At 59.0% G+C, this 56,999-nt stretch carries 51 protein-coding genes and 1 riboswitch (2 of these 52 cut by a window edge); of the genes, 29 read left to right on the top strand and 22 right to left on the bottom strand.

Annotated elements, in window-relative coordinates:
- Positions 1-349: the end of a putative RNA methyltransferase gene (locus DXC18_RS05055; RefSeq protein ID WP_117716529.1), read on the top strand. Its footprint begins 464 nt before the window's first position; 349 of the gene's 813 nt are visible here — the last part of the coding sequence; its start codon lies beyond the left edge, outside the window; its stop codon occupies positions 347-349.
- A 125-nt stretch (positions 350-474) separates the two neighbouring features.
- On the opposite strand, the gene DXC18_RS05050 is transcribed toward DXC18_RS05055, so the two are convergent.
- The gene (locus DXC18_RS05050) at positions 475-876 is read right to left on the bottom strand and encodes a hypothetical protein (RefSeq protein ID WP_117716528.1); all 402 of its coding nucleotides are present in this window, start codon (positions 874-876) and stop codon (positions 475-477) included.
- 440 nt (positions 877-1,316) lie between these two features.
- On the opposite strand from DXC18_RS05050, the gene DXC18_RS05045 reads away from it, so the two are divergent.
- Entirely contained in the window at positions 1,317-2,021 is a 705-nt protein-coding gene (locus tag DXC18_RS05045) for a class I SAM-dependent methyltransferase (RefSeq protein ID WP_117716527.1), read from the top strand.
- Between the two features lie 48 nt (positions 2,022-2,069).
- On the opposite strand, the gene DXC18_RS05040 is transcribed toward DXC18_RS05045, so the two are convergent.
- Entirely contained in the window at positions 2,070-2,366 is a 297-nt protein-coding gene (locus DXC18_RS05040; protein ID WP_117716526.1) for a hypothetical protein, read from the bottom strand.
- Positions 2,367-2,443: 77 nt separating this feature from the next.
- Here DXC18_RS05040 and DXC18_RS05035 point away from each other — a divergent pair, with 77 nt between their 5' ends.
- From DXC18_RS05035 to DXC18_RS05020, 4 genes are all read left to right on the top strand, one after another.
- Positions 2,444-2,932, top strand: coding sequence for an N-acetyltransferase (locus tag DXC18_RS05035; protein ID WP_117716525.1), 489 nt, complete (start codon positions 2,444-2,446; stop codon positions 2,930-2,932).
- Between the two features lie 254 nt (positions 2,933-3,186).
- Entirely contained in the window at positions 3,187-5,190 is a 2,004-nt protein-coding gene (locus tag DXC18_RS05030) for a translation factor GTPase family protein (protein WP_117716524.1), read from the top strand.
- Between the two features lie 93 nt (positions 5,191-5,283).
- The gene (locus tag DXC18_RS05025) at positions 5,284-6,402 is read left to right on the top strand and encodes an AAA family ATPase (RefSeq protein WP_117716523.1); all 1,119 of its coding nucleotides are present in this window, start codon (positions 5,284-5,286) and stop codon (positions 6,400-6,402) included.
- Positions 6,403-6,454: 52 nt separating this feature from the next.
- Positions 6,455-8,947 (top strand): excinuclease ABC subunit UvrA, encoded by a 2,493-nt coding sequence (locus DXC18_RS05020; protein ID WP_117716522.1) that lies wholly within the window; start codon positions 6,455-6,457, stop codon positions 8,945-8,947.
- 40 nt (positions 8,948-8,987) lie between these two features.
- On the opposite strand, the gene DXC18_RS05015 is transcribed toward DXC18_RS05020, so the two are convergent.
- Positions 8,988-10,088 (bottom strand): ATP-binding protein, encoded by a 1,101-nt coding sequence (locus DXC18_RS05015; RefSeq protein ID WP_117716521.1) that lies wholly within the window; start codon positions 10,086-10,088, stop codon positions 8,988-8,990.
- Between the two features lie 237 nt (positions 10,089-10,325).
- On the opposite strand from DXC18_RS05015, the gene DXC18_RS05010 reads away from it, so the two are divergent.
- The 4 genes from DXC18_RS05010 (at position 10,326) to DXC18_RS04995 (ending at position 14,125) form a co-directional block, all read left to right on the top strand.
- Positions 10,326-10,928 carry a recombinase family protein gene (locus DXC18_RS05010; RefSeq protein WP_117716520.1) on the top strand — a complete coding sequence of 201 codons (603 nt, stop codon included), beginning with the start codon at positions 10,326-10,328 and terminating at the stop codon, positions 10,926-10,928.
- 195 nt (positions 10,929-11,123) lie between these two features.
- On the top strand, positions 11,124-11,936 hold the full coding sequence (locus tag DXC18_RS05005; RefSeq protein WP_117716519.1) for an FxLYD domain-containing protein: 813 nt from the start codon (positions 11,124-11,126) through the stop codon (positions 11,934-11,936).
- A 72-nt stretch (positions 11,937-12,008) separates the two neighbouring features.
- Positions 12,009-12,725: a DUF4230 domain-containing protein gene (locus DXC18_RS05000; RefSeq protein ID WP_117716518.1), complete on the top strand. Its 717-nt coding sequence runs from the start codon at positions 12,009-12,011 to the stop codon at positions 12,723-12,725.
- Positions 12,726-12,736: 11 nt separating this feature from the next.
- The gene (locus DXC18_RS04995; RefSeq protein ID WP_117716517.1) at positions 12,737-14,125 is read left to right on the top strand and encodes an EcsC family protein; all 1,389 of its coding nucleotides are present in this window, start codon (positions 12,737-12,739) and stop codon (positions 14,123-14,125) included.
- Between the two features lie 103 nt (positions 14,126-14,228).
- Here the strand turns inward: DXC18_RS04995 and DXC18_RS04990 are convergent, their stop codons facing one another.
- The 4 genes from DXC18_RS04990 to DXC18_RS04975 form a co-directional block, all read right to left on the bottom strand.
- Positions 14,229-14,828: a tRNA (cytidine(34)-2'-O)-methyltransferase gene (locus DXC18_RS04990; protein WP_117716516.1), complete on the bottom strand. Its 600-nt coding sequence runs from the start codon at positions 14,826-14,828 to the stop codon at positions 14,229-14,231.
- Between the two features lie 95 nt (positions 14,829-14,923).
- Positions 14,924-16,054: a GTP-binding protein gene (locus tag DXC18_RS04985; RefSeq protein WP_117635529.1), complete on the bottom strand. Its 1,131-nt coding sequence runs from the start codon at positions 16,052-16,054 to the stop codon at positions 14,924-14,926.
- A gap of 86 nt (positions 16,055-16,140) precedes the next feature.
- On the bottom strand, positions 16,141-16,482 hold the full coding sequence (locus DXC18_RS04980) for an arsenate reductase family protein (protein ID WP_117716515.1): 342 nt from the start codon (positions 16,480-16,482) through the stop codon (positions 16,141-16,143).
- A gap of 184 nt (positions 16,483-16,666) precedes the next feature.
- Positions 16,667-17,290: a flavodoxin family protein gene (locus DXC18_RS04975; RefSeq protein WP_117716514.1), complete on the bottom strand. Its 624-nt coding sequence runs from the start codon at positions 17,288-17,290 to the stop codon at positions 16,667-16,669.
- A 334-nt stretch (positions 17,291-17,624) separates the two neighbouring features.
- Here DXC18_RS04975 and DXC18_RS04970 point away from each other — a divergent pair, with 334 nt between their 5' ends.
- Complete coding sequence (locus DXC18_RS04970) at positions 17,625-17,945, top strand: DUF3784 domain-containing protein (protein ID WP_117635527.1); 321 nt, start codon at positions 17,625-17,627, stop codon at positions 17,943-17,945.
- Between the two features lie 284 nt (positions 17,946-18,229).
- On the opposite strand, the gene DXC18_RS04965 is transcribed toward DXC18_RS04970, so the two are convergent.
- Together DXC18_RS04965 and DXC18_RS04960 are read right to left on the bottom strand one after the other, a co-directional pair.
- Positions 18,230-19,762: a diguanylate cyclase domain-containing protein gene (locus DXC18_RS04965; RefSeq protein WP_117716513.1), complete on the bottom strand. Its 1,533-nt coding sequence runs from the start codon at positions 19,760-19,762 to the stop codon at positions 18,230-18,232.
- Positions 19,763-19,888: 126 nt separating this feature from the next.
- Positions 19,889-22,606: an EAL domain-containing protein gene (locus DXC18_RS04960; RefSeq protein ID WP_117716512.1), complete on the bottom strand. Its 2,718-nt coding sequence runs from the start codon at positions 22,604-22,606 to the stop codon at positions 19,889-19,891.
- 319 nt (positions 22,607-22,925) lie between these two features.
- Here DXC18_RS04960 and DXC18_RS04955 point away from each other — a divergent pair, with 319 nt between their 5' ends.
- Entirely contained in the window at positions 22,926-23,795 is an 870-nt protein-coding gene (locus tag DXC18_RS04955) for a patatin family protein (protein WP_199412207.1), read from the top strand.
- A 236-nt stretch (positions 23,796-24,031) separates the two neighbouring features.
- Here the strand turns inward: DXC18_RS04955 and DXC18_RS04950 are convergent, their stop codons facing one another.
- The 3 genes from DXC18_RS04950 to thiM are packed head-to-tail and all read right to left on the bottom strand — an operon-like array spanning position 24,032 to position 25,908.
- Positions 24,032-24,727: a thiamine phosphate synthase gene (locus tag DXC18_RS04950; protein WP_006234517.1), complete on the bottom strand. Its 696-nt coding sequence runs from the start codon at positions 24,725-24,727 to the stop codon at positions 24,032-24,034.
- On the bottom strand, positions 24,724-25,065 hold the full coding sequence (locus tag DXC18_RS04945; RefSeq protein WP_233509011.1) for a thiamine-binding protein: 342 nt from the start codon (positions 25,063-25,065) through the stop codon (positions 24,724-24,726). The genes DXC18_RS04950 and DXC18_RS04945 overlap by 4 nt, the downstream gene beginning before the upstream one ends.
- A 3-nt stretch (positions 25,066-25,068) precedes the next feature.
- A complete protein-coding gene (gene thiM, locus DXC18_RS04940; protein ID WP_117716511.1) occupies positions 25,069-25,908 on the bottom strand; it encodes a hydroxyethylthiazole kinase in 840 nt (279 codons plus the stop codon).
- 51 nt (positions 25,909-25,959) lie between these two features.
- Positions 25,960-26,070, bottom strand: a riboswitch (TPP riboswitch).
- 163 nt (positions 26,071-26,233) lie between these two features.
- Here thiM and DXC18_RS04935 point away from each other — a divergent pair.
- From DXC18_RS04935 to DXC18_RS04920, 4 genes are all read left to right on the top strand, one after another.
- A complete protein-coding gene (locus DXC18_RS04935) occupies positions 26,234-27,142 on the top strand; it encodes an HAD-IIB family hydrolase (RefSeq protein WP_117716510.1) in 909 nt (302 codons plus the stop codon).
- 10 nt (positions 27,143-27,152) lie between these two features.
- The gene (locus tag DXC18_RS04930) at positions 27,153-28,049 is read left to right on the top strand and encodes a LysR family transcriptional regulator (protein WP_117716509.1); all 897 of its coding nucleotides are present in this window, start codon (positions 27,153-27,155) and stop codon (positions 28,047-28,049) included.
- Positions 28,050-28,204: 155 nt separating this feature from the next.
- Positions 28,205-29,338 (top strand): 5-methyltetrahydropteroyltriglutamate--homocysteine S-methyltransferase, encoded by a 1,134-nt coding sequence (locus DXC18_RS04925; RefSeq protein WP_233509010.1) that lies wholly within the window; start codon positions 28,205-28,207, stop codon positions 29,336-29,338.
- 122 nt (positions 29,339-29,460) lie between these two features.
- Positions 29,461-30,795, top strand: a complete 1,335-nt coding sequence (locus DXC18_RS04920) for a uracil-xanthine permease family protein (RefSeq protein ID WP_117716507.1) — start codon at positions 29,461-29,463, stop codon at positions 30,793-30,795.
- 61 nt (positions 30,796-30,856) lie between these two features.
- Here the strand turns inward: DXC18_RS04920 and DXC18_RS04915 are convergent, their stop codons facing one another.
- From DXC18_RS04915 to DXC18_RS04900, 4 genes are all read right to left on the bottom strand, one after another.
- Positions 30,857-31,522, bottom strand: coding sequence for an alpha/beta hydrolase (locus DXC18_RS04915; protein WP_117716506.1), 666 nt, complete (start codon positions 31,520-31,522; stop codon positions 30,857-30,859).
- Between the two features lie 207 nt (positions 31,523-31,729).
- A complete protein-coding gene (locus tag DXC18_RS04910) occupies positions 31,730-33,514 on the bottom strand; it encodes a carbohydrate-binding domain-containing protein (protein ID WP_158551974.1) in 1,785 nt (594 codons plus the stop codon).
- Positions 33,515-33,785: 271 nt separating this feature from the next.
- On the bottom strand, positions 33,786-35,573 hold the full coding sequence (locus DXC18_RS04905) for a hypothetical protein (protein ID WP_158551971.1): 1,788 nt from the start codon (positions 35,571-35,573) through the stop codon (positions 33,786-33,788).
- A gap of 209 nt (positions 35,574-35,782) precedes the next feature.
- Positions 35,783-37,093 carry an NCS2 family permease gene (locus tag DXC18_RS04900; protein WP_117716503.1) on the bottom strand — a complete coding sequence of 437 codons (1,311 nt, stop codon included), beginning with the start codon at positions 37,091-37,093 and terminating at the stop codon, positions 35,783-35,785.
- Between the two features lie 193 nt (positions 37,094-37,286).
- Between DXC18_RS04900 and DXC18_RS04895 the strand changes: the two genes are divergently transcribed.
- Both DXC18_RS04895 and bsh read left to right on the top strand, forming a co-directional pair.
- Positions 37,287-37,706 carry a peptide deformylase gene (locus tag DXC18_RS04895; RefSeq protein WP_022094377.1) on the top strand — a complete coding sequence of 140 codons (420 nt, stop codon included), beginning with the start codon at positions 37,287-37,289 and terminating at the stop codon, positions 37,704-37,706.
- Positions 37,707-37,837: 131 nt separating this feature from the next.
- Entirely contained in the window at positions 37,838-38,803 is a 966-nt protein-coding gene (gene bsh, locus DXC18_RS04890; RefSeq protein ID WP_117716502.1) for a choloylglycine hydrolase, read from the top strand.
- 79 nt (positions 38,804-38,882) lie between these two features.
- Here bsh and DXC18_RS04885 read toward each other — a convergent pair whose 3' ends face one another.
- Positions 38,883-41,132, bottom strand: coding sequence for a KUP/HAK/KT family potassium transporter (locus tag DXC18_RS04885; RefSeq protein WP_117716501.1), 2,250 nt, complete (start codon positions 41,130-41,132; stop codon positions 38,883-38,885).
- Positions 41,133-41,272: 140 nt separating this feature from the next.
- On the bottom strand, positions 41,273-42,184 hold the full coding sequence (locus tag DXC18_RS04880; RefSeq protein WP_117716500.1) for a DMT family transporter: 912 nt from the start codon (positions 42,182-42,184) through the stop codon (positions 41,273-41,275).
- A gap of 118 nt (positions 42,185-42,302) precedes the next feature.
- Here DXC18_RS04880 and DXC18_RS04875 point away from each other — a divergent pair, with 118 nt between their 5' ends.
- Entirely contained in the window at positions 42,303-43,160 is an 858-nt protein-coding gene (locus tag DXC18_RS04875) for a LysR family transcriptional regulator (protein ID WP_233509009.1), read from the top strand.
- A 201-nt stretch (positions 43,161-43,361) separates the two neighbouring features.
- Positions 43,362-44,843 carry an aminotransferase class I/II-fold pyridoxal phosphate-dependent enzyme gene (locus tag DXC18_RS04870; RefSeq protein WP_117716532.1) on the top strand — a complete coding sequence of 494 codons (1,482 nt, stop codon included), beginning with the start codon at positions 43,362-43,364 and terminating at the stop codon, positions 44,841-44,843.
- A gap of 75 nt (positions 44,844-44,918) precedes the next feature.
- Here the strand turns inward: DXC18_RS04870 and DXC18_RS04865 are convergent, their stop codons facing one another.
- The gene (locus tag DXC18_RS04865) at positions 44,919-45,329 is read right to left on the bottom strand and encodes a peptide deformylase (protein ID WP_117716498.1); all 411 of its coding nucleotides are present in this window, start codon (positions 45,327-45,329) and stop codon (positions 44,919-44,921) included.
- Between the two features lie 267 nt (positions 45,330-45,596).
- Between DXC18_RS04865 and DXC18_RS04860 the strand changes: the two genes are divergently transcribed.
- Positions 45,597-46,946 carry an MFS transporter gene (locus DXC18_RS04860; RefSeq protein WP_233509008.1) on the top strand — a complete coding sequence of 450 codons (1,350 nt, stop codon included), beginning with the start codon at positions 45,597-45,599 and terminating at the stop codon, positions 46,944-46,946.
- 152 nt (positions 46,947-47,098) lie between these two features.
- Entirely contained in the window at positions 47,099-48,010 is a 912-nt protein-coding gene (locus DXC18_RS04855; RefSeq protein WP_117716496.1) for a hypothetical protein, read from the top strand.
- A gap of 349 nt (positions 48,011-48,359) precedes the next feature.
- On the opposite strand, the gene pdxT is transcribed toward DXC18_RS04855, so the two are convergent.
- Both pdxT and pdxS read right to left on the bottom strand, forming a co-directional pair.
- The gene (gene pdxT, locus DXC18_RS04850) at positions 48,360-48,947 is read right to left on the bottom strand and encodes a pyridoxal 5'-phosphate synthase glutaminase subunit PdxT (protein ID WP_117716495.1); all 588 of its coding nucleotides are present in this window, start codon (positions 48,945-48,947) and stop codon (positions 48,360-48,362) included.
- A 20-nt stretch (positions 48,948-48,967) separates the two neighbouring features.
- Positions 48,968-49,858 (bottom strand): pyridoxal 5'-phosphate synthase lyase subunit PdxS, encoded by an 891-nt coding sequence (gene pdxS, locus DXC18_RS04845; RefSeq protein ID WP_035137036.1) that lies wholly within the window; start codon positions 49,856-49,858, stop codon positions 48,968-48,970.
- A 145-nt stretch (positions 49,859-50,003) separates the two neighbouring features.
- Between pdxS and DXC18_RS04840 the strand changes: the two genes are divergently transcribed.
- Entirely contained in the window at positions 50,004-51,419 is a 1,416-nt protein-coding gene (locus tag DXC18_RS04840; protein ID WP_117716494.1) for a PLP-dependent aminotransferase family protein, read from the top strand.
- A 72-nt stretch (positions 51,420-51,491) separates the two neighbouring features.
- Here the strand turns inward: DXC18_RS04840 and DXC18_RS04835 are convergent, their stop codons facing one another.
- Positions 51,492-52,055 carry a ferritin family protein gene (locus DXC18_RS04835; RefSeq protein WP_070097113.1) on the bottom strand — a complete coding sequence of 188 codons (564 nt, stop codon included), beginning with the start codon at positions 52,053-52,055 and terminating at the stop codon, positions 51,492-51,494.
- Between the two features lie 253 nt (positions 52,056-52,308).
- On the opposite strand from DXC18_RS04835, the gene DXC18_RS04830 reads away from it, so the two are divergent.
- The 6 genes from DXC18_RS04830 to DXC18_RS04805 all read left to right on the top strand — a co-directional run.
- Positions 52,309-53,529 carry an iron-containing alcohol dehydrogenase gene (locus DXC18_RS04830; RefSeq protein ID WP_117716493.1) on the top strand — a complete coding sequence of 407 codons (1,221 nt, stop codon included), beginning with the start codon at positions 52,309-52,311 and terminating at the stop codon, positions 53,527-53,529.
- Between the two features lie 8 nt (positions 53,530-53,537).
- Positions 53,538-54,917 carry an aldehyde dehydrogenase gene (locus DXC18_RS04825; protein ID WP_117716492.1) on the top strand — a complete coding sequence of 460 codons (1,380 nt, stop codon included), beginning with the start codon at positions 53,538-53,540 and terminating at the stop codon, positions 54,915-54,917.
- 124 nt (positions 54,918-55,041) lie between these two features.
- The gene (locus tag DXC18_RS04820; RefSeq protein ID WP_117716491.1) at positions 55,042-55,368 is read left to right on the top strand and encodes an HIRAN domain-containing protein; all 327 of its coding nucleotides are present in this window, start codon (positions 55,042-55,044) and stop codon (positions 55,366-55,368) included.
- An 18-nt stretch (positions 55,369-55,386) separates the two neighbouring features.
- Positions 55,387-55,566, top strand: coding sequence for a hypothetical protein (locus DXC18_RS04815; RefSeq protein WP_117716490.1), 180 nt, complete (start codon positions 55,387-55,389; stop codon positions 55,564-55,566).
- 51 nt (positions 55,567-55,617) lie between these two features.
- Positions 55,618-56,178 carry a metallophosphoesterase gene (locus DXC18_RS04810; RefSeq protein ID WP_117716489.1) on the top strand — a complete coding sequence of 187 codons (561 nt, stop codon included), beginning with the start codon at positions 55,618-55,620 and terminating at the stop codon, positions 56,176-56,178.
- Positions 56,179-56,328: 150 nt separating this feature from the next.
- Positions 56,329-56,999, top strand: the start of a protein-coding gene (locus tag DXC18_RS04805; protein ID WP_117716488.1) for a DUF2130 domain-containing protein. The gene runs 1,087 nt beyond the window's last position; 671 of the gene's 1,758 nt are visible here — the first part of the coding sequence; the start codon lies at positions 56,329-56,331; its stop codon lies beyond the right edge, outside the window.

Below are 56,999 nucleotides of genomic sequence, written 5' to 3'. Positions count from 1 at the left end.
CGAGCTCTTCGCTCCCTTTAACGAGCGCGAGTTTGCCCGCGTACTGGCGCCGGAGGGCTCGCTCTACACCGTGGTGCCGGGTGCCCGTCATCTGTTTGGGCTTAAGGAAGTGCTCTACGATACGCCGTACCTTAACGACGAGAAGCTGCCGAAGACTACCGAGCTCGAGTTGGTCGGAACGCAGCGGGTATCTGCGAATATTACGCTCCAGACCCAGGCCGACATCGAGGCGGTGTTCCAGATGACGCCGTACTACTACCGCACGCGCCCTGCCGACAAAGAGCGCCTGGCAAACTTGGACACGCTCCAGACCGATATCGACTTTATCATCGCCGAGTACCGCCACTAACCTACCAAAAAGGGACAGGTTTATTTTGGTAGGTTTTATCTGGGCAAACGTAAAGGGCCGACCGCGTTGCTGCGCGATCGGCCCTTTTTAGTTGCTTGGCTTCAGAGGTTATGAGAAACGAGCGCTTACAGGCGGTCCTTGTTCTCGGCCTTAACGGCGTGTGCCTGCTGAACAAAGAACAGGTCGTACACCACGATGACAAAGGAGACGATATTGACGGAGCTGCCGCCGAGCGCGGGAAGCGTGAGCACGGCCTGCGCAATCGTGGCGATTGCGGCAACGATGCCGAGCTTAAACGCGCCATCCACCTGCGAAGGCTTGTTGGCACCCTTGATGCCTGCAACACCTGCGGCAAGATCGACAACGCCCTTGGCGACCAGCACGACCGCGGCGAGCATGGCGTTTGACCCGTACGTGGAATCGAGGTTGCCACTGGCGATACCGACGCCGGCGATGACGAGGCTGGCGATGCCCAAAACAAAGTAGACGAGGGCAAGGATTTTGAGAGTCTTGCGAGCGGAGCTCATGGCTGGTCCTTTCGATACGAGTACGCCAACCTGGCGCACCTCATGTGCTGCACATATGGTGAAGCACATTGTAGTTCAACGCGGCGATGCATGCGCCTGAAAGCGCCTTGAGCCCGCGCAGCCCAACCCAACCTTTCAAAAAGGAAAGCTGGACGTAAGCCAAATCGATGGCAGCTCATGTGCGGCACTGAGATGATGAGGCCGTAACAAGGAGCTGGTCTCAAGGAGGAGCCATGATGTACGGAGCAGGGCAAGTGCGTGAGCCGCGGTCGTTGGGAAGGCGCATGGGTGATTCTGTGATCGCTGCCGTGTGCACGGGATTGATGGCGGTGCTTTGCATTGGGATGCTGTGGGCCATGTCGCATGTGGGACAATAGCGGACGGTTGGGTGCCGATATAAACGGCGCTCACGTATTCGTTTTGCTTGCTAAGGAGTGTCCATGGGTGTCGCCGATCCCTTTTCTGTTGCTCGGGCGGCAGGGCTCGAGCTCGTGCGGACGTCCGAGGGCCTTACGCTCACCGACGGCACGATGGAGTTGCGTGCCGATTTTGGCCGCATGCTTCCACGGCTTAAACAGGGCCGTCTGCAACAAGAGTTGCTGGTAAAGGCTGCGCGCACAAAAGGCATCGAGCAACCATGGGCGATAGATGCCACGGCAGGCTTTGGCGAGGACTCGCTGTTGTTGGCGGCCGCGGGCTTTACCGTCGATCTGTATGAACAGGATTGCGTGATCGCGGCGCTTCTCAAGGATGCCCTGGATCGCGCGGCAGATGATCCGGCGCTTGCGACTGCCGCGGCGCACATGCGCTTACATGCGGGCGAGGATAGCATTGCCGGCCTTCGCCATGCAGCTGAGCTGATCGGGCGGGGCGAGCTTACCGCTCCCGACGTGGTATATCTGGACCCCATGTTTCCCGAGCGCAACAAGAGCGCGGCGGTTAAAAAGAAGTTCCAGCTCTTGCATCATTTGGAGCAGCCGTGCGCCGATGAGGAGGCGCTGGTCGAGGCTGCGCTTGCACCGCACCCGCGCAAGGTCGTTATCAAGCGGCCGGTGAAGGGCCCATTGCTTGCCGGCGTTAAGCCGAGCTATCAGCTTGCGGGCAAAGCCGTTCGCTACGATGTTTTGGTGCCGCCGCGCCCGTAGTTTGCGTGCGATTGCCGGTGCTTTGCCAGCGCCGTGCCGACGCGGAGCCTATTTCCAAGGGTGTGACGTCAGGTGCCAGCCACCGCAGTATTCGCATTTGTAGCAGGCCAAACCACGCCGCCCGCGGTTTTCGCAGTCGGCCATAACTGCCTCGGCCTCGGCGCGTGTGTCGTAACGGTTTTTGCGCTCGCACGATTTGTAGCGCCAGACTTCATCGCGCTCGGCGTCCAGGGCGTCGCGGCGCTCGTCCTCGCGCGCAAACAGGTCGCTCATATCGCCGCCGGTAGCAGCGCCCAAAAACTCGCTTTTGGCCTTTGACCAGGCGGCTCGCTTTTTGCTTCCCATCTGCTTCGCGCCCTTCTCAAAACGTTGGTATCATTGCCCAATCAATGTGATACCAATAAACGTGAGGTTGCCGCGTGATGATCAGAAAAACCCTCGATACCGACATTCCCGCCGTCATGGCTATCTATGACGCCGCCCGCGCGTTTATGCGCGCGCATGGTAACGCCACGCAGTGGCCCGAGGGCACGCCTTCGGCCGAGCAGCTGGCTGCCGATATTGCCGCTGGTGGCAGTTACGTGTGCGAAGTCGACGGCCGTGTGGTGGCGACGTTTGCCTTTTTACCGGGTCCGGACGAGTGCTATGACGTAATTGAGGACGGTCAATGGCGCAGCGACACTCCATATGCCGTGCTGCATCGCGTGGCATCCGACGGCACCGTGCACGGTATCGCGGCCGCGATGTTTGCCTTTGCCAAGGCGCGCGCCGACCACCTGCGTATCGACACGCACGCGGACAACCTGCCTATGCAGGGCGCGAGCATGAAAGCGGGGTTCGAGCGCGCCGGCGTCGTGTATGTTTCGGACGGCACGCCGCGTGTTGCGTTCGACTGGCTGCGCGAGGCGTAAGAGCAGGGGCGCGTGTCAACAATTCGCGCGAACGAAAATGGTCCCACCCGGGGCCATTTTCGTTCGCTGCGCTGATTTGCAAGCCGGCTTTCGCAAGGCGCGAACCTACGAAAATCGCCGCGCGGCAACGCAGGGCGATGAGCTCGGTCGGGGGATAGGGCTCGCTTCGCCCGCCGGCCCGTAAATTGTATCATCCAGTGTGGAACGAGGATGCCCGTTGCCGCGTGCGATGGGCTTGCAATAAGAGGAGAGCCATGACGAAGCAAGCTGTCGTTGGAATCTTGGCGCATGTCGATGCCGGCAAGACCACGCTGGCCGAGTCCATGCTGTTCAATGCGGGCCGCATTCGCAAGCGCGGCCGCGTGGATGACGGCGACTCGCACCTGGATACCAACGCGATTGAGCGCGAGCGCGGTATCACGATCTTCTCGTCGCAGGCCGTGCTCGACCATGGCGATACCCACGTCATGCTCGTGGATGCTCCCGGCCATGTCGATTTTTCTGCCGAGGCGGAGCGCACGCTGCGTGCCCTGGACTACGCGATTCTGGTGGTAGGCGCCAACGATGGCGTGCAGGGGCATACCGAGACCCTGTGGCGCCTGCTCGCGCGCTATGACATCCCGACGTTCATCTATATCAACAAAATCGATTTGGAGAATCCCGGCCGCGATGTTTTGCTGACACAGCTTGGGCAGCGTCTTTCCGAAGGCTGCCTGGATGCCAGCGAACTGCTGGCGGGCGGCGTCGTTCAGGAGGACGCTGCCGCGTTAGACGAAGAAGCGCTCGAGGAGTTTCTTGAGGCGGGTGAGCTTTCCGTCGCGACGCTGTCACGCATGGTCGCCGAGCGCAAGCTTTTTCCCTGCTTTGCCGGCTCGGCGCTCAAGGACCAAGGCGTGGACGAGCTGCTGGATGGCATATGTGCGCTGATGCGCGAACAGGCATGGCGCCCGGAGTTTGCCGCGCGCGTCTACCGCGTGAGCCGCGGAGATCGCGGCGAGCGCTTGGCATGGGTTAAAGTGACCGGCGGCACGCTGCATGCCAAGCAGATGATTGACGGACGTTCCGGTGCCGAGGCGTGGGAACAGAAGGCCGATCAGGTGCGCATCTATAACGGCGAAAAGTATGAGCTTGCCCAAGAAGTTGCTGCTGGCGGTATTTGTGCCGTGACGGGTCTTGCACACGTTCGCCCGGGGGATGCCCTGGGCGCGGAGCCCGCGGGCGATGCACCCGTCATTGCGCCGGTTCTCACCTATACCGTGCTACCGGGCGAACACGACGTCCATGTGGTATTCAAAGCGTTGACTGAGCTGGCAGACGAAGACCCCATGCTCGGCGTAAGCTGGAACACGTATCTTGAACAGATACATCTGCAGCTCATGGGAGCGGTGCAGCTCGAGGTCGTGCAGCGGGTGTTGGCAGATCGTTTTGGCCTTTCGATTGAGTTTGAGCCTGGCGGCATTCTCTATAAGGAGACTATTTCGAAGCCAGTCGAGGGCGTGGGCCACTTTGAGCCGCTGCGCCACTATGCCGAGGTGCATTTGCGCCTGGATCCGTTGCCAGCGGGTTCGGGCGTGCAGTTTGGCACCGTGACCTCGACCGACGAGCTCGATCTGAACTGGCAGCGTCTGACGCTCACCAACGCCATGGAGCGCGATCACCTGGGCGTGTTGACCGGCTCGCCCATTACCGATGTGCGCATTACGCTCACGGGCGGCCGTGCGCATGCCAAACACACCGAGGGTGGTGACTTTCGGCAGGCAACGTACCGCGCGATTCGCCAGGGCTTGATGCTTGCGCGCGAGGCCGGCGCGGCGGTGCTGCTGGAGCCGTGGTACCACTTTGAGCTCGAGGTGCCGGGGGAGTGCATGGGCAGGGCGCTTTCGGATGTCACGCGCATGGGCGCCGAGTACGAGCCGCCGGCGATGGCGGGCGACCGGGCGAAGCTTGTGGGTCGCGTGCCGGCATCCGAGGTACAGGATTATGCGCTGGAGGTGGCTGCCTACACGAGCGGCCACGGGCATCTGTACCTGGAGTTCGCCGGTTATGCGGCCTGCCATGATGCCGAGCGCGTCATCGAGGCGGCCGCCTATGAGCCCGAGACCGATTTGCCCAACACGCCCGACTCGGTCTTTTGCGCCCACGGCGCCGGCTACACGGTCAAATGGTACGACGTACCCGCCGCGGCGCACGTAAAGATCGATCCCGCCACCTTCCGCCCCTATCGCCCCGCCGACGCCGAGTTTTTCGGCCACATGTGACAAATGGACAGTCCCTTTGTCACATTCAGTTGGTGTAACTCGGTATAAGTTGGTATAACTATTATCAGCGTTTGCCAATCCGAGGAGGCCGACATGAATCCAAATCCCTTTAAGCCAACGGCTGGTAAGCGACCTCCGGTACTCATCGGTCGCGAGTCGGTCATCGAAGATTTCGAGGAAGGGCTCGATAACGGCGCCGGGGCGCCGGGCATGCTCATGCTTATTACGGGAAACCGCGGCTGTGGCAAGACGGTTCTCCTACGGGAGCTGCAACGTCTGGCCAGCGAGCGCGGATGGGCGGTTGTCTCCGATTCCGCTTCGCTTGGTTTATGCGACCGCTTGGCCGACGCGCTCCGCTCGAATAAACCCGTTGTGACGTCAATGGAGTTTGGGCCGTCATTTGGCCGAATGTCGGTCGAGGCAGCGCGGGCAAAAGGCGAGACGTTGCGGGGGCTGGTCAACGAGAGGCTCAAGAAGCTCGGTCCAAGCAAGGGCATCCTGTTTGCGATTGACGAGGCTCAATCTGCGTCTATCGAGGAGCTGGCGGCTCTTGCCGTTCTCTATCAGCAGGTGCTCGGAGACCAGGATGCCACGGGCTTGTCCGATAGCGACCAGCGTGGTCTTGCGCTGGTGTTCGCCGGCTTACCCAGTATGGTTGACGATCTGCTCGAAGAGCCGAGCGTGACGTTTTTGCGGCGTGCCCAGCAGCGTACGCTGGGGGCGATATCTTTGCCCAAGGTGCGCGATTCGTATATCCAGACGGTCAAAGACGCTGGTCTTTACGCTGACGCGGAGACGGCGGACCTTGCGGCGCGCAAAAGCATGGGACATCCCTATATGGTTCAGCTGGTGGGCTATTACATGTGGCGGTCTGCTGTCCGGCGTGGCTCGCAGGTCATCGAAAGGCGCGATGTCGAGGATGGCCATGCGGATGCCGTCTCCGAGTTCTACGAAGCGGTTGACGCGCCCCTGTATTACGGGCTGCGCAGTCCACAGCGCCTTTTTATCGAGGCCATGGCGGTTGACGAGGGTAAACCGACTCGCATGGCGGATATCATTGAGCGCTGCGATCGCACTCAGAGCTGGGCGAGTAAATATCGCGCAAGCTTGATTCGCGAGCGCGTCATCGAGGCTGCCGGATACGGCCTCGTCCGGTTTACCGTGCCCATGCTGGGCGAGTACATTCGAGATTGTGTTTTATGGCACGAGTAATGTGACAAAGGGACTGTCCCTTTGTCACATTCGATCAACAGGAAGGGGAGCGATGACGGTGTCGCAACAACCAGGCGCTATCGAGGTGCGCGGTGCACGTGTCCATAACCTCAAGGACATCGACATCGACATTCCGTTGGGAAGGCTCGTGGGCATTGCCGGTGTGTCGGGTTCGGGCAAGAGTTCGCTGGCACTGGGAGTTCTTTATGCCGAGGGCTCGCGCCGTTACCTGGAGGCGCTCAGCACCTATACCCGCCGTCGTCTGACGCAGGCCGAACATGCCCAGGTGGATGAGGTCTTGCACGTGCCGGCGGCGCTCGCGCTACACCAGCGTCCGAGCGTGCCGGGCGTGCGCTCGACCTTTGGCACCATGACCGAGCTCAACAACAGCCTGCGCCTGCTCTTTAGCCGCTGCGCCCATCACGTGTGCCCGCACTGCGGGGCGCGCGTGGAGCCGAGCCTTAACGTGGCTGCGGGTCTGTCGCTCACGTGTCCGACATGTGGCCGCGAGTTCTACGCTCCGGGTGCCGAGGACCTTGCCTTTAACAGTGGCGGCGCGTGCCCTACCTGCGGCGGTACCGGCGTTATGCGCGAAGTGGACGAGGCGAGCCTGGTGCCCGACGAGTCAAAGACCATCGACGAGGGCGCGGTGCTTCCCTGGGGCACACTCATGTGGGATCTGATGAAGCAGGTGGCCGGCGAGATGGGTGTGCGCACCGACGTGCCGTTTAACCAGCTCACGCCCCAAGAGCGCGATATCGTGTTCTATGGCCCGGCGGTCAAGAAGCACATTCTCTACGTTCCTAAAAACGGCGAGGGTGCCACGCCGCTCGACTTTACCTATTACAACGCCGTCTATACTGTCGAGAATGCGCTCGCCAAGGTCAAGGACGATAAGGGGCTTAAGCGCGTGGCTCGCTTTTTGCGCGAGGGCCCATGCCGCGATTGCGGCGGCACGCGTCTCTGCGAGGCTGCGCGCCAGCCCCAGGTGCGCGGTATCAATCTGGCGCAGGCCGCGGCCATGACGCTGGGTGAGGCGATTGAGTGGGTGCGCGGGGTGCCCGCATCCTTGCCGGCCGAGATGCAGCCCATGGCGACGGATATCTGCGATTCATTTTTGGGCGCGGCCCGTCGCCTGGTCGATTTGGGTCTCGATTATCTTTCGCTCGACCGCGCCGGTGCCACGCTCTCCACGGGTGAGCGCCAGCGCGTACAGCTCGCACGCGTGGTGCGCAACCGATCGACGGGCGTGCTTTATGTGCTGGACGAGCCCTCAATTGGCCTGCATCCTGCCAATGTCGACGGCCTGGTGGGTGTGATGCGCGACCTAGTGGGCGACGGCAACACCGTGGTTGTTGTCGACCACGATACGCGCGTGTTGGCGGAGGCTGATTATCTGGTTGAGATGGGCCCCGTTGCCGGAGCAGGCGGCGGCAATGTGATCGCCGCTGGTACGGTGGACGAGGTCGAACAATCGCAGGGCAGCCGCATCGCACCGTTTTTGCGCGCAGACCCCAAGCGTTTGCGCCCGCGGGTGGCTGACGACGAAATGTTCGATCAAGGCCATATCCGCATGGCGACCGATGCCATCCATACCGTCAAACCGCTCGAAGTCGATATACCACGCGGTCGCCTTGTCACGGTGACGGGCGTTTCGGGTTCGGGCAAGACGACGTTGGTACTCGAGACGCTCATCCCGGCGCTCAAGGCGCAAGCGGCTGGCGAGCGCCTGCCGAGGCACGTGCGTTGGGTCGATGCCGAGGGCATCGCGCGCGCCAACCTGATTGACGCCACGCCCATTGGCGCCAACGTGCGCTCGACGGTGGCGACCTATGCCGACATCCATGACGAGCTGCGTCGCGCCTTCGCCCGCACGCCCGAGGCCAAGGCAGCCGGCTACAAGGCAGGCGCGTTTAGCTACAACACTGGCGCCTTGCGCTGCCCTACGTGCGATGGCACAGGATCGATATCACTCGACGTGCAGTTTTTGCCCGACGTCGAGATCGTCTGCCCGGCATGTCGCGGCTCACGTTATGCAGACGCGGCCTCGCATATCCATCGCGAGGGCAAGGACGGGAGCCTACTTACATTGCCGCAACTTATGGATATGAGTGTGGACGAGGCCATTGACGCCACGTTGGGACTCAAGAAAGTCCAGGCGCGCTTGCAGACCTTGCGCGACCTGGGCCTGGGCTACCTGACGCTTGGCGAGCCCACGCCGGCGCTTTCGGGCGGCGAGGCACAGCGGCTTAAGCTTGCGAGCGAGATGGGCCGCGTGCAGGACGATGCCGTATTCGTGTTCGACGAGCCCACGATCGGCCTACATCCGCTCGATGTTCAGGTGCTGCTGAGTGTGTTTGATGGCCTCGTTGCCAAGGGCGCCACGGTTATCGTGATCGAACACGACCTCGACCTTATCCGTAATGCCGATTACGTGATCGACATGGGCCCGGGCGGCGGCGATGCGGGCGGGCGAATCGTCTACGCCGGTACGCCGGGCGACATCGCAGCTTGCTCCAAGAGCATTACCGGCCGCTATCTATAGGCGATGTGACAAAGGGACTGCCCCTTTGTCACATTGACTTCTATTTCACGCATTGAGCGGCGAGATAGTCGCGGAAGAATGGCAATTCAAAAGCGACGATTCCGCGCCCGCGTTCTCCAATGATGCCGGCATCTATCATGCGGCGTCGGTAGCGGGAGACCTGCTGCGGAGAACGCTTAAGGCGGTCGACAAGGTCAGCGGTGGTGGACTCTTCCTCGTCATCGAGCATGGCGATGAGGAATCGCTTGTCCTCTGCAGTGAGTTCCCGATAGGTTGCCGCGAGGATTCGGTCATCCATCTCGTCGCGTGCGATTTTGATTCCTAGGTCAAAGTCACGTGACGAGATTTCCTTCGAATCGCTTGTAAGATCCCAGGCACGGTAGCCTACGAGTTGCAATAGGAAGGGAAAACCAGAGATCGAGCGAACGGCTCTATCGATTCCCTCAGCATCTGCTAGGCGATCGTTTTCCTGGATTGTGCGAATTAGGGCCTCGCGCACGTCATAGTCGGCAATGCGACCCAGATGATATTGTTGGGCGCGGCGAAGGAACGAGACCGTCTTGTGGTTCAGTAGCGTCGATACGTTGTTGGGAAGTCCCGCCATGAGCAGGGCGACGCGTTTCCCATCGGTCACAAAGTGCTGATACGTCGCTGCGAGCTGAATCATCTCGTCGAGTGTCGGGTCCACCTCGTCAACCGTGACGAGCAGACCGGTGCCCGCCTCGTTGAGCTGGTCGATGATGTCGCTCATGCGATAACGCCAGGTTGAGACATCGTGAACGCGATTGACCTCGATGCTGCCGAGCGGTGCAATTCCGAGACCGGTGACTTCGAAGTTGTTAGACGGGTCGATAAGATGGCCTGCAGCACGTTTGGCCCCGAACTCGATTTCCTCAAGCATTCCCGAGAGCGCGGTCGTCTTTACGGCAATCCAGCCATGGGATTCCGCCCTTGTCGCGAGCGACGACATGAGAGCAGTTTTACCGGTTCCACGCGCGCCTGAGAAGATCGAGGTCAATTCCGGGCGTCTGCGCTGGCTCAAGAAGGCACGGTCCAAATCCCGAATAATCTGTTGTCTGCCAGCGAGATGGGCAGGAACCTCGCCAAAGCTAGGGGTAAACGGGTTTTCGAGGTATTCCACAATGCCCTCCTTTAGCGTCTCAGGTTAATTTCATTTTATTCTAGTTAATCTCAATTAAAAACGATTAATTTCATTTCAAAGTATAAGGTTGGCGCCGTGCGTTGTCGAAGCGGTGCTTGAATAGCTTACGTTGGAGCCCGAAAATGGGTTCAACCCATTCGCGAAATTTGCACGCCCTATTGTGAGTGGGCTCTCAGATGAGCTGAAGCTGCCATCGTGCGGCTGATAGGGACAATCATGAAAAACAGAATCTATGGGTATGCTCGAGTTTCGTCAGCAGACCAGAACCTGGATCGCCAACTGGATGCGCTGGAGCGGTTTCCGGTCCAAACGAATTTGATCTATGCTGACAAAGCGAGTGGAAAGGACTTCAGGCGTCCTCAGTACCAGCGTCTTCTTCGTCGTCTGCGCGAAGGGGACGTTCTGGTGATTAAGAGTATCGACCGATTGGGTCGCGACTACCGTGAAGTTCTCGATGAATGGCGTCGCCTAACGACGGACAAACGCGTTGCCATCGTGGTGCTCGATATGCCATTGCTTGATACACGCGAACAACCCAATGGAATTACGGGGACTTTTATTGCCGACCTAGTGCTTCAGGTTTTGAGCTACGTGGCTCAGGTGGAGCGCGAAAACATAAAGCAGCGCCAGGCGGAGGGTATCGCGTCGGCGCGTCTGCGGGGTGTGAGGTTTGGGAGACCGACGCTCGAACGTCCGGATAGCTACCGCGATGTCATCAAATCATTCGAAGGAGGTGAGGTTACGAGGCAAGAGGCCGCAATGCTCCTGAACGTCAGCGCATCGACGTTCGATCGTTGGAGACGGGCGGATACGAACTGATATGACCGTTCGCCGTCTGTCCGTCCTCTTTAACTAGACATTTTGACGAGGGGAGTTTATTGCACGGAGTCCACTCCTTCCCTCGATGTTTATCCAGTTCACGCCCTGGAACCAAATAGTGCCACCGCGTTGCCAATTCGTCTGCTTTTTGACGAGGGGGCTAGATATCGTGTTTTGTATTTAAAGGAGGACAAGATGAAAAGGCATTATGGGATGGCTGCGGCGATCTCGCTATTTGCGACGGTGCTCTGTGGGGCACTTCTGCTGAGCGGCTGTTCACAGGTTGAGAAGAAAAACGATGGGCCTGATTATGCCGATGAACGTGCAATGGCCGTGATTGCTCAAGGCTATCAAAAGCGGTCGGATTACCTTGAATCACTGGGAGAGGATGCTGATCTGGGCTCTAATAAAGTTCGAAAAGAGGCAATTAAAACCGAGATCGATAACGACAAAGAACTCAAAAAGGCGTCATTTAAAGACACTAAGATGCAAGAAGACGTCATTGCCTATCTCAATCTGCTTGATAATCAGCTTGATGTTGTCAAGAAGTATGCGGAATCGGATCCCAAGTATTACGACGAATGGGAAAAGGCCTATGACGCACGATCTGCACAGCTTAAGAAACTGGTTGATCGGTATGACTTGACGGTCGATGATGAGTATCGAGATGCGTTTGACGAGCTGATCAAGAACGGTAGGACCGTGGAGGAGAAGACGCATAATGATGAGGTTATCAACGGCCTGCTCTCATCGGCGACCTTTGAGAAAAGTGACGACGGCTACGGCCTCTATACGTACACCGCAATAGTCGAAAACACCTCTGACATATCGTTCGAAAACGTTTTTCTAAATGTTGCTCTTTACGATGCCGATGGTGTAAGGGCGGAAGAATGCTACGCAGATACATCCGCCTTGGCGCCTGGCGAGAAAGTGAAGTTTGAGGTAATGAGTGAGGTAGACGCTTCGAGGGTCGCGCCGACAGTATCGAATTACAGCATCAAGGAATAATTCGCGGGAATTGGAAAGAATGCGCGACCATTTTCTCCGAACGGTCGCGTTTTGCATTAAGCCGTTGACGGAATGATTCGTGCCGTCATGTACACGATGGAAGATGATGGAGAAGTCGGGCCCATAAAAGAAAGGCGAAGCAGGATGACAAGAACAAACTTGTTTACAACAATAACGCAAAAGCTAATCTTTGGCGGTTTGCTGGCTGTTACGGCCGTGGCGACTGCCGGGTGTATCTGGTTGTATTTGACACGTAATCCTACAACGATCACCGATGATTCGATTCGCGAGGAGATCGCGCCGGTCGTAAAGCTTGTGACGTACGAATATAACTTTACGCAGCTGCTCTCAATCGATGAAGCGGGGAATCCGCTTGGGTGGGAAAACCCCTTTACGTCTAAGCGATATGTCGCAACGATTGACGGCAAGGCTGATATCGGGATCGATGCCGATAAAATGAAGATTGAAATCAAGCGGGTTGATATGAACGACGAGAACTCAGAGGTCAAGAGCGTAAGGGTTACATTGCCTCACTCGGAAATCACCTCTTTCTCAACAGACCCCAATACATTGAAGAAATATGTTGAGGACAATGGTTTTCTGAACTGGAATCAAGTAAGTACGGACGATCTGAACGGTTTGTTGAAACAGGCGAAGAAAGAGCAGACCAAGAAGGTCGAAGAGAGCGATATGCTCAAAGAATCTGATGATAGAGCCAGCGGATTGATCGAAAAACAGGTCAAAGCCCTATGCGGCGACGATGTCGATATTAACGTTACGTTTAAGTAAGGGTGAATGGTGTGTCCGATAAACGACAACAGTTTGGTGAGGCGGAGCCCGAAAAGCAGCAGAAGCCCGGTGTCGGTTCTTCTTCGCTGGAGAACATAATGTTTGGAGCATTAAATGGCGCGCAAAACGCCATTATGGGTGTGGTCAAGGAGACCCAAAAGAAATCGAGTGAATTGGCGGACGCCGCTAGCCCGTTGGCGGATAATGCGCTTAAAGGTATTACTGACTTTGCAAATGGGATTGCTTCTGCAACTGCAGCCGCGGCGAATGAACGCTACAGCGCAAAGCGACAAGAGCAACTCGGCCTGCCATCGACGCTCGTTGACGATAACGGTGATTGGGTGTTGCCCGATCCGTTGCTGACCAATCAAGAGCTTGCCGAGCTTGAGGTATTGACCGAGCAATACGAAAAGATGGTAGCGCCTTCAAAGCTCAAGCAGCTGACCGATATGGCTGGGCTAAAGATACCGGAGAATCTTCGCACTGCCGTTGGAGATGCGGTCGATGAGCTTACAAGCGAGATTCAGCAACAAGAGCTATATGCACAGGTTATGAAGCAGGTCGTCGATGGTTTCAAAGCTATCGAGGAGCAAGCTGCCAAGTACAGCGTTACTGAGGCGCAGATTGTTGAGGCCGCAAATACTACGCTTGAAGGCGTTACTATCCGTTCGATTGACGAGTTATTCATGCTTCGTAGTTTTGACGTCGCGAGGATTGCGGCAGGTGAGAACGGTAGACACTTGCTGCTTGCGGCGACCGAGGGTGCGGTGACGGGTGCTCCTGGGTTTGCCGGTTTGCCCTTCAATATCGTATTCAGCATGTTTCTCTATTATCGCGCGGTGCAGTCGGTTGCCATGATGTACGGATTTAACGTTAAAGAGGATCCGGCTGAAATGGTCATTGCGGGCGATGTGTTTTCAAACGCGATGGCTCCGTCGGCAGGCTCTGCTGATGGCATGGCTGTCACAATCGGTAAAGTAATGCTTGTAGCCGAGATGGAGGGTGTGAAGCAGACGGTCAAGAAAGGCTGGACGGCAATGGCGGCACGGGGCGGCGCGGCTATGCTTGTCACGCAGATTCGCGCCCTTGCTAATGCCGCTGCACGTAAGGCACTCGAGAATGCCGGCAAGAAGTCGCTCGAGAATAGTGTTTTCAAAAACGTACTCGAACAAATTGGCAGGAATATCACTCAAAAATCCCTCGGCAAGGCCATTCCCGTGTTTGGCGGCGTTGTCGGCGCCTTGTTTGATGTCTCGCAGATGAATCGTGTTTTGCAATATGCCAACATCTTCTACCATAAGCGGTTCATCATTGAAAAACAGGAGCGTATTGCAATACTTGTCGGTATGGAGACGGCCTCTGTGAACGGTGAGGTTGAGGCTTGCGATGCAGAAGGATAACCGACCGTGTTCTTCGATGACGGAGAACTTTGGCGGCGTTTGGTGCAAATCGGTATAGGTAGGGGTGCGGACCTAATTGCGTGACAAAGGGACTGTCCCTTTGTCACATTCCTGGGAAGTTTGACTGGCGCAGGGCCTCGTAGAGGACGATGGCGGCGCTGTTGGAGAGGTTGAGTGCGCTGATGCGGTAGTCGTCCGGATTGACGAAGTTGCCGCAGATATCCTGTCGAAGGATGGCTTCGTGTCTGTCCTCGGTATGCCCGAGCGACTCCTCGTGGGCCTCCCAGGCGTCGGCGTTTTCGAGCGAGTCGCAATCGCGCAACATGGGGATGCGCTCGCAGCGCTCGGGCGCCGCGGCAAGCAGTGGCTCGGGAATCCCCGAGCTCTCGCTGCCAAAGACCAAAAAGTCACCGTCGCGGTAGGTGCTTTGCGCATAGGTTCGGCGCGCCTTTTTGGTTAGCAGGTGCAGGCGCTCGTCGGCGGGGGAGAGGCCGTTGCGCGCAAGGAAATCCTTCCAGCCGGCATATGTCGTCACGTCCAAGTTTTGCCAGTAGCCCAGGCCGGCGCGACGCACCGTCTTGTCGTCGAGTGAAAAGCCCAGTGGCTCCACCAGATGCAGGCGGGCACCGGTAACCACGCAGGTGCGGCCGATATTGCCCGTATTGGCCGGAATCTCGGGCGCATACAGCACAATGTTGAACATGAATCTCCTTGGCTCAGAACGAAAAACCACCACGAAGGGCACCTTCGTGGTGGTTTGGCGGTTACGTAGGCGGAAAAATGCCCGCTTGGATAAACCTAGGCGCGGTGCCAGTCGGTCAGGCAGGCATCGAGGGAGGCGATGAGCGCGTCTTTGTCCATGTGACGGCCGATGATGCACAGGCTCGTCATGCGGTCGCCCGTCTCGTCGTCCCAAATCTGCATGATTTCGGGGTTCTCGTCGATAATCTTCTGCTTCTCGCCCTCGGGCGCAGAATCGACAAACAGGCCGTTTTCCATCAGACGCATCTGGTGGCCGGCCTGCTCAAACATGTAGCACATGTCCGGATCGCCGGTCTGCCACAGCGGACCCTTGACGCGAATGACTTCGTCGGGCCACTCCTGCTCAACAAAATCGGTGAACTTCTGCAGGTCAAACGGCTTGCGGCGCGAGTACACAAAGGTCTCGATGTCGTACTCGAGCACCTCGGGGTCGTCGTGCTCCTCGGGATGCTCCATGGCCTCGATCCAGGCGGCGGAGTTGTAGGCGCGCATAAAGTCGAAGCGGTCGGTGTCGAGCAGCTCCTCCATGGGGACCTCGCCGTTTTGAGCCTCGACAATCACGGCGTCCTTCTGCAGGCTGCGCACGATGGCTTTGAGCTCTGCGATCTGCTCGGGGGTGACGGTGTCAGTCTTATTAAGAATCAGCGTGGAGCAAAACTCGATCTGCTGGATGAGCAGGCTCTCGATGTCATCCTCGTCAATGTCCTCGGCCAGCAGGTCGCGACCGCCGTTGAACTCGTCGTACATGCGGGCGCAGTCGACCACGGCCACGATGTTGTCGAGCGCGAGCTTGGGCTCGCCGCCCACCTTGGCCTCGTCGCAGAAGCTCGAGATGGTGTAGGCGATGGGGATAGGCTCGCAAATACCCGAGGCCTCGATGATGATGTAGTCGAACTTGCCCGAATCGGCGATGCCCTGCAGCTGGTTGGCCAGGTCGTCCGAAAGCGTGCAGCAGATGCAGCCGTTGGTGAGCGGGATGAGGTCGTCGGTCTCGGAAAGGCCGCCGTCGGCGATAAGGCTAGCGTCGACGTTGATCTCGCCGATATCGTTGACGATCACGGCGGCGCGGATGCCGCCGTCGTTGGCGAGGATGTGGTTGAGCAGCGTGGTCTTGCCGGCACCGAGGTAGCCGGTAAGCATGATGATCTTCACGGGTTTGTTGGGCATGTGCCCTCCTTTGTTAGACATGGCTTACAGTTGAATCTTATGCCAAACGCCTGCTCTTATACCCACGCGCCGACAAATAACACAGGCTACTCCCAGGCTCCCCATACATCAGGGCAATAACCGACGGTGGCCTTTTTGCCGTTGCGCACGATGGGCTCGGCCAGAACCTGCTGGTTCTCGAGTAGCTTGTCGAAGCGCTGGCTGGTGGTGAGGTGCTGGATGAGTGCGAGCGTCTCCTCGTCCTTAGCCTTGGGGTTGAGCAGCTTGTCGATGCCGCCGACCGCCTGCATCACGCTCGTGAGCTCGCCCTTGCTCATCTCCTTTTCCTTAAGGTCGATAAACTGCACCTTAATGCGGCGCTCCTTAAAGTAGCGCTGGGCCTTCTTGGTATCGAAGGACTTTTTGGTGCCGAAGATTTGCACGTTCATGTATTTGTTCCGCCGTTCTAACGAACGGCGGTCACATCGACGCTGCAAAGCCATCTGATGGGCAATCTGCCTTTCAATCGTCGGGCGCGGGCAAAAGCCCAGCGCCCCCTCTTTCAAGGCACCTTTCCTCATCAGCTGGCTTTTCGCTGACATTGATAGAGCATCGAGGTGACCACCGCTGGACTTATCGAATAAAGTTGGTGCGCGCGCGATCGGCCTCGGGGGCTTCGATGCCGGCGGCCTTTCCCGCCTCGATGCAACGCAGCAGCCAGGCCATGTTTTTACCGATGTTTCGCATGGTGGCAAGGCCCTCGGCGTCCTGGGCGGCCTCGCCCGGCATGGCACCGAAGACGTTGTTCCAGTAGGTGGATGCTACCACGGGCATCTGGTTGATGGTGAAGTACTTGTTGAGCACGTCGAAGGTGGTCGACGTGCCGCCGCGACGGGCAACGGCGACAGCGGCGCCCGGCTTGTGCGTAAAGGCCTTGCTGCCTGCATAGAATGCGCGGTCGAGTGCCGAGAGGATGCGTCCGCTGGGATGTGCGTAGTAGACGGGCGAGCCAAAGACAAAGCCGTCTGCCTGCTCGGCAGCGGCAATCAGCTCGTTGACCACATCGTCGTCAAAGGTGCAACGGCAATCGAGCTTGCCGCACTGGCCGCAACCAATGCAATCGCGAATGGGCTTGGCGCCCAGCTGAAACATCTCGGCCTCGATGCCTTCGGCGTTAAGCTGCTCGGCGACCTCGGCGAGTGCGCGGGCCGTGTTGCCGTTTGCCTTGGGGCTGCCATTGACCAAAAGAACCTTCATCACAAACTCCCTCTGCTGTCGGTGACTTCTGCAGAGGATTATCGCACGAGCGGGCAGATGGCGTGGGGCACGATGCCGGCCCCGAGGGCCCACGGCAGGCACGCTTACCAGGTACGAGCGGGATACGGTCCAGAGGATGTTGGAGTGCGGGGCCTCGTGCGAGCAGATTGTAAGGGGTCTGGGCGGGTCGCCCTCGATGGCGAGCTTTGAGGCCTTGGAAGGCGGGCTGCTGCGGCGGCTATGGTTTATACTAAGGCGGTTGCTATCGAGTAATTCATACTTGGTTTGATTCGATTGTGAATGCGTAACTAGGATGGAAAGCAAAGGAAACTCTATGGAAACAGAGGATGCTGTTTGCTTGATGACTTCGATTGCCTTGATTGTCCTTTCAATCCAATACCGAAGAGGAAGATGGCTCTGCTCAATTGCTGGATATGATGTCACAAAAAGGGAGAGCGAGATTGATATACGCCCTTACGCAAAGCTGATTTCTTCTGTGACGTTATGGATGGGGCTGCTGTTTTTCTTGTGGGCGGTAGAGGGCTGGGTACGCGATTGGAATACCAGCGTTTTTGAAGTTTTGGTTCTACTTCTGTTCAGCTTGGCCTCTTTGTCGTTCGTGCGGCTCGTTAGGTTTGTGTTTATGAGGCGATAGCCAGCGGAAGTGGCTGGACGACAAAATGGACCAATGCAGCCAATTGTCAATAGAATTTGATAGGCTTGGCTTAACAGATTTACTCGAGGGCATATCCGTGGCGGGGGATAGGTTCTATCTTGTTGAGCACTTATTTGCATCAGGCAAAGTAAACCAAGAGTATCGAAACGGTGCCCCCGGGCCCCGGGAGGGACTGAGGGGACGTTCGGCTAACTGCGGGTACGACCTATTTGCCCAATGTGTTCGGTTGAGATCGGAAATTAACCATCATGCGCCCCATAACGCTAGTCCAGCTTGGTGCCCGGTACCTGCGGCGCCTCTTTAATCAGCGCATTAAGTTCGTTCAAAATGGAAACGGGCTGTCGGTCGACGGCGTCCAGATGAAGCGTCGCCACACGAAGGGGCGGCTGATATTCAAATGAGCCAAGGAGCACGGGCGATCCCAAGAACCGTTCGATTTCGTCTGCAACCGCGTCGGTCTCTTCGGGATCAAAGTCGTCGAAGAGCGCCACGAACATCGGTCCGGTCGAGCGGAACAGACGACCCTTGCCGCGCGAGCAATCCATGAGGCAGGCGGCGCTTTCTGCCAAAACGCGGTCGCCTGCATCAAAGCCAAAGCGGGCATTGACCTGTGCGATTTCGTCGATTTTAATGGCGATCAAGCCCGCGTTTCGTGCCACGCGACGCATCTCGCCAATGGCGTTGACCAGGGCGTGGATATCGCCCAGACCGGTCACGGAATCGGTCGTATCTGCCAAGCTTCGGTTGGTGACAATGCCCACATACATGTTGGGCTCGGTATCGGTGCCGTCCAGGCGGTAACCCGTGCAGTCGCAAAGCGCGTATTTTCCGGCGGTATTCATGACGCGATACTGCATGCAGTGGAAGTGCCACGTGCCGTTTACCACCATATCGAGCTCGGCACGTACGTTGTCGCGGTCCTCGGGGTGAACATGGGCAAGCCATATATCGAGCGAGTTGTAGGGATGCTGGGAGGGTAGGTCAAAATCGCGCACGGCATTAACCGACCATTGCGATTCGCCGGTGTCGAGGTTAATGATGAACGGATAGCGTGTCTCGGAGCTCATGGAGATCGCTTGAAACACTCGGTCGTTGCAGGGGGGGGGTTGTTCGGTGATCGGGCGTTGCAGCGCATCGCCTTCTTCCGGTTGTTGCACACGGTACATGAGCTTGTAGCGATACATTTTGCGGTCGGCGTCCTTTGTCATCTGGCGACGCGTATCGCCTGCAAGCGGGTCGACGCGCGAGCAGCCAAAGCTAAAGCTGGCGATCATGGGCGCCTTGCCGTCCGATGTTGCCTCGATAAGATTGGCACGCGTCCACTCTAGGCGCTGCTCGAGCTCGGCTTCGTTTGTCGTGGGGGATATAAGTACAAATTCGTCTCCACCGATACGGAACAGCAACTCATCGTGCTCCATTGTCTCGGTGAGTGCGCGGCAGATGCTCAGAATGTAGCGATTGCCCTCGGCGTGGCCAAACTTATCGTTGCAATGCTTGAGGCGATCGATGTCAATATAGGCACAGGTGAAGGGGGTGCCTTTGCGCCAGAGCTGATCGACATGGCGGTCGAGTCCGCCACGGTTGCCAAGATTGGTGAGCGAGTCGATATAGGCGCCGTGCTCAAGCAACTCACGTTCTTGTTGCAGGATGGCGAGCGTTTTCTGCAGTTGCTCACCGATGGCACGCAGCTCCGGGGGCAGCGCGGCAACATCGAGCTCGGTGGTTGAGGCCCCGTTCGCAAGTCGCTGAAGATGAGCGATGATTGATTGCTCGCCCAGGCGATACGACTCGTTCATGATGGATTGCCTCCTTGGATGGAACAATGGTTTGTATCTTACTCCCAATTCGGTTTAGATTGGAGTATTAGTTAGCTCATGGGAACAAACGCTCCCCTCGACGGTGGCGTTTTGCGTGCGAGCGTATTAGTTGTCGTTGCCACCATCGAGCAATGCCTCAAAATCCTCCGCCTGCATGGGGCGGTAGTAGAGGAATCCCTGAGCGTAGCGGGCGCCCATGTGGCGCAGCATGTTTGCCTGCTTGTCCGTCTCGACGCCTTCGATCACAACGGGCAGATGGAGTGACTGCGCCATCTCGAGCATTGATGAGATGATTTGCACGCTGCGGCCCTCATCGCCGTTATCGGGCACAAACGTGCGATCGAGCTTGATGACGTCGACGTTGACGTTCTTGAGCATCGCGAGCGTGGACTGGCCGGTGCCAAAATCGTCCATATAGGTCGAGAAGCCGCGGGTGTGCAGGTCGGCCGTTAGTTTATCCACGGCCTCGGACTCTCCCGTATAAGCTGTCTCGGTGATCTCGATGCGCATGAGCTCGGGCGGCAGGTTGTATTGGGCGGCGAGCGCTCCCATATGCTCGGCAACGTTGCAGGCGAGGATATCCACGCGCGACACATTAAGCGAGATCGGAACCACGCGAAGCCCCCGATTGATGCGCTCGCGCAGCCACAAGGCAACGCCCTGCCAAACGTATTTGTCGAGCGTCACCACAAAACCGCTTTCTTCGAGAGCGGGGATAAAGGTGGCGGGCGAAATGAGGGAGCCATCCTTGTCGATCCAGCGCGTGAGCGCTTCGGCGCTAATGATCTCGCCGGTTTCCATGTCGACCTGGGGCTGCAGGTAGTAGGTAATACGGCCGTTGGAGAGCGCGTACTGGAATTCGGTCAGCGTGCGGTGGAACGCGATTTCGCGCTCGTACTCCTCGGGGCGGAAAATGGCAATGCGCTCCTTAAAGTCGTTTTTTGCGCGCCGATTGGTAAACATGGCCTTGGCCTGCGCATCGATGGTGATTTTCTCGTTGGAGTCGATGGGGTAGACGCCCATGGACGGCCAGAATCCCACGCCGTCATCATACTTGGCCACGGCCTGGCGAACGCGGCTATAGATCTGATGGACGGTGTCGTGTTCAAAGGGGATGAGTATGCAAAAGTCGTCTTGGCCCCAGTACCCTGCGACGCCCATGTTGGCATTCTCGATGTCCTTGAGGACCGTGCCCACATCGGCGAGCATGCGGTCGCCCTCGGCCTGTCCGTGCCATTCGTTGAACAGTCGCATGTGTCCCATATCGACGGTGGCGATACACCAGGCGCCGTTGCGCCTTGTCTCGAGAAATTCGTTGGCGCGGCGCATAAACACGCTGGGTCGATAGAGACCCGTGAGCGGATCGATGCGTTCGGCGATGGCGCTTTTGCGCTCCACCTCGGGTATGGGGAGGCTGTCGTTGGGAACAAGCCCGCCGGCCGTGCGAATGCGACGGTCGAGTTCGCCTAAAACGGCGGCCGTTTGATTGGTCAGGTGCTCGTAAAAGGCCGGAACGACAAGACAGACGGGGGTAATGGTGTCGTCCGCGATTCGAACGGGAGCGAAAACGGCCTCTTTGAGATGTTGGATCAGTTGCTCGAATGCTTCGTGATCCAAATTGTTGCTAAGCACGACGAACTGGGCGTTGCGTGAGCGGAAGACGCGACTCCTGCCGCGAGTAATCGACAGCATGCGGCCTGCGTATTCGGCGAGCATGTTGTCGACGGCCTCGGCCCCGTAGAGCTCGTTGAGCTTTGCCGTGCCGCGAACGCGCACTGCTATAAGCCCCGTCTTGCAACGGTCGCGACGGCAGGCATCGATAGCGTTGATCAGCGTGCGCTGCGTTCCGAGGCCCGTGGCGGCGTCGACGGTCTCGGCAAGCGAGTGGTTGACGAGCTCGCCGACATAGAGCGAGGGGACATTTCCGTCGCCGTCGATACGAAACCCGCGAGCACGGCCGAGGATGTAGTCGCCGGCGGCGTTGCGCACGCGGTACTGCATGACGTGGCGATGTTTGGAGCCGTCATAGATTTGGTCGATGTCGTTGGTATAGGCCTCAAGGTCATCGGGATGGACACGCGTTTTCCAGTAATCGTGGCAGTTGTCTATATGCTCCGAAGGAAGACCAAGATCGCGCAAGGCGCCTTGTGACCAAAGGGTTCGATGTTTGTCCAAGTTCTCGATAAAGAAATATCGGCCTTCGTTGAGCATCGAAAGGGCGTCGAAAATGCGATCGCTTATTTCGAAGTCGTCGGTGTGGGCTTGTGCGATATTGCGTCGATCAAGGTGCACGGCATGACGTAGCTTGTAGTCGTACATGCGATGATCGGCATCGTTCGTCAAGCGATTGGGGGCTTCGCCCAGGGCGGGGTCGGCGTGTGCCACTCCGTAGCTAAACGAGTGAGGCATCTTGGAAGCGTTGTTTTCGAGCAGTACCGTTCGGCAGTGTTCCAGACGTTCGGCAAGGTCGTCCTCGGTCGCAATCGTAGATAGGATGGCGAACTCGTCGCCCCCCAGACGAAATGCCGCCTCGTCCACCTTCATATACAGTTTGAGATAGAGGCTCACCTGCAAGATATAGCGGTTGCCCTCGTCATGTCCAAAGATGTCGTTGCAGTGCTTAATGTTATCGATGTCGATAAACGCCATGGTCACGGGCAGTTCCTGCTCCCAGAGTTCCTCTAAGGAACGGGTAAAGCCGCCGCGGTTGCCAAGTCCGGTGAGCTCGTCGGTAAAGGCGGTCCTGATCAGATCGTCCTGACGCTCCAGAAGGTCACGGATGGTCTTTTCGAGCGTTTCGGTATTATTGCTGGCGTTATCCATACTGTAAGCGGCTTTCTGAGGTCGGGGCGGATTGCGTCGGGCGAGCTCGTTGTGCACATGCGTTGCTGCTCAACGCCTTGCGTGTTTCCAAGCCCCCGCCTTGCTGCGTCGTTGGGTTTATTTGTCGGTTCGTGCTCTCGGCTGATAACTACTGAGTAGTATAAACAAGTGTATGGAATTATGTAGGGGTGCCCATGTTGCGGGCGGCCATTATTCGCCAAACGGTAACGCGACGATGTTCGATGAAAATGCGACTGAGACGATATTTGTTGATGGGTATACTTGTTCCGTTTTAAAACGCAGGAACGGAGATGGTCGCATGGCACAGTCAAATATGACGAGCACGGTGGGGCTGGCGCTCGAGGGAGGCGGCTACCGCGGTATGTATACGGCGGGCGTGCTCGACGTTTGGATGGAGCACGGTTTGACCTGCGACCATATGGTGGGCGTCTCGGCGGGCGCGGCATTTGGCTACAACTTTAAATCGCGCCAGATCGGCCGCGCCATTCGCTATAACAAGGCCTATTGCGCCGACAAACGCTATGCGAGCGTGACCAGCTGGCTGCGAACCGGCGATATGTTCAATGCCGATTTTGCCTATCACGAGGTGCCCATCGAGCGCGATCCCATCGACCTGGAGGCGTATCGCGCCTGCCCCATGCGGTTTACGTGCGTGTGTACCGATATCGAGACGGGCAAGGCCGTCTACCACGACCTGCCCTATGGCGACGAGCGGGATATCGAGTGGATCCGGGCATCGTCGGCGATTCCCGTGGCGACGCGTCCCGTTGCTATTGACGGGCATAAGTATCTGGATGGTGGCGTGGCCGATTCTATTCCCAGTGCATGGCTGTTTGCGCAGGGGTATGACCGCAATATCGTGGTGCTCACGCAGCCGGCGGGCTTTGTGAAGCAGCCCAACAGCGTGATGCCCATGCTGCGTCGCGTGTTCCGTCACTATCCGGAGTTTGTCGCAGCGCTTGAGCGTCGACATGAGGTCTACAATGCCACGCTCGATGACCTGGCACGTCGCGAGGCTGCCGGCGAGATCTTTGTGGTGCGGCCGAGCGAATCGGTGAAGGTGCCGTCGCTGTGTCGCGAGCCCGATGAACTTGAACGCATCTACCAGATTGGTCGCCGCGATGCGGAGGCGACCTTGCCGGCACTGGAGGCATATCTGGCAGGGTAGAGGCTGCTGCCGCCATCTCGGCGGAAAGCGCATCCCGGAATGGAGATCCAAACTGGGATGCGCTTTCCGCGAGAGGCCCGTAGCGGAAAGTTCATCCCGGAATATGCGTTCAGACTGGGATGCAGTTTCCCACTGGTTCTCTATACGGAAAGCGCATCCCAGTTTGGACGTCCATTCTGGGATGCGCTTTCCGTTGCTGAAGATATGAGGCCGCGAATAAGCTGCTCGGCCTATGCCTATGCCTGCTGCCAAGTGTCGACGAGCTCCTTGGCTGCGGCGTAGGGGTCGTCGGCACTGCAGACGGCGCTCACCACAAAGAAGCCGTCAACACCGGTAGCCTTGAGCTGCGGTAGATCGGCCGTCTTGACGCCGCCGCCCACCACGATGGGCACGGGGCTTGCCGCGTGGAGTGCGGCCAGGTCCTCAAAGCTCTTGGTAATGATAGAGCCGTCGGCTGCGCGTCCGCAGTCGCGTTTGGTCTCGGTCTCGTGGAGTGGACCGATGCCCAGGTAGTCGACCAGGCTCATGTCGGCGGTCTTGACGTACTCGAGCATCTCCTCGCAACGGGCCGAAAGGCCCACGATGGCGTCGGGGCCCAACAGTTTACGGCAGACCTCGACGGGAATATCGCTTTGGCCCACGTGCACGCCGTCGACAGCGATGCCCTGCTCGCGCGCGGCGAGTACGCAGTCCAGGCGGTCGTCGATCAGCAAGGCGACCTGACCGGTCTTGCCGGCCTGTGCGATAGCCTGCGCGGCGTCGCCGGTCAGCGCGATGATCTCGCGGGCGCTTGCCACCTTGGAGCGCACCTGGATGCAGGTAAAGCCTGCATCGAGCGCCTGGGCCACCACATCGCCCACGGGACGTCCCAGCGTGTTTTCGGGGCCGAGTACCAGATAGGCCGAGATATCAAGGTTGTCGCGGATACTCATCGTGCTTCCTCCTGCTCTTTGATCTGTGCTTCCATGCGCTCGAGTTTGCCGGTCATGGTGTCGGTAAATCCGGGTCGAATATCGGCTTTGAGCACGACTTCGGTGCGGATGCCCTTGTTCGCCAACACAAAGGTTGCGTCGCGCACGACCTGCATGACCTCGTCCCAGTCGCCCTCGATCTCGGTGAACATCGAGGTGGTGCGGTTGGGAAGGCCGCTCTCGCGAATGACGCGCACGGCCTCGGCGACCTCGGCGGATAGCTCGTCGCCGGTGCCGCACGGGGCGATGGCTACGGCAACGAGCGTGTTCATACCGGCATTGGTTGCGGGCTCGGACATGGCTTATGCCTCCTCGAGCTCGAGTTGGTTGTTGGCGATGTCCTGGGCGGTCGCGCGGTAGAGCTCGTCGATAAAGGCGACCTTAAAGCTTGCCGGGGCATCGGCAACGGCGGCGGCACGCGTGCCGGCAACGTTGTAGACGGCGGTGCCGCAGATGGCTGCCGTAAACGGGTCGGTGGCACAGGCGTACACGGCCAGCACGCCGCCCTGCGAGCAACCGCAGCCGGTGATCTTGGACATGAGCGGGCTGCCGCCGTGGGATTTGGCCACGGTCGTGCCGTCGGTGATCAGGTCGACCTCACCCGAGACCACTACGGCGCCACCGGTGTAGCGGGCGAGCGCCACGGCGGCATCGCGGGCGGCGTCAACCGTATCGGTGGTGTCGACGCCGCGCACGCGGCTCAGATCGGCGGCTTCACCCTCAAGACCCCACAGGCCGGCGAGCGCGATAATCTCGGAGGCGTTGCCGCGCACGATGGCGGGTTTGTACTGCTTGAGTTCGTTTACCAGCTGGGTGCGCAGGCTGCCGATGCCCAGGCCCACCGGATCGAGCACCCAGGGCTTGCCGGCGTCGTGTGCCGCCTTGGCTGCGCGGGGAATCGTCTGCTCGTAGATGGGGAAGAGCGTGCCCATGTTGAGATAGATGGCGCCGCCGCCGGCAACGAGTGCCTCGCCCTCGTCGGGCAGATAGACCATAGCGGCCGAACCGCCCACGGCGAGCTGAGCATTGGCGACAAAATCAATCGTCACCGTGTTGGTGATGGAGCCGGCCATGGGATTGGTGGCGCGAATCTCCTCCACGGCCTTGACTACGTTTTGCTTAAGCTGTTCCGAATCGATCACTGCACATGCCTCCTTGGCATAGAAAAGGGGCGCTGTGCATAGACAGCGCCCCTAAAAAGGCGGCATGCTCCCTACGCCAGCATTAACTGACAGGTTCAAAGGATTGGGCCCCATGCCCTCTCAGCCTTGTGGTTTGCACCGCCGGCACTCCCGCATCGAATCTGTTGTTCCCTATACTAGCGCACCTGCCAAAAAGGGACAGGTTTATTTTGGCAGGTAACAACTGGGGCTTTACGTTTTCCCAGATAAAACCTGCCAAAATAAACCTATCCTTTTTTGGCAGGTCGGTACAATAGACGGGATTAAGAATGACCGAGGGGGCCTTATGATTAAACTTGTGCTGACCGATATGGACGATACGCTGATTCCAGCCGGGCATGACGGCGCCAGCGACTACGCCATCGAGGGCATTCATGCCATGCAGGCGGCGGGTCTGCACTTTGGTCCGGTTTCGGGTCGCCAACCGTCCGCGATGGGCTGGATGTTCCGCAATCGCGCCGAGTGCTTCTCGACCGGCGCGTTCTGCAACGGCCAGGTCATGTTTGTGGACGGCGAGGTGGCAGCCTCGCATGCGACCGACAACGCCGCCCTTATGCGCTTGGCTGACTACTTGGAGCAAGAGACCGACGATACGTATCTGAAGGTCTACAGCCTGGGCGATGACTTTTGGAATAACGATGCCTATTGTGTAACGAGCGACCCCGAGCGTGTGCGCCGCGCCATGGAGTCGGGCGGCAACGCATGGCTCAAGGGCGAAGAGGCCCCGTGCCGTCCTGTTGTCGATGACGCACCGGTGTTCAAGGCGAATATCTGGAGTGCCCGTTCGCGTGAGGAGCTCGCGGAGCTACGTGAGCGCGTTGCCGCTGAGGTACCGGAGCTCTCGCTCGTGTTTCCCAACAATCGTGTGCGCCTGTTCGACATTCTTCCAGCAGGTTGGGACAAGGGTTGCGCTGCGCTGGAGCTGGCGCGCGCTTTGGACCTGACGTCCGACGAGGTGGCCGTATTTGGCGATTCCGATAACGACCTGCCCATGATCGGTGCCGTCCCCAACTCCGTTGCAGTCGCCAATGCCAACGAGGCCGTCACGGCTGCCGCGCGCTGGCATATCGGCGCTGCGGCAGACGATGCGGTTGCCGGGGCTCTGCATCAGATTGCCGCCTGCGCCGCGACGGGGGAGATGCCGTCGTTTATGCGTCAGATGAGCACGACGGGTTTCGACGTCACGAACGTCTAGGGAGAAAGCCATGAAGCTTCAACAGCTCAGGTATGTCGTCAAAGTTGCCGAATGCGGCAGCATCACCGAGGCCTCGCGCCGGCTCTTCGTGTCGCAGCCTTCGATTACCGCGTCGATCCGCGATCTCGAAAACGAGATGGGTGTGCACATCTTTGAGCGCACCAACAAGGGTGTCATTGTGTCCGAGGAGGGCGAGACCTTCTTGGGCTACGCGCGCCAGGTGCTTGACCAGGCCGATCTGCTCGAAGGTAAGTACAAGGGCACGTCCGAGCAGGTGCCGCACTTTAGTGTGAGTTGCCAGCATTATTCCTTTGCCGTTAATGCGTTTGTCGATGTGATTCGTGAGTTTGATGCCGCGCGCTACGACTTTACCCTGCGCGAGGAGCAGACTCACGAGATTATCGAGGACGTCGCGCATATGAAAAGCGAACTCGGCATCCTGTATCTGTCGGAGCACAATCGCGAGGTCATCGAGCGCATGCTGGCGGCCAACGAGCTCGTGTTCGAAGGGCTCTTCTGCGCCACGCCGCACGTTTTTGTGTGTGCCGACCACCCGTTGGCTGACCGCTCCAGCGTGACGCTCGAAGACCTCGAGGACTACCCATTCTTGTCCTATGAGCAGGGCAGCTATAACTCGTTTTACTATTCCGAGGAACTGACCTCGACGTTTGAGCGCCGCAAGAACATCCGCGTGCGCGATCGTGCGACGCTGTTCAACCTGGTCATGGGCCTCAACGGCTACACAGTATGCTCAGGCGTGATCAGTCACGAGCTCAACGGCCCCGGCATCATCTCGATTCCGCTCGATGTGGACGAGTACATGGAGATCGGCATCATCACGCGCAAGAACACGACACTCACGCGCTACGGCCAAGCCTATATCGACGCGATCCGCCAGCATATCTAGACTTCTGCGTCTTGCACGGGTCAAATCTCTTTATGGCAGTTCCAACTGATATAGGAAATATCTATATCAAACTGTTAAAAACGAATATTTTACGATGGCCATATGAACGCTCATACTCTGTCCCAGTAAAGCAACCAATGCAAAGGGAGATATCTATGAGCACTTCGACTCAACCGAACGCGCCGTTTCGCGCCGATATCGTCGGCAGCTTTCTTCGTCCGCAGGCTGTTAAGGATGCGCGTGCCGCCTATGCCGTGGGTAAACTCGATGCCGCCGGCCTTAAGGCGGTCGAGGACGATGCCATTCGCGATTTGGTGGCAAAGCAGAAGGCCGCCGGCCTGCAGGTGATTACCGACGGCGAGTTCCGCCGCAGCTACTGGCATCTCGATTTTATGTGGGGACTCAACGGTATTGAGCGGCGTGCCTCGCGTACGGGCTATATGTTCCACGACGAGGAGACCACGGCCGATACCGCCGTGGTGACCGGTCCCATCAGCGGCGAGAATCATCCGTTTGTCGAGCACTTTAAGTTTGTCAAGGCACTTGAGGGCGAAGGCCACGTTGCGCGCCAGACCATCCCGGCGCCGATCCAGACGTTCTCCGAAGTCACGCTCGACCGCTGCGACGGCCAGCAGGAGAGCCTGCGCGCTGTCTATAAGACCGATGAGGAACTTGCCGACGCCATCGCAGCCGCTTATCGCACGGTGATCGCCGACCTGTACGCAGCAGGCTGCCGCAACATCCAGTTTGATGACTGCACCTGGGGCATCTACTGCGATACTGACTTTGTGTCCAAGACCGGCATGAGCCCGGTCGACCTGCAAAAGGTAAGCGAGCTGGGCGTGGCGCTCAACAATGCCGCCATCGCGGACAAGCCCGACGATCTGGTCATCAACACGCATGTGTGCCGCGGCAACTACCACTCCACCTATGCCTTCGAGGGCGGCTATGACCCCATCGCGCCGTACCTGTTCGCAAACGAGGATGTCGATGCATTTTACCTGGAGTTCGATACGCCGCGCGCCGGCGGTTTTGAGCCGCTGAAGTACGTTGCCCCCGGCAAGAAGGTCGTGCTGGGCTTGGTAACCACCAAGGCGGCAGAGCTCGAGAACGAGGATGTTATCGTCGAGCGCATCCGTGAAGCCGCAAAGTACGTGCCGCTCGAGAACCTGTATCTGTCGCCTCAGTGCGGCTTTGCCAGCTGCGAGATTGGCAACAAGCTGACCGAGGATGAGCAATGGGCAAAGATCGCGCTGGTCAAGCGCATTGCCGAGCGCGTTTGGAAATAGCGCTAGTGTTTGCAGGTGGCGGCGCGTGCGAGGCATAGTGTATCGCGTACAATGGTTCGGATCGTATCGTTCGGGCAGGTTATCCGATATGCCTGATCGCCCTTCCATTCGAAAGGACATCCATGTCCCAGTCCTCGACGCCCGCCGTCAGCGATGCCATCTACGACGCATCGTCGCTCGGCCGCCCGCGCATGTTCCTGCTCGGCCTACAGCACCTGTTTGCCATGTTTGGCGCCACCGTGCTGGTGCCCGTGCTCACCGGCCTCTCGGTATCGGCAACGCTTTTGTTTGCCGGCTTGGGCACGCTGCTGTTCCACTTCCTGTCGCGCGGTAAGGTGCCGGCATTTTTGGGCTCATCGTTTGCCTTTATTGCCGGTTATGCCGCAATCGCGCCCAACGGCGAGACCGAGCTTTTGCCCTACGCCTGCCTGGGCGTAGCTTGTGCCGGTCTGCTCTATCCGGTGCTGGCGGCGCTCTTCCGCGCGTTTGGCGCCAAGCGTGTCATGCGTTTCTTTCCGCCGGTGGTGACTGGCCCCATCGTCATTTCCATCGGCTTGATCCTGGCAAGTTCCGCTATTGCTAACTGCCAGACCAACTGGCTTGTGGCTGTCATTGGCGTTGCTGTTATCGTCATCTGCAACATCTGGGGCCGTGGCATGGTCAAGATCGTGCCGATTTTGCTGGGCGTTGTGGTGAGCTATGCCGTTGCGGCTGCGCTCGGCGAGGTTGATTTCTCGGGCGTTGCCGCCGCTCCGTGGGTCGGTCTGCCCATCGTGTGGGACAACACCGTGTTTGCACTCTTTGGGCCGCAGTTCGATAGCGGTCTTGCCACGACGGCCATCATCACCATCATGCCGCTGGCCTTCGCGACCATGATCGAGCATATCGGCGATATCTCTGCTATCGGTTCGACTTGCGAGCGCAACTACATTGCCGATCCCGGTCTGCATCGCACGCTGCTCGGCGACGGCCTTGCCACGATTCTGGCTTCGCTCTTTGGCGCTCCGGCCAACACTACGTATGGTGAGAACACCGGCGTGCTCGCCCTGACGCGCGTGTTCGACCCGCGCGTAATTCGAATTGCCGCGTGTTGCGCCATCGTGCTTTCGTTCTGCCCCAAGTTCGCGGCTGTCATTGCGGCCATGCCGGCGTGTGTGATCGGCGGTGTGTCGCTCGTGCTCTACGGCATGATCAGCGCTGTGGGCGTCCGCAACCTCATCGAGAACCAGGTCGATTTCCAGAACAACCGCAACGTGCTGGTTGCCGCGCTGGTGCTCGTGCTTTCGCTCGGCATCGCGTACAGCACCGCCGGCGCCATCGTGTTGGAGCTGGGCGGCGTGACCATTTCGCTGTCCGGCATTGCCGTGGGCTCACTGGTGGGCATTGTGCTCAACGCCATCCTGCCGGGTAACGACTTTGAGTTTGATGTCTCCGAGCTTGAGGAGGCTGCTGAGTAGCAGCTGCGTTCAGCTAAAACAAGATATGGTGCCCATGCGTATATGCGTGTGGGCACCATTTTTAATGTGTCAGTATCCAGTGGATGCCGCGGGCCATGCGTAAGTCGGTTTGGGCAAAGTGATTGCCGGGGTTGAGCTCCAGCGTTGTTGGAATGCCGCGCTCGACGAGCAACGCTTCCATCGCGCGTGTGTCGTCGAGTACATGCCGCATCATGCGGTTGGGCGTCTTGGTTTCCTTTTTGCCGAGTGACAGGTAGACGGCTTGCGGGCTGCCGGCAAAAGGGGCCGTGCTGGCACGGTCGACAAAGTCGGGAAACCATAGCGACCCCGATGCGCTTGCGGCGCGGTCAAAGGCGTCGGTTTGCCAGAGGGACCAGAGTGCGAAGAGGCCCGCGAGCGAGTAGCCGGCAATGCCGCGCCAGGTGGGCGGCTGAGGAAGCGACGACTCGACCTGGGGGATTATCTGATTCAGCAGCTCATCAAGAAAATCGGCAGCTTGGCCGCCGAAAGGCTCGGCATCGCGTACGGTCCCGTCGCATGCCCAGGGGCTCAGCTCGCGATTCCAATCGAGCCCGCCAATGGTGACGAGGGCGAATGGCGGACAGTCGAGCTCTCGGCAACACTTATAAACCTCGCTGCCGTCGCCCACGACCACAGGAAGGTAGATGACAGGCGCGCTTTCCGTATGATTCGAATAAACGGTTATCTGCTTTTGATGCGCTTCCATGACGGGCTTCTCTCAGTGTTGTGATATCGGCAGCCCCAATTGTCGCACGCCAGCGTATGCCGGTTGGGCTAGACCAAAGACAATCTCGCGCATCCCCTGCGGACGCATATGGAAAACGCCACCGCCGGAGGGGAGCTCGGCGGTGGCGTTGTTAAACGGTGCTGGGGCTCGGGGCCTTCGCGGGAGCTGCCATGTGCGCAGAGGCGTCTAAGAACGCTTACGGCTCGCCATGGTGCCTGCGGCGATAGCGGCTGTTCCCGCAAGGACGGTTGCCACGATGGCCGCACCCGAGGTGTCGCCGGTTGCCGCGAGCACGCCGGTAGTCTTGGCTTTCGTGGTTGAAGCCGCAACGGCCTTGGTCGGCTTTGAGCCCTCAGGCTTGGGGTTCTGCTTGGACTCCGCGGGCTTGCTTTCTGCGGGCTTGGTCTCGTCGGGCTTGGGGTCTTCCGGCTTGGCTACCTCGGGAGGTGCGATGGTCGTACTTTTGGCGACTGCTTTGATATAGAGGGAGTCGACCGTGGCGTCGCCCGTGCCGATGGCTTGGCCTGCCTCGTAGATGCCGTCACGGAGCTTGCGATAGTCAATGACCTTGCCGCCTTCGGGCGTCTGGATGGCGGCGTTCTCAATCTTGATGGTGCCGATTGTCTTGCCGTCAGCGCTCATGGCACGGGCAAAGATTGCCGTTGTATCTCCTTCGGCCGTTACCTTGCTGCGGATGATCGAAATGGCTGCGGGTGTGACGCCCTCGCTGGTCTGGGCGATGATGCCGATGTTCTCGCCTTGGGGTTCGCGCCTCGTCTCGCCATCTTGGTTTTCGCTGTAGGGGATGGGGCCGTCGCCGTTCTCGACATAGCGGGCTATGGCCTTGACAACGGAGTCGCTGATGTAGATGTGGCCACCCTCCTCGTTGGGTCGATCGTTTCTGGTGGAGAATGCAGCCGAAACCTCGCCTTCCGCAAACGCGTCCACGGTGGAGCCGTTCTTGACGACGATGTCGTCCTGGTAGGTGAAGAGGGCGTTGGCGCCACCGTATCTGCCTTTACTTGCACGGACCGTCACGTTTGCATGATCGAGGGTGATGCCCTTGTGGGCATAGACGCCATATTCAACACCGTTTACGTTGAGGGAGGCGTTTGTGGCTGCGAGACTGCCCTTGGCCTCGACGGCAGCGTCTTTCTCGGAGCTTGCCTTGACCTGGCTGCCGTCCGAGATGTTGATATTGCCGCCGCTCCAAAGGGCCTCACCATCGGCTGAGCTTGCCTCGACCGTCCCGCCACCCTTGATGGTGAGGTTCTTGTCGGCTCCAATACCCTTGTCCTTGGTAGCCCTGGCGGTGACGGCTCCGCTGTCGTCAATCGTGATATTGCCGTTTGCCCTGATGCCATCCGATGCACCCGTGGCGTTGACGTTGCCCGAACCTTTGATAGCGAGATCACCTCCGGCATTGATGGCATCAAACCCAGTGCTCGTGGCGTTGACGGATCCGGCTCCGTCGATGTTGATATTACCCGTGGAGAGGATAGCGTCCTCAGTAGATGTCACGCTGAGCGTGCCGCCCTCGTCGCCTTGGATATTGAGCTCGGCATTCTCGTTAGTGCCATGAGAAACGTTGATGCTTTCGCTCCATTCGGCAGTGACGATGTTGGTTCCCGAGTAATTCACGTTGAGCTTGCCTGCGGCCTGGATCTCGCCGCCGTTATAGTTGTTGAGCTTCAAGTCGTCGGCGCCGTCCCACGACCAGGTACCGGCCTCGTCGCTCGCCGCGGTGTTGTACTTGTTGCCGCCGACCTTGACCCATTCCGCTGCGAGCGAGACGCTCGGCATGAGCAGCGAGCTCACCGTGAGCGCGCACACGGCGCCCGCGACGATGCGGCGCGTCACGCGGCGCCAGCTGCCGTGCGCGAGTCCTATGCGACGGCGAACGTCGGGTTCGGCAACATGGGTTCCGGCGGTAGTGTCATTGCGTTTGGGGGTCGTGAACAAGGCTGCCATGGTTGCTCCCGTTCTCATAGGGCCTATACGACTAGATTCAGCGTATCTGCTGGATGTTGCCGGCGGTAGTGCCGTTTGGAGGGCAAAATGGCCAAAATGGGGGAGAAATAGGCCGCACGCCGGCGCAGGGACCGGCGCTAAAAGAAAAGCGCGGGGCCGCATGGCGACTCTGCGCTTTATTGTTCAGCTTTTGCAGCCTTGCCCTTACGCTACGAAGAAGTAGACGAGGAAGGCAAGGGCCGCGATCCACCCGTCCCGTGCGAAAAAGTGTTTACGAGCGCTTGCGGCTCACCACGGCGCCCGCGGCGATGGCGGCTGTTCCCGCAAGGGCGGCTGCCACGATGGCTGCGCTCGAGGCGTCGCCGGTTGCCGCGAGCTTGCCGGTGGTCTTGGCTCCCGTGGCTGCAACTGCAACGGTCTTGGTCGTCTTCGTGCCCTCGGACTTAGAACCCTCGGGCTTGGTCTCGCCTGGCTTCTCCTCGGGCTTGGTTTCCTCGGGAGGCACGATGGCCGTGCTCTTGGCGACTGCTTCGTTATAGGGGGAGTCGATCACAGCGTCGCCCGTGCCGATGGTTTGACCCACCTCGTAGAAGATGCCGTCGTCGCGTTCTTCCTTGTTGCGATAGCCAATGATCTTGCCGCCTGTGGGCGTCTGGATGGGAGCGCCTTCGATCTCGATGGTGCCGATTGTCTCGCCGTCCGCGCTCGTGGCAAGGGCGAAGATTGCCGCCGTGTCTCCCTCAGCTGTGACCTTACTGCGGACGATCGAGATGGTCGCGGGCGTGATGCCCTCCTCGGTCCGGGCAAAGATGCCGATGTTCACGCCCCTATGCTCGGGAATGACCTCGCCGCTTTGGTCGTTGCTGTAGTGATCGGGGCCATCGCCACCGGTCTCGATATAGCGAGCTATAGCCTTAACAACGGAGTCGCTGATGTAGATGTGGCCGCCAGCGACGTTTGGCTGGTGGTTTCTGGTAGAGATTGCAACCGAGAATTTGCCTTCCGCGAACGCGTCCACGATGGAACCATTCTTGATGACGATGTCGTCCCCGTCAGTGATGAGGGCGATGGCCTGGCCGCCGCTCGCGCTTGTACGGACCGTCACGGTCGCGTGATCGAGCGTAACGCCCTTGTAGGCATAGACACCATATTCAACACCGCTTGCGTCAAGGGAGGCGTTCGTGACCGCGAGACTGCCCTCAGTGTCGACGGCAAGATCTCCTTCGGAGTTTGCCTTAACCTGGCTGCCGCCCGAGATGTTAATGCCGTCGTCAGCCCAAATCCCCGTTTCTTCTATCGAGCTTGCTTCTACCTTGCCACCGCCTTTGATGGTCAGGTCACTGCCCGCGGCGATGCCGTAACCTTCGTCTCCTTTAGCGATCACTGTGCCAGAAGAATCGATGGTGGTCTTGCCATTGGATTGGATGCCTTCGGTACCGCCCGTTGCATTCACAGTGCCCGAGCCTGTGATAGAGAGATCGCCCTTTGCCTCAATTCCGTCGGAAGAGGTGCTTGTGGTGTTCACAGTGCCTGGGCCAGAAATGGAGAGGTCGCCTGTGGACTTAATTGCATCGGCCTCGGCTGTCACATTGAGCTCATCCGTGCTATTCGAGTTCGTTATGTTCAACTCTGCTTTCTGGCTAGTGCCATCCTTCGCCTTGATGGCGGCTCCGGTGTAATCGGGCTCGGTTTTCACGGTGTTCTTGCCCTCGTAGACAATGTTGAGCTTGCCTGCAGCCTGGATTGCGCCGCCGTTATAGCCGTTGAGCTTCATGTCGTCGGCGCCGTCCCAGCTCCAGGTGCCGGCGGCGTCTCCCGTGGGTCCCGCGGCCGCTTCGTGGCGGACGCCGCCAACGTCCACCCACTCGGCCGCGAGTGAGACGCTCGGCATGAGCAGCGAGCTTGCCGTGAGCGCGCATACGGCGCCTACAACGATGCGGCGTGTCACGCGGCGCCAGCTGCCGTGTGCGAGCAGCGTGCGACGGCGTACGTCGGGCTCGACAAAATGGGCTCCAGAGGTCTTGTCATTGCGCTTGGGGGTCGTGAACAAGGCGGCCATGGTTACTCCCATCCTCATAGGGCCTATGCGATTACGCTCAGCATATCTGCAAGATGTAGCCGGCGGTAGTGCCGTTTGGAGGGCAAAATGTCCAATAATTCGGGGAGCAATACATCGCGCGCCCGTGCGTTGCCTGGCTTTAAAAGAAAAGCGCGGAGCCGCTCGATGCGACTCCGCGCTTTGGTGTTTTGCTTTAGCAGACTATGCCGTTACGCCACGAAGAAGTAGACGAGGAAGGCAAGGGCCGCGATCCACATGAGCGGCTTGATCTTGGAGGCCTCGCCCTTAAAGAGTGCGACGACCACGTAGGCGATAAAGCCCAGGCCAATGCCGGCAGAGATGGAGTAGGTGAAGGGCACGCCCGCGACGATCATAAACGCCGGGAAACCCTCGGAGACATCGGACCAGTCGATCTCGGAGGCCTCGCTCATCATGAGGTAGCCGACGTAGACCAGGGCACCGCAAGTGGCGGCGCTGGAAACGATGGAGACGACGGGGGAGAAGAACGCGGCGAGGATAAACAGCACGCCGGTCGTGACGGAGGTGAGGCCCGTGCGGCCACCGTCGGCAGCGCCAGAGGTGGACTCGACGAAGGTGGTGATGGAGGAGACGCCCATGAAACCGCCCACGGCAGCGGCGGCGGAGTCGACGATCAGGATCTCCTTGATGTTCTCGACGTTGCCGTCGTCGGTGAGGAACTCGCCCTGCTTGGCCACGGCCATCGCGGTGCCCATGGTGTCGAAGAAGTCACTCATGAGCAGCGAGAACGAGATGACGAGGAGCGCGGGGTCGGTAAGGACCTTGACGATGGCGGGCACGCCGCCGGCGTCGGCGATGGGGCCGCCGATGCTCGAGAAGTCGAGCGGGGCGATGATACCGGTCGGAGCCTGGGTCACACCCAGGGGGATACCGGCGATAACGGCGACGATGATGCCGATGAGCAGCGAGCCCGGCACGTTACGAGAAGCCAGAGCGACCGTCACGATGATGGAGATGATGCCGACGATAAAGGTGGGGGAGGTGATGTCGCCCAGACCGACGAGTGTACCGGCGCCAGCGGTGATAATGCCGGCATCGCACAGGCCAATCATGGCGATGAACAGGCCCAGACCCACCGAGATGGCGTGACGCAGGACAACCGGGATGGCGTCCATGATGGCCTCGCGCAGGCCACAAAGCACGAGCAGCAAGATGACGATACCCTCGAGGAAGATAACGCTCATGGCCACGTGCCAGTCACCGCCGCAGACGGTGGTGGCGATTCCAGCGATCATCGCGTTGACGCCTAAGCCCGACGCGCAGGCGAGCGGGCGGTTGGCGAAGATGCCCATGCAGATGGTCATGATGCCGGCGCCCAGGCAGGTGGCGCAGGCGAGCGCTCCCGCATCGATGCCAGCGCCCGAGAGCACCGCGGGGTTGACGGCGATGATGTAGGCCATTGCCAGGAATGTTGTCAGTCCAGCGCGGAGTTCGGTCCCGATTGTGGACTTGCGCTCGCTGACGTGAAATAGTTCGTCCATGCATACCCTTTCCTTGTTCGGCCCCGAGTTTAGGCCGATTGACACGAACTCACCCACTATAGCCCCTTTACGACGCTGTTGTTCCTCGCATGTTGATGTTCGGCGCTTTGTAGCAGACGGACGGTATTTTTCGCATGAAAATGTATGGGTACCGTATACTTAAGCGGTTACAACGACCCCTATGGAGGAACGTATGATTAAAGAGCTTTGCCACGACGAGGCTATCCTGTCCCAGCGTTGCGAGGTTGCGACCGTCGAGGACGAGTCGGTCGCACAGGACCTGATCGATACCATCAAGTCGCTCGACGATGCCGGCTGCCTTGCCGCTAACCAGATTGGCGTTACCAAGAAGGTTTGCGTCTATCTGGACGACGCCGGCGAGCCCCACGTGCTCTACAACCCCCGTTTGGTGTTTGGCCTGGGCGCCAGCAAGATGGAGGAGAGCTGCCTGACGCACGAGGAGGTCACCAAGTCCACGCGCTATATCAAGTGCAAGGTTGCCTTTGACCAGATTGTCGACGGCAAGATGAAGGAGTGCCGCCGTGACTACGCGGGCTTTGAGGCACAGATGATCCAGCATATGATCGACCACTGCCAAGGTAAACTTGTCTAGGGTGACTACAGCACCGCACTTCGTCTCTTTTGGCCCGGGCATGACATTGTTGTCATGTCCGGGCTTTTGTGTTTAGCGCCTTTTTGTTTGGAGACAATGAACTTAGCAAGAACGTAAAGCTAGGAGGCGCCATGTGTACGAGTATCCGATTTACCGATAATTCTGGTCACATGTATCTGGGCCGCAACCTCGACTGGAGCTTTGACTACGGCCAACAGGTTCGCGTGATGCCGCGCGGGTTTCACATCCCGTATTCGTTTATCGACGACGCGACGGCGGTACACGCGGTGATCGGTATGTGCATCGATTACAAGAACTACCCTATGTTCTTCGATTGCGGCAACGATGCGGGCCTCGCCGTGGCGGGTCTCAATTTCCCGGGTTATGCCGAGTATGCCGAGGGGCCGGTTGATGGAAAGACCAATATCGCGGCCTATGAGTTTCCCCTGTGGGTGGCAGCGACGTTCTCGACGGTCGATGAGGTCGAGGCCGCGCTGCGCGACACGGTGATTGTCGCCAAATCTGCCGGAGAGGGGCTGGGCGTGTCGCTGCTCCATTGGATTATCGGCGACAGCCAGCGCAGCATCGTGGTCGAGATGATGGCTGACGGCCTGCATGTATACGACGATCCGGTCGACACCCTTGCCAACCAGCCGACCTTCCCGTGGCACATGGAAAACCTGCGCACCTATATCACTGCCACAAGCGATTTTCCGCAGACGGCGACATGGCGTGGCGCCGAGCTCAAGCCCTATGGCGCGGGTGCCGGCATGCGCGGTATTCCGGGTGACTGCTATTCACCGAGCCGTTTTGTAAAGGCGGCGTACCTCAATGCCAATTACCCGCAAAAGGAGAGCGAGACCGAAAACGTCGTCCGTATGTTCCGCTCGCTCGAAGGCGTGGTAATGATTGAGGGGGCGTCCAGGATGGGCGATGGCAAGTTCGAGAAGACTATCTACACCGGATGCTTTAGCGCGCGCACGGGCAATTATTACTACGCGATGTATGAGGATCCGTCGATTCGCTACGTGAGCCTGACAGATGCCGAGGGCGCGAGTCACGATAGGCTCGTGGTTCCCGAGCCGCGTCGTTCGTAGCCGATAGCTTTACTGCAATGCAAAGCGGCCCTGCATCTCTCGCGAGGTGCAGGGCCGCTGTCGTTGATTTGTGACGTCGCTAGAAGTTGACGTCGTTGAGTTGTTCGCTCTCGAGGCCGTCGAGCTGTTGCTGTTCGGGCGTATCGGCGACGCTCTCGAGCAGCTCGGTGGGATCGACGTTCATGTCCCTACCGGCCTCGTTGCCGTTGACCAAGTCGTCCGAGAAGATATCGACTTCCATTTCCTCGGCTTCCTCGATCTGAACTTCGAGCGGCACTTGGGTGCGTACGAGTTTGACTGCCGGACGCATGCGGGCAAAGAGGGGCACGTACTCGATGATGATGGCCGAGTTCTCTAGACCGTACCAGCGTGCCGGGCTTCCGCAGGCGCGGCGGACGGCGTACTTGATGGCCATCACGCGGTGGTCGTTGCGGTTGATGTCCGTTTCGGGGGCGAGCATCTTGCGCAGCATGCAAAAACGGAAGTCGCCCACGTTGCCGCGTGTCTCGTAGATGGAGTAGGTGTGATGCTGCGGCGGCAGCTCACCCGATGCCATCAGGTCGCCAACGATCTGGCGCAGGTAGGCATTGATGCGCTGGTTGACCTTAAAGCCCAGGTCCAGGCGCACGCGGAACAGGAAGTCCGTGCCAAAGGTCTCGACGGAATACTCGTGCGTATAGGGCTCATCGGTAACGTACACGTTGATGAACCAGTATGCCTTGGCGCGCTTGGGATGCTTATCCAAGATGGAATAGAGCACATCGCGGTCGAGCGTGAGCGGGTCGGGGCTGTTGGTGAGGAACACCAGGTTGTCGGCAAGCACGGGATAGGTCTCGTCGTTGCGCAGGCGGTCGAGCTGGTCAATGTACTTGGAGACGGGCAGCAGGATGGTCTGCGTGCGCTCGATGGCGGTGCCGCGGCGCCACACGTACATAAGGCCAAACAGCAGCGCGGCCAAGAAGATCATGACATAGCCGCCGTCAAAGAACATGGTGAGGCACGAGGCAAAGAAGCACAGCTCAATGGCGCCAAAGAGCAGTGCGAAGACGCAGGCACCCAGTTTGTGCTTGAGGATGCCGGCGATGTAGCTCGTCAAAAGCGTCGTGGTCATGAGCATGGTCACGGTGATGGCGAGGCCGTAGGCGCTCTCCATGCGCTCGGAGTTCTGGAACAGCAGCACGATGAAGATACAGCCGACCCACATGATGTTGTTGACGAGCGGAATATAGAGCTGGCCCTTGGTGTCGCTGGGGTAGTGGATGCGCAGGTGCGGCATGAGATTGAGACGGGTTGCCTCGGATACCAGCGAGAACGAGCCGGTGATGAGCGCCTGCGAGGCGATGATGGCCGCTACGGCCGAAAGCACGATGGCAAAGGGGCGCAGGGGCTCGGGAAGCATCATGTAGAACGGGTTGACGATATCCATCGCGAGCATCTGGGGGTTGGAGTTATTGGCGAGCAGCCAAGCTCCCTGACCCAGATAGTTGAGGATAAGGGCCGCCTTAACAAACGGCCAGGATGCATAGATGTTTGCCTTGCCCACGTGGCCCATGTCCGAGTAGAGCGCCTCGGCGCCGGTCGTCGACAGAAAGACGAAGCCGAGCACCATGATGCCCGAGTGGTTGATGGGCGAGAATAGGAACATGATGCCGCGAATGGGGTTGAGCGCGCGCAGGATGGACAGGTTGCCGAGCATGTTGAACAGGCCGGCGCCAGCCAGGAATAGGAACCATAGCGTCATAAGCGGGCCGAACAACTTGCCGATCGACGAGGTGCCGGCGCGCTGCATGGCAAACAGGCCGCAGATAATGATGATGGTGATGATGATGACGTTGGTCTGGCCGTCACCCAAAAGCGCATGGCCCCACTCGATAGTGCGCAAGCCCTCGATGGCCGTGGTAACCGTGACCGCAGGGGTGATGATGCCGTCGGCGAGCAGCGCCGCGCCGCCGATCATGGCGGGGAGAATCAGCCACGGTGCCACCTTGCGCACCAGGCTAAACAGGGCAAAGATGCCGCCTTCGTTGTGGTTGTCGGCCTTCATGGCGATAACCACGTACTTGACCGTGGTCACGAGCGTCATGGTCCAGATGACGAGTGAAAGCGCGCCCAAGATCATGTCCTCGCTGACGGTGCCGATGCCGCCGTTGTTGGCGACGATTGATTTCATGGTGTACATGGGGCTCGTGCCGATGTCGCCATAGACGACGCCGAGCGTTACGAGCAACATGCCAGCGGAGAGGGGAATGGCTCCGTGCCCGCCTTGACCACGCTGGTCTTGGGGGCTTGCCTCCAGTTCGTTTTGTGCCACGTGGACTCCCTTGGACATCCGGTTATCTATCTAGGACAGATAACCTTTATGCCGTCTTTATACATACAAGAGCAGTTTGGCACATTGGTTAGCTTTAGACAATAATCCCCAGATGGGGATTATTCATATACGCAGGCAGCATTTCAAAGCGGGGGCTATTAAGCACGTGCTGCTTGAGCGATACCGGCTTTGGCGTTTGCGCGTTTGCCGGCGAGTTCGCAAAAGATCGCGCCGCCGATGATAAGCGCGGCGCCCATCAGACGGACCGGTGTTATGGCTTCGCCCAAAAGGACGGCCGAGAACACGACCGCCGAAAGCGGCTCGAGGTAGCCGACGACCGCGACGGTCTGGACGGGCAGCTTGGCGACAGCGCTAAAGTAGAGCAGGCAACCGATGCCGGTGTTGACGACGCCGAGCATGACGACGGCGCGCCAATCAATATTGTCGGCGACGCCGGCGGACAGGAATGAGGGGGCGCCCTGCGTGATGAGCGTGAGGACCAGCGCGGTCACAAAGGCTGCGCTCACCTGGAGCGCGGAGTTCTCAAGGCCTTCGATGTGTGGCGCACCCTTGCTGGCGATGACCATCAGCGCATAGCAAAATGCCGAGGCGATTCCGCAGGCGATACCAGCAATGGGCATATTGCCGCCTAGACCTTGCGCTGCAATGAGAAAAGCACCGCAAGCGACGGCGATAAAGCCGGCGATTTTGCCGCCGGTCAGCTTTTCGCCAAAGATGAGCGGGGAGAGCGCCATGACAATGATGGGGCCGCAGTAGTACAGCAGCGAGGATACGCCGACGCCGATCGTCTGGTAGGCGCGGAACAGAAAAATCCAGCTGGCGCCCAGCGCGGCTCCCGAGAGGAGGAGGGCTACGGCTTCGCGGGGGCGAGATGGCGCCTGCAGCTTATGGCGTTGGGTGATGACGAGGATGGTGACAAGCGAGAGTGCGCCCAAAAACGTGCGTAGTAGCACGATATCGGAGCTCGGCAGCGCGATGGCAGCGGCGATGATGCCGTTGGAGCCAAACAATAGCAATGCTGCTAAGTACGTAAGCAGTCCGTTGTTCATGCGCTGACATCCCCTCTATATCCGTGCATGTTCACTATGGGTGAACTGGCTATAGAAGAAAAGCGAATATAATGCATAGATAACATGACAAAAGCTCATGCATGGGTGGAGGGGTGCCGTGGAAACGAATGTTCAAAAGATGCAGGTGCTGCTGGAGACCGTGCGCGCCGGAAGCTTTACGCGCGCCGCCGAGCGGCTGAGCTATTCGCAGTCGGGCGTGAGCCGTATGGTGGCCGATCTTGAGGCCGACTGGGGCTTTAAAGTTCTCGATAGAAGCCGCGAGGGCGTAGTACTTTCTGCCGACGGGCGGCAAGTTATGCCGGCGGTCGAGGCGCTCTGTGAGGAATTCACTCGCTTGCAGCGACGGGTGGATGAGATGCGTGGGCTCATGCGCGGCAAAATCTGCATCGGTACGTTTTCGAGTGTGGCGACCCACGTGCTGCCGCCGGTGATTGCGCACTTTCGCGCCGATCACCCGGACGTCGATTACGAGTTGCTGATGGGTGATTACTCCGAGATTGAGCAATGGGTGGCGGAAGGCCGCTGCGACCTGGGCTTTATTCCGCGCGAACCACGCGGCGCCGGCATAGCGTCGCGGCCGTTGGTGCAAGACGAGCTGATGGCCGTGGTGCCAGCGGACTCCTCGCTTGCCACCGCGGAGGTCGTTTCCCTTGCCGATTTGGCCAACGAGCAGTTTATTCTGCTGGAACGCGGCACCGATGACGAGATTACGCCGCTGTTTCGTCGCGCGGGCCTGACGGTGCGTTCTAAGCTGTCGACCTGGGATGACTATGCGATTATGGCTATGGTCGAGGACGGCTTGGGCGTGAGCATTCTTCCGGCGCTCATCTTGCGCCGCTGCCAGTTCGATGTTGCCGTGCGCCCACTCGAGGGACATCCTCATCGGCAGATCAATGCGATATATCGCACGGCTGACGTTTCGCTTGCGGCGGCTCGTCTCCTTGAATATCTCTAAAGGCGCGTACCTGTTGTCCACTTTGGGACAATCCTCGGGGTTCGGTACATTTTCTTATGAAATTGAACTTTGGAATGAGGTGCCGCGTTATACTGCTGCCTAAATTGAACTCTGGTTCAATTCGTGTTCTATAAATTGAACTTTGCCAGCAAGGAGGTTCTAGTGGCCCAAGAGACGTTTAGCGATCGCCTGCGACAGACTATGTCCGATCGCGACGTTCGCCAGTCGGACGTAATCCGCGCATCGGAGATGCTCGGCAAAAAACTCGGCAAGAGTCAGATGAGCCAATATGTGAGCGGCAAGACGATTCCGCGGCGCGATGTGGCAGAGCTGCTCGCCCGCATTTTGGAGGTCGATGTTACCTGGCTGCTTGCCGGTGACGCCGATCAAGGCGAGGCATCATCGCCCCGTAACGTTTCCAAGCCCGAACCCCATCCCTCAGCTCAAATTCCAAGGAGCACCACCATGCGTACTTTTTCTAAATCCACCAAGCTCGATAATGTCCTGTATGACGTGCGCGGTCCCGTCGTCGACGAGGCTGCCCGCATGGAGGACGAGGGCGAGCGCATCCTCAAGCTCAATATCGGCAACCCGGCGCCCTTCGGTTTCCGCACGCCCGACGAGGTCATCAAGGACATGCGCCAGCAGCTGCCCGACTGCGAAGGCTATTCCAACTCGCGTGGCCTGTTCTCCGCGCGCAAGGCAATCATGCAGTACTCGCAGATCAAAGGCCTGCCCAACGTTCAGATGGAGCACATCTACACGGGCAACGGCGTGTCCGAGCTCATTCAACTTTCGATGAACGCGCTGCTCGACAACGGCGATGAGATCCTGATCCCCAGCCCCGACTACCCGCTCTGGACGGCGTGCGCGACCCTTGCCGGCGGCCATCCTGTGCACTACCTGTGCGACGAGCAGGCCGATTGGTATCCCGATCTGCAGGATATGGAGTCCAAGATCACGAGCGCGACCAAGGCCCTCGTCATCATCAACCCCAACAACCCCACGGGCTCCGTTTACCCGCGTGAGGTGCTCGAGGGCATCGTTGAGGTTGCGCGCAGGCACCAGCTCATGATTTTTGCAGACGAGATCTACGACCGCCTGTGCATGGACGGCTATGAGCACGTCTCGATTGCCTCGCTCGCTCCCGATCTGCCCTGTGTCACCTTTAGCGGCCTTTCCAAGTCGCACATGATCGCGGGCTATCGCATTGGCTGGATGGTGCTTTCGGGCAACCAGCGCTGCATGAGCGACTTCATCATGGGCATCAACATGCTCTCCAACATGCGCCTGTGCTCCAACGTGCCGGCCCAGTCAATCGTCCAGACGGCGCTCGGCGGCCATCAGTCGGTCAACGACTATATCCGTCCCGGCGGTCGTGTCTACGAGCAGCGCAACTTTGTGTATGAGGCGCTCAACAAGATCGACGGCATCTCGGTGGTCAAGCCGCGCGCGGCGTTCTACATCTTCCCCAAGATGGATGTTAAGAAGTTCAACATCACCGATGACGAGCAGTTCGCTCTCGACCTGCTGCACGAGAAGAAGATCCTGATCACGCGCGGCGGCGGCTTTAACTGGGCCGAGCCTGATCACTTCCGCATCGTGTACCTGCCGCGCATGGAAGTGCTTAAAGAGTCGCTCGAAGACCTCGCCGACTTCTTCGATCATTACCGCCAGAGCTAGTGGGATAGAAGCTCCGCACTATGAAAAGCTCCCTGCAGTTGTTTTGCTGCAGGGAGCTTTCTTGAATCGGCGGAACTATATAACAATTCCGTTGCAGTGGTCGATTTCGTGCTGGATGATCTCGGCGGTGTAGCCCGAGAAGTTTTTGATGCGGTGGACGAAGTCCTCGTCCAAATACTCAACCTTAATGCGACGATAGCGGGTACAGGGACGCTCGCCGATCAGCGAGAGGCATCCTTCGCTCGTCTGATAGGCATTGACCTGCTCAAGAATTTGAGGGTTGTACATCAGGAGCGTCTTGTTGCCGTCTTTTACGCAGATGATGCGTTTGCGCACGCCGATCATGTTGGCGGCGAGACCGACACACTCGTGCTCGTGTTCGTGAAGCGTGTCCAAAAGGTCCTGTCCGGTAGCGGCGTCTTCGGGGTCGGCATCCTCGGAGGGCAGGCGTAAAAAGAACTCGGACTTCATGATGGGCTTAATCATGGCGGGCTCCTCATGTCTTATGCTTTCGTGGACTTTTAATAATAGCGCGGAAGGAAAGCTGCGCGTCCGCGTTACAATCTTTCGACGTTGGACCATGTTGCCAGATTCGTCGTGTACGGCGTCTGGTGTAAGTCTAGGGCTCATTTTCGCCCTGGACTGTTCCTCTGGGGCGATGCGATTGTCGTTCTAAGAGGAAGGAATTTCATGGGGACCAAATCCCAAAAGCAAACTCAATCACCGTCGACAGCCTCGGCGATTCTCGTCGTAATGTATGTTGCAGCCTTTGTTGCCGCGTTTAACGAGAACATCATTAACGTGGCGTTGCACGACATTATGGCGGCCTTTTCGGTGAGTGACACCACGGCGCAGTGGCTCGTTTCGGGCTACATGATCGTGACGTCGATCTTTACGGCCATCATGGCCTTTCTGTCCGGCCGTTTCTCGACGCGCAAACTGCTGTTTTTCGCATGCGGATGCATGGTCGCCGGCGAAGTCCTGTGCCTGGTCGCTCCGTCGTTTAGCGTTTTGCTGCCGAGCCGTATCCTGCAGGCTGCGGGATCGGGCATTTTGTTCCCGCTCATGATGAACGTGGTACTGTTCTGCGCCCCGCGCGAGAAGATTGGCCTGTATCTGAGCCTGGGCGGTGCCTGCATTACGCTGGGGCCGGCGTTTGGACCCGTGATCAGCGGTCTAATGTGCACGTTGTTTGGCTGGAGGGCGGTGTTCGTAGTGCCGCTGGTGGGCGGCATTGTGGTCGCTGCGGCGGGCGTAAAGCATGTTCAGAATGTCGGAGAGCGCTCGAACACCACGCTTGATATTCTGTCGGTTGTTTTGCTCGCTGCCGGTATAACAGCATTTGTGTATTCCGTAGGCGAGTTCTCGACCAATCTGGTTGGCGGTACCGTGACGCTCTTAGCCGCCATTGTGCTGCTCGGCCTGTTTGCGGCCCGTCAGCTCAAGCTTGAGCATCCGGTGCTTAACGTGCGTCCCATGGCGAGTGTTCGTTTTTGGCCTGCGTGCTTGCTTGTGGTGGTATCGATGATGACGACGTTCTCGATGAGCGTTTTGTTGCCGCTCTATTTTGAGGGCGCATACGGCATGACCGCACTTGTTGCGGGCTTGCTCATTTTGCCGGCAATCGCCTGCAACGCCGTGACCTCGATTGTGGGCGGACGCGTGATGGACGCCCGTGGCGCATGGCCGCTGCTGCCGGTCGGCTTTGCCCTGATTGCCGTGGGGCAGACTACCATCTCGATGACGGCGGCAAGCATGAACATCGGCGTCGTCGTGGCGCTGACCGTTGTGGTGTATGCCGGAGTTGGTTTGGTGCTGAGCCCCTCGCAAACGGCCGGCTTGGAGACGCTGCCCGCCGCTGAGCATCCTCACGGAACGGCATTGCTCAACACGTGGAACATGATTGCCGCATCGTTTGGCCCGTCGCTGTTTATCGGCCTGCTCTCGAGTTCTGCTGCGACCGCCGGCGCCGCTGGCGCTGCGACCGACGTTGCCCAGGCGATTGGATTTGTAACTGCCGTGCGTGTGGCGGCTGTAATTGCCGTGGTCGGGTTCGCGGTGTCGCTGGTGTACGCTCGTCGTGAGTCGCACATGTCGCATTAATGTGTGCACATAGATTCTGCAGCTAGATTGGATGGCGACACCATAAACTAATGGACGTTTTGCCGAGAGGCATGAATGTTTAAAGCGCAAAGAGTGCGCGACGGGCCCCGCGAATGGGGCGATGATGCCCGAGAGGGCCAAGAAGGAGTCTCATGTCCGAGAACGAAGAGATCATGAACGAGACCGAGAACGAGACCATGGCTGCCGAGGTCGAGGCAGTCGAGACCGTGGAGACCGAAGCTGCCGAGGTTGAGGCTGCTGACGAGGTTTCCGCCGAGGAGGAGGCCGAGGTTGTCGAGGCCGCCGTTGATTACGATGACGAAGAGCTGATGGACAAGATGCAGAAGGCCGCCCGCCTGCTGCGTAGCCGTCGCTTTGCTATTTCCAAGGAGGAGGAGGCCAAGGCCGAGCGCATGGCGAACATCGAGCGCGCCATCAAGCTTCTTGACCTCAAGCCCAAGATGGAGCAGAAGGAAATGTCCGACCTGCTGGGCATGCGCCTCCGTGAGCTCGATGGCCTGATGGCCGAGGCCGAGGCTGCCGATCTGGTCGGCCGCATCGACGACGCCGAGGGCGATATGCGCAAGATTGTTGTCTTCGCTGCCGAGGATGCCGCTGAGGGCCTGGTCGAGCTTGCCAACAAGAAGGAGAAGCTCCTGCCCGAGCTTTCTTACGAGGAGGCCACCGAGCTGATGGCCGCTCTCGATAAGGTTATCGCTCCGCTCGTCGCCATGGGCCTGGACGAGGACCGCGGTCCTCGCGGCGGCCGTGACGACCGTGGTGGCCGTGGCGGCGACAGTGGCGGTCGCGGCGGCTTTGGCGATCGTGGTGGCCGTGGTGGCGACCGCGGCGGTCGCGGTGGCGATCGTGGCGGCCGTGGCGGTTTTGGTGACCGTGGCGGCGACCGTGGCGGTCGCGGCGGCTTTGGCGGCAACCGTGGTGGCTATGGCGATCGCGGTGGCAACCGTAGCGGCTTTGGCGGCAACCGTGGTAACGACCGTGGCGGTCGCGGTGGCGACCGTGGCGGCCGCAACGGCGGCGGCTTCCGCGGCAACCGCTTCTAGTTGGGTTACGCGGTTTTACCAAACCGCGTAACTAGTTGACGCTGCGTGCCCACCAGAGCGACAACTTGTCATTCAAAGAGGACGGCATGACCAGAAGGTCTATGCCGTCCTCTTTTCATGCCAATTTGTTCGCTCTGGTGGGCGCTCGCTGTCGGTGCCAAAACATCGACATTGCCATGATCCAGACCTGCTAAAAGATAGTCGTTGGGGACGTTCTTGTTTGACTGGTCATTTAAGAACGTCCCCAACGACTACGTAGCATGAGAGTGGATAATCTCCCGGTATGAGCCCATATTCATGCTCAAGGTGGGAGATTATCCACTCTCGTTTCGTTTGTTGATTTCGATGCCTACATTTGTAGGAACAGTTCGTGGAGGCGGGTGTCTTCGTCGAGTTCGGGGTGGAAGGTTACGCCGAGCTGGTTGCCCTGGCGCGCGGCGACGATACGGCCGTCGACTTTCGCTAAGGCCTTTGCGTCGCCGTGGACCTCGACGATGCGGGGCGCGCGGATAAACGTCAGTGGCACTTCACCGTCGATGCCGGCTAGCTGCCCCTTGGTTCGAAAGCTGCCGAGCTGCCTGCCGTAGGCATTGCGCTCGACAAGTACATCCATGGTTGCCAAAAGCGGCGTGCCCTTATCGTCATGGGCGGCAAGGTCGTGAGCCAGCAGAATTAGGCCGGCACAGGTGCCCAGGACGGGCATGCCTTCAGAGATGCGGGCACGAAGCTCCTCGAGCATGCCCAACTCATCAAGCAGCTTCCCTTGAACGGTAGACTCGCCGCCGGGAAGTACCAGACGGTCAAAGTCCTGCTTCAAATCAGCCGCCTGCCTCAGCTCAATACAGTGTACGCCCAGCTCGGATAGTCTTGTCTCGTGCTCGACAAAAGCGCCTTGGACCGCCAGCACGGCGACCGTCTGGTCTGCATAATCGCTCATGTGCGATCCTTTCTGCTGGACTAGCGCCCGCGCTCTTCCATGATAATCTCGATCTCGTCGGCGTTGATGCCCACCATGGCCTCGCCCAGGTCCTCCGAAAGCTCGGCGATGAGCTTGGCATCGGTGAAGTTTGCCACGGCCTTGACGATGGCGGCTGCGCGCTTGGCGGGGTCGCCGCTCTTAAAGATGCCCGAGCCGACAAAGACGCCTTCGGCGCCCAGCTGCATCATCAGCGCGGCGTCGGCGGGGGTCGCTACGCCGCCGGCGGCAAAGTTCACAACGGGAAGCTTGCCCGTGGCATGGACCTCGCGCACCAGCTCGACCGGAACCTGCAGTTGCTTGGCTGCCTCAAAGAGCTCGTCGTTGCGCAGGGCAACAACGTCACGGATCTGCTTTTGGATCTTGCGCATGTGACGCACGGCCTGAACGACGTCGCCCGTACCCGGCTCACCCTTGGTGCGAATCATCGTGGCGCCTTCGGCAACACGGCGCAGCGCCTCGCCCAGATCACGGGCGCCGCAGACAAACGGCACGTCAAACTGGGTCTTGTCGATGTGATAGACGTCATCGGCAGGGGAGAGAACCTCGGACTCGTCGATGTAGTCGATCTCGATGGCCTGCAGGACCTGCGCCTCGACGATGTGACCGATGCGGCACTTGGCCATGACGGGGATGGAGACGGCCTCCTGGATGCCCTTGATCATCTTGGGGTCGCTCATGCGCGAGACGCCGCCTGCGGCACGGATGTCGGCCGGGATGCGCTCGAGGGCCATGACGGCGCAGGCGCCTGCCTCCTCGGCGATGCGTGCCTGCTCGGGCGTGGTAACGTCCATGATGACGCCGCCCTTGAGCATCTGCGCGAGCTCGCGATTGAGTTTGACGCGGTCGGCCTTGCTGTTCTGTTCTGCCATGGTTGCTCCCTTGGTTGGCATGTGCATTGCTTGACGGAACATCCTATCGGGGAGCTGGGTATGACAAAATACTCAGTTTTCGAGATAATTACAAGGTCAGACTAATACCAGATTGAATGACTTAATAAGGTCAGGTGATAGGCTCATGCTTGACTACAATTTGGAAAAACGCGGCGAAGCATCGCTCTATGAGTATGTTTACCAGCAAATTCGAGATGATATCGTAGCTGGACGCATTGTGGCGGGGGAGCATTTGCCGTCTAAGCGCGCCTTTGCCAGTCATCTGGGAATCAGTGTTATTACCATCGAGAATGCATATAGCCAGTTACTCGCTGAGGGCTATATTTGCTCAATACCACGTCGTGGCTACTACGCTTGCGAGCTTCCGGATGCACCGGTTTTGGCTTCGGCTGCGGAGGGCATCGACCGAGATGCCGTCTCTGTGGGCCCCAGCGTGCATGATGTCAACGGACAGGTCGAGCGATTCGATGCGCTTTCTCCTTCTGCTTTGGAGGCGGCGCGGCTTTGGCAAAGCGCGCTACGGGCGACGCTGGCATCCGAAGACGAGCGCGAAATCTTTTCGCCCGCACCGGCGCAGGGCACTGCTCGGCTGCGACGCGCAATTGCTCACCATCTGCACGGGACAAGGGGTATGAATGTCGACCCCAACAACATCGTTATCGGTGCGGGCGCCCAGCTGCTCGATACCATGTTGGTTCAGTTGCTTGGCGCGGATAAGGTGTATGCCGTTGAGGACCCGGGCTATTTGCGCCTGACGCGCATCTATCAGGCTATGGGCTGCGAAGTTCGACATATCCCGTTGGATGATGGGGGCGTGGACCTGAGCGCTCTGCAGAAAACCGGGACCGATGTTCTTCACCTGATGCCGTCCCATCAGTATCCGACCGGCCTGGTGACGAGCATTGCGCGTCGCTATGCCCTGCTGAGCTGGGCTGCCGAGCAGCCGGGCCGGTATCTCATCGAAGATGACTTTGATTGTGAGTTTCGCCTTGCCGGCAAGCCGATTCCCGCGCTCGCGTCGATCGATGCCGCCCAATCGGTCATCTACACCAACACCTTTTCAAAAAGTCTGTCGTCGGCCCTGCGTTTGGCGTATATGGTCCTGCCTGATGAGCTGATGGAACGGTTTAGGCGCAACCTTGGTTTTTACGCCTCGTCGGTGAGTTCTGTTGACCAGGTCGCTTTGGCTCGTTTACTGGAATCGGGCGATTACGAGCGCCATGTAAACCGGGTCCGCGTTCGCGCTCGCGAGACACGCGATGGTCTGGCGGCGCTTGTACGGAAAGCGTTTCCGGCGGGGGAGGTCTCGATCGAGCATACGGACGCGGGCCTTTACTGCACTGTTGCCCTGGCCGAGGATAAGGCAGGGGAGAGCTTCGCGAAGGCTCTCGCTGACGCTCGTATTTCCTATGTCAACATCGCCGATTGCCTGTGGACGGGTGATCGGGCATCGACTAAGAACGCTCCATCTCGCGTCCTCATACAATACGACGACCTGAGCCCTCAGTCGCTCATCGCTCTTCAAGAGCAGCTGCAATAAGCCCACGAAAAAGGCCCGAACCAATACGGTCCGGGCCTCATCGAGCTAGAGGTTATGTCTCAGGCGTTTGGCTTAGCCAAAGTAGCGCTTGAGCAGACCGGCGAAAGCCTTGCCGTGGCGAGCCTCGTCGCGAGCCATCTCGTGCACGGTGTCGTGGATGGCATCGAGACCAGCGGCCTTGGCGCGCTTAGCGAGATCGGTCTTGCCAGCGGTGGCGCCGTTCTCGGCCTCAACGCGCATCTCGAGGTTCTTCTTGGTGGAATCGGTCACGACCTCGCCCAGGAGCTCAGCGAACTTGGCGGCATGCTCTGCCTCCTCGTGGGCAGCCTTCTCCCAGTACAGGCCGATCTCGGGATAGCCTTCGCGATGAGCGACGCGAGCCATGGCCAGGTACATACCGACCTCAGAGCACTCGCCCTCAAAGTTGGCGCGCAGGTCGGCAACGATGTCCTCGGAGACGCCCTCCATCTTGGCGACGCCCACGACGTGCTCGGCAGCCCACTCGAGCTGACCCTCCTCCTGCTTCAGGAAACGAGAACCGGGAACGCCGCACTGGGGGCACTTAAAATCCTCGGGCAGCTGGTCGCCGTCGAACTCTTCCACATAACCGCAAACGGGGCAAACAAATTTCATGATTCGATCCTTTCGATCGATGGCGATGGGGCGCTTGTCCGGTCCCGTAAGGGCCCTCTCCGGACGTGCGTCTTGACGAGTTCTATTATCCATAAATGCAACCAAATGTGAAGACTATTAGGAATGATTTTTAATAAAACAATTTTGAGATATGAAGATGTTGATTGATTAACGATTGGCAGGACGTCTGCGATCTCTGCTGAGTACAATCGGTCGAGCAAATGTTGACCAATCAACAAATGAGGGAGTTTCCTTTATGCATCTAGCCCGCCGCGCCTGGTGCCGAACGTATCAAACGGTTTTTCGCATCGCATTGCCAGTGCTGCCCTATACCGAGCCGTGCATTCTGGAGCACGCTGAGGGTGTGCCCACAGTGCTTCAAAAGCGTTCGATACAACGGGTTCTTATCGTGACGGATCCCGGCATTGCCCGTCTGGGGCTCACGGCACCGCTCGAGACAGCGCTCGCGTCCAAGGGAATTGGCGCTGCGGTCTATGCCAAAACATCAGCGAATCCTACGGTCTTAAATGTGGAGGAAGCGGCGTCCCTGTATCGAGAGAGCGCCTGCCAGGCCATTATCGGCTTTGGCGGTGGCTCGGCCATGGACTGTGCCAAGGGCGTGGGAGCACGTATCGCGCAGCCAAACAAGCCCATCAACAAGATGCGCGGCCTGCTGCGGATTCATCGTCGCCTGCCGCTGCTCATTGCCGTTCCCACCACGGCAGGCACGGGAAGCGAGGTCACGCTTGCGGCGGTAATTACCGATGGCGAGACGCACTACAAGTACCCCATTAACGACTTTGTACTTATCCCGCGCTTTGCGGTGCACGACCCCGAGTTTACGCGTGGCCTGCCCGCCTCCATTACGGGGCAGACGGGCATGGACGCCCTGACGCATGCCGTCGAGGCCTTTATCGGGCTAAGCACTACGCCCTATACGCGCAAGATGGCGCGACAGGCGGTGCAGCTCATCCACGACAATTTGCTCGAGGCCTATGAACATGGCGACGACATGCGTGCGCGTCGCAACATGCTTTCGGCGGCGTATAAGGCGGGTGTTGCCTTTACGCGCTCCTATGTTGGATACGTTCATGCCATCGCACACAGCCTGGGCGGGCGTTACGGGATTCCGCACGGCTTGGCCAACGCCATCATCCTGCCGCATATGCTTCGCGCCTATGGCGAAACTGCTGCTCCTAAGCTCGCCGATCTCGCCCGCATGGCCGGTATCGCGCCGGCTAGCGCGCAGGACAGCCTGGCGGCCGAGGCCTTTATCGATTGGGTCGATCGAATGAACGCCGCCCTGGGAATCCCCAAATACGTCTCGGGTATTCGCCGCTCCGATATTCCGCAAATGGCGGCCCATGCCGATGCCGAGGCCAATCCGCTATACCCCGTTCCACTTTTGATGGACCGCCTGGAGCTCGAGCATATGTACGAAGTTGTTGCAGGTGGTATGTTTGAGGACGAGAACTAGGAGGGTCCATGAACACCGAGGAAATTGCGCGCATCGTCGGCGATCAGCGCGCCCACTTTAATACGCACGCCACGTTTGATGTCGATGCTCGGCGTCGCGCGCTCGTGAGTTTACGCGATGCAGTACGGTCCCACGAGGCCGATATCGCCCATGCGCTCAAGACCGATTTGGGAAAGTCGCATGACGAGGCCTATATGTGCGAGATCGGCACGTCGCTTTCCGAGATTCGACATCAGATCGCTCACGTGGCTCGATGGAGTCGTCCGCGCCTGCGTCCGTGCGATCTCGCTAACGCCGTGAGTGTGTGCAAAACGCAAACCGTGCCCTATGGCGTCACACTCATTATGGCTCCGTGGAACTATCCGTTTTTGTTAACGCTCGAGCCGCTCGCCGGCGCCCTTGCCGCGGGCAATACTGTGGTCATCAAGCCGAGCGCCTATGCTCCGGCATCGAGCGCGGTGCTCAGGCAAATCTGTGAAGAGGCATTTGATCCGCGCCTGGTGACGGTTGTCGAGGGCGGGCGCGCCGAAAACGAAGCGCTGCTCGATGAGCACTGGGACAAGATCTTCTTTACCGGTAGCGTTCCGGTCGGCAAACTCGTCATGGAGCGCGCAAGTAAAAACCTTACTCCTGTGACGCTTGAGCTGGGCGGAAAGAGCCCCTGCATCGTGGATGCGACGGCAAACTTGAAGGTCGCGGCACGGCGTATCGCCTTTGGTAAATGGCTCAACGTGGGGCAGACCTGCGTGGCGCCCGACTACCTGCTGGTCGATACGCGCGTGCACGACGAGCTGTTTGGCCTCATCAAGGAAGAGACCCGCCGTATGTTTGGTGAGCATCCGCTCGATAACGAGGATTACGGGCATATCGTCAACGCCAAGCATTTCGCGCGCGTGCGCGGGCTGATCGACCCCGATAAGGTTGTGCTGGGGGGCATGGCGCGCGAGTCGTCGCTCAAGATTGAGCCGACGATTTTAGACGGTGTGGCGCCTGAGGACGCCGTAATGCAGGAGGAGATTTTCGGCCCCATCTTACCGGTACTGACGTTTGAGAGCCTAGACGAGGCCGAGACGTTTATTACGGATCGTCCGACGCCGCTGGCCCTGTATATCTTTAGTCGGGATCGCGAGGTTCAGCGGCGCTTTGTGCGCTACGTGCCTTTTGGCGGCGGCTGCGTTAACGACACCATCATGCACTTGGCTACGAGCCATATGGGCTTTGGCGGCATGGGCGCGAGCGGCATGGGGCAGTACCATGGCCGCGAAAGCTTCGATACGTTTAGCCACAAGAAGAGCATCGTGAACAAGGCAACCTGGCTGGACGTGCCATTCCGCTATGCGCCCTACGCAAGCTGGAAGCACAAGTTCGTGCGCATGTTTGTACACTAGAATCAGATGGCGTAGCGACAAACGGTCGAAAAGACACGAGGTGGGGCGAATTTGTGTCCGCACGAGTTCGTAGACTTCTCAATAAGGTTAAGCGCCGGTTTATCCGGCCGTTAGAGGAGCTGCCATGTACGAGCCTTCACGTGTTCTTTTGTCGTTTCATATCGCAGGATTTCAGTATGCCGACGGTGCCTTGGTCCTGGGCGATCTTAAGGTCGGCGATAAGCTGACGCTGTGTGCCGAGCGCGATAATCCCCATGACCCTGAGGCGGTTGCGATCTATTACGGCAACACCAAGCTCGGCTATGTTCCGGGAAACGGGGTCGGCCCGCTATCCGTGATGATGCATTATGGACACGAGGGTGTATTTGAGGCGCGCGTGCAGCAGGTTGCCCCCGAGCGTAGCCCGTGGCACCAGGTGCGCGTTGGCCTCTACGTGGTGGATGCTCGCTAGTCGGTAAGGGAGGCTGCCATGTTTGATGACGATGGCCTGTTCGATCTGACGGATGACCCGTTTGAGTGGGATATGCTGCTCGACGATGATGAGCTGGAGCAGGACCGTAAGAAGCGGCAGGACAAGAAAACTCAGGGTGACGCTTCGAAAAAGCAAGACAAGCGCCGCCGCGGACTGTTCGGCGGGCTCTTTGGATAACCGCCGCATCGCTGCGTCTGTATACTTAGCACGAGTTGAACACGTTGCGAAATGAGGACAGAGACGATGATGTGGTTTACCGCCGACCTGCACCTGGGCGACACGAATATCCTGCACGACATGGACCGGCCATTTGGCTCGGTCGAGGAGATGAACCGCAAGGTCATCGATGCCGTGAATGAGTGCGTGGCGGCGGACGACCGTCTCTATATCTTGGGAGACTTTACCTATCGTTTGCCCCTGGCGGATGCTGTGCGCCTGCGCGAGCGCATCGAATGTCAGAACGTAACGCTCATCCGTGGCAACCATGACGGTGACTGGGAAGATCCAGCTGCGCCCCAAATCTGGGAAGACGTGCGTGATTACCTGGAGATTGCTCCCGGCTATGCCAAGGGCCATCGCCTGGTGTTGAGCCATTACCCCATGCTCAGCTGGAATGGCAAGGCGCGTGGCGCCATCATGCTGCACGGGCATATCCACAGCAGGGGAGACCGCACCAACGCGCGCAACCGCGATCGCGAGCGCCCCATTTATCGCTACGATGTGGGCCTCGACGCCAACGAGTACAAGCCCGTAAGCCGAGACCAGATCTTGAGCTTCTTTGGACTGTAATTCTCGAACCGTCACACAAACCGCCACAAAGGGGACAGGCACCTTTGTGGTGGTTCTGGCGCTGTTGCTATTATGGCGGCGGCGTCTTTTTTGTCCGTGCGGCGCGGTAGAGTGTAAGCGGTTGAAATTTGCGTCCATCGAGGAGCTGCTATGAACGAGATCAAGTGCCCGCATTGTGGCGAAGTTTTTAAGGTCGATGCGTCTGGCTATGCGGACATCGTCAAGCAAGTGCGCAATGCCGAGTTTTCGCGCGACCTGGATGAGCGTGTGAAGGCAGTCCAGCGCGAGGGCGAGCAGGCGCTGGAGCTTGAGCGCTCGCGTTCGACGGCTGCCTTGCAAAAGGCAGATTCTCAGCGCAACGCTCAACTTGTCGAGCAGAAGAACGCCGCGGAGCAGAAGCTGGCACAAGAGGTTGCCAAGCGCGACGCTGAGCTTGCCGAGCTGCGCGCCAAGCTCGAGGGCGCTGCCACAGAGCGCGAGAGCGCAAGTCAGCGCGCGGCGGTTGAGGCCCGTGCCGATGCTCAAAAGGAAAACGCCGAGCTTCAGCGAGAAATCGACAATTTGCGTGCGCAGCTGGAGCGCAAAGATGACGAAGCCAAGCTCGTCGAGTCGGTGGCGCGCAATGCTGCTCAAAACGATTTGGCTGCACGTGATGCTCAGATTGCCGAGCTGCAGGCCAGGCTTGCCGCGGCGGACAAGGCCCAGGAGATGGCGCTTGCCGCTGCCGCGGCAGAGTCGCAGCGCGAGCTCGATGCTGCTCGCGGTGAAGCTGAGCGCGCGCTTGCTGACTACCGCGCGACGGTACAGGAGAAGTTTTCCGC

This window comes from Collinsella sp. OM08-14AT (assembly GCF_003438115.1).
GTDB lineage: Bacteria > Actinomycetota > Coriobacteriia > Coriobacteriales > Coriobacteriaceae > Collinsella.
The sequence above is the reverse complement of the archived record's forward strand: the minus strand, read 5'-3'. Positions and strand labels throughout refer to the sequence as shown.

What these genes read in the sequence shown, in the direction of transcription:
- DXC18_RS05050 (WP_117716528.1), bottom strand. Translation starts at nt 876, where the DNA reads ATGAGCTCCGCTCGCAAGACTCTCAAAATCCTTGCCCTCGTCTACTTT.
- DXC18_RS05045 (WP_117716527.1), top strand. Translation starts at nt 1,317, where the DNA reads ATGGGTGTCGCCGATCCCTTTTCTGTTGCTCGGGCGGCAGGGCTCGAG.
- DXC18_RS05040 (WP_117716526.1), bottom strand. Translation starts at nt 2,366, where the DNA reads ATGGGAAGCAAAAAGCGAGCCGCCTGGTCAAAGGCCAAAAGCGAGTTT.
- DXC18_RS05035 (WP_117716525.1), top strand. Translation starts at nt 2,444, where the DNA reads ATGATCAGAAAAACCCTCGATACCGACATTCCCGCCGTCATGGCTATC.
- DXC18_RS05030 (WP_117716524.1), top strand. Translation starts at nt 3,187, where the DNA reads ATGACGAAGCAAGCTGTCGTTGGAATCTTGGCGCATGTCGATGCCGGC.
- DXC18_RS05025 (WP_117716523.1), top strand. Translation starts at nt 5,284, where the DNA reads ATGAATCCAAATCCCTTTAAGCCAACGGCTGGTAAGCGACCTCCGGTA.
- DXC18_RS05020 (WP_117716522.1), top strand. Translation starts at nt 6,455, where the DNA reads ATGACGGTGTCGCAACAACCAGGCGCTATCGAGGTGCGCGGTGCACGT.
- DXC18_RS05010 (WP_117716520.1), top strand. Translation starts at nt 10,326, where the DNA reads ATGAAAAACAGAATCTATGGGTATGCTCGAGTTTCGTCAGCAGACCAG.
- DXC18_RS05005 (WP_117716519.1), top strand. Translation starts at nt 11,124, where the DNA reads ATGAAAAGGCATTATGGGATGGCTGCGGCGATCTCGCTATTTGCGACG.
- DXC18_RS05000 (WP_117716518.1), top strand. Translation starts at nt 12,009, where the DNA reads ATGATTCGTGCCGTCATGTACACGATGGAAGATGATGGAGAAGTCGGG.
- DXC18_RS04990 (WP_117716516.1), bottom strand. Translation starts at nt 14,828, where the DNA reads ATGTTCAACATTGTGCTGTATGCGCCCGAGATTCCGGCCAATACGGGC.
- DXC18_RS04985 (WP_117635529.1), bottom strand. Translation starts at nt 16,054, where the DNA reads ATGCCCAACAAACCCGTGAAGATCATCATGCTTACCGGCTACCTCGGT.
- DXC18_RS04980 (WP_117716515.1), bottom strand. Translation starts at nt 16,482, where the DNA reads ATGAACGTGCAAATCTTCGGCACCAAAAAGTCCTTCGATACCAAGAAG.
- DXC18_RS04975 (WP_117716514.1), bottom strand. Translation starts at nt 17,290, where the DNA reads ATGAAGGTTCTTTTGGTCAATGGCAGCCCCAAGGCAAACGGCAACACG.
- DXC18_RS04970 (WP_117635527.1), top strand. Translation starts at nt 17,625, where the DNA reads ATGGAAACAGAGGATGCTGTTTGCTTGATGACTTCGATTGCCTTGATT.
- DXC18_RS04965 (WP_117716513.1), bottom strand. Translation starts at nt 19,762, where the DNA reads ATGAACGAGTCGTATCGCCTGGGCGAGCAATCAATCATCGCTCATCTT.
- DXC18_RS04960 (WP_117716512.1), bottom strand. Translation starts at nt 22,606, where the DNA reads ATGGATAACGCCAGCAATAATACCGAAACGCTCGAAAAGACCATCCGT.
- DXC18_RS04955 (WP_199412207.1), top strand. Translation starts at nt 22,926, where the DNA reads ATGGCACAGTCAAATATGACGAGCACGGTGGGGCTGGCGCTCGAGGGA.
- DXC18_RS04950 (WP_006234517.1), bottom strand. Translation starts at nt 24,727, where the DNA reads ATGAGTATCCGCGACAACCTTGATATCTCGGCCTATCTGGTACTCGGC.
- DXC18_RS04945 (WP_233509011.1), bottom strand. Translation starts at nt 25,065, where the DNA reads ATGTCCGAGCCCGCAACCAATGCCGGTATGAACACGCTCGTTGCCGTA.
- DXC18_RS04935 (WP_117716510.1), top strand. Translation starts at nt 26,234, where the DNA reads ATGATTAAACTTGTGCTGACCGATATGGACGATACGCTGATTCCAGCC.
- DXC18_RS04930 (WP_117716509.1), top strand. Translation starts at nt 27,153, where the DNA reads ATGAAGCTTCAACAGCTCAGGTATGTCGTCAAAGTTGCCGAATGCGGC.
- DXC18_RS04925 (WP_233509010.1), top strand. Translation starts at nt 28,205, where the DNA reads ATGAGCACTTCGACTCAACCGAACGCGCCGTTTCGCGCCGATATCGTC.
- DXC18_RS04920 (WP_117716507.1), top strand. Translation starts at nt 29,461, where the DNA reads ATGTCCCAGTCCTCGACGCCCGCCGTCAGCGATGCCATCTACGACGCA.
- DXC18_RS04915 (WP_117716506.1), bottom strand. Translation starts at nt 31,522, where the DNA reads ATGGAAGCGCATCAAAAGCAGATAACCGTTTATTCGAATCATACGGAA.
- DXC18_RS04910 (WP_158551974.1), bottom strand. Translation starts at nt 33,514, where the DNA reads ATGGCAGCCTTGTTCACGACCCCCAAACGCAATGACACTACCGCCGGA.
- DXC18_RS04905 (WP_158551971.1), bottom strand. Translation starts at nt 35,573, where the DNA reads ATGGCCGCCTTGTTCACGACCCCCAAGCGCAATGACAAGACCTCTGGA.
- DXC18_RS04900 (WP_117716503.1), bottom strand. Translation starts at nt 37,093, where the DNA reads ATGGACGAACTATTTCACGTCAGCGAGCGCAAGTCCACAATCGGGACC.
- DXC18_RS04895 (WP_022094377.1), top strand. Translation starts at nt 37,287, where the DNA reads ATGATTAAAGAGCTTTGCCACGACGAGGCTATCCTGTCCCAGCGTTGC.
- bsh (WP_117716502.1), top strand. Translation starts at nt 37,838, where the DNA reads ATGTGTACGAGTATCCGATTTACCGATAATTCTGGTCACATGTATCTG.
- DXC18_RS04885 (WP_117716501.1), bottom strand. Translation starts at nt 41,132, where the DNA reads ATGTCCAAGGGAGTCCACGTGGCACAAAACGAACTGGAGGCAAGCCCC.
- DXC18_RS04880 (WP_117716500.1), bottom strand. Translation starts at nt 42,184, where the DNA reads ATGAACAACGGACTGCTTACGTACTTAGCAGCATTGCTATTGTTTGGC.
- DXC18_RS04870 (WP_117716532.1), top strand. Translation starts at nt 43,362, where the DNA reads ATGTCCGATCGCGACGTTCGCCAGTCGGACGTAATCCGCGCATCGGAG.
- DXC18_RS04865 (WP_117716498.1), bottom strand. Translation starts at nt 45,329, where the DNA reads ATGATTAAGCCCATCATGAAGTCCGAGTTCTTTTTACGCCTGCCCTCC.
- DXC18_RS04860 (WP_233509008.1), top strand. Translation starts at nt 45,597, where the DNA reads ATGTATGTTGCAGCCTTTGTTGCCGCGTTTAACGAGAACATCATTAAC.
- DXC18_RS04855 (WP_117716496.1), top strand. Translation starts at nt 47,099, where the DNA reads ATGTCCGAGAACGAAGAGATCATGAACGAGACCGAGAACGAGACCATG.
- pdxT (WP_117716495.1), bottom strand. Translation starts at nt 48,947, where the DNA reads ATGAGCGATTATGCAGACCAGACGGTCGCCGTGCTGGCGGTCCAAGGC.
- pdxS (WP_035137036.1), bottom strand. Translation starts at nt 49,858, where the DNA reads ATGGCAGAACAGAACAGCAAGGCCGACCGCGTCAAACTCAATCGCGAG.
- DXC18_RS04840 (WP_117716494.1), top strand. Translation starts at nt 50,004, where the DNA reads ATGCTTGACTACAATTTGGAAAAACGCGGCGAAGCATCGCTCTATGAG.
- DXC18_RS04830 (WP_117716493.1), top strand. Translation starts at nt 52,309, where the DNA reads ATGCATCTAGCCCGCCGCGCCTGGTGCCGAACGTATCAAACGGTTTTT.
- DXC18_RS04825 (WP_117716492.1), top strand. Translation starts at nt 53,538, where the DNA reads ATGAACACCGAGGAAATTGCGCGCATCGTCGGCGATCAGCGCGCCCAC.
- DXC18_RS04820 (WP_117716491.1), top strand. Translation starts at nt 55,042, where the DNA reads ATGTACGAGCCTTCACGTGTTCTTTTGTCGTTTCATATCGCAGGATTT.
- DXC18_RS04815 (WP_117716490.1), top strand. Translation starts at nt 55,387, where the DNA reads ATGTTTGATGACGATGGCCTGTTCGATCTGACGGATGACCCGTTTGAG.
- DXC18_RS04810 (WP_117716489.1), top strand. Translation starts at nt 55,618, where the DNA reads ATGAGGACAGAGACGATGATGTGGTTTACCGCCGACCTGCACCTGGGC.